Annotated in this window: 45 protein-coding genes and 1 pseudogene (2 of these 46 cut by a window edge); 26 read left to right on the top strand and 20 right to left on the bottom strand. The window is 68.2% G+C overall.

Annotated elements, in window-relative coordinates:
• The 4 genes in view from BLU81_RS04335 to BLU81_RS04350 are tightly spaced (at most 1 nt apart) and all read right to left on the bottom strand, a layout consistent with a single transcriptional unit that may run on beyond the window.
• A protein-coding gene (locus BLU81_RS04335; protein WP_092541818.1) for an STM4012 family radical SAM protein crosses the window boundary here: on the bottom strand, positions 1-504 show its beginning. Its footprint begins 801 nt before the window's first position; the window shows 504 of its 1305 coding nt (coding positions 1-504); the start codon lies at positions 502-504; the stop codon falls past the left edge of the window.
• Positions 501-1286 carry an STM4013/SEN3800 family hydrolase gene (locus BLU81_RS04340; RefSeq protein WP_092541820.1) on the bottom strand — a complete coding sequence of 262 codons (786 nt, stop codon included), beginning with the start codon at positions 1284-1286 and terminating at the stop codon, positions 501-503. Before BLU81_RS04340 ends, BLU81_RS04335 begins: the two co-directional genes overlap by 4 nt.
• Positions 1274-2311 (bottom strand): STM4014 family protein, encoded by a 1038-nt coding sequence (locus BLU81_RS04345; RefSeq protein WP_172890492.1) that lies wholly within the window; start codon positions 2309-2311, stop codon positions 1274-1276. Before BLU81_RS04345 ends, BLU81_RS04340 begins: the two co-directional genes overlap by 13 nt.
• Position 2312: 1 nt before the next feature.
• Positions 2313-3320 (bottom strand): STM4015 family protein, encoded by a 1008-nt coding sequence (locus tag BLU81_RS04350; RefSeq protein ID WP_231954150.1) that lies wholly within the window; start codon positions 3318-3320, stop codon positions 2313-2315.
• 244 nt (positions 3321-3564) lie between these two features.
• Here BLU81_RS04350 and BLU81_RS04355 point away from each other — a divergent pair, with 244 nt between their 5' ends.
• From BLU81_RS04355 to BLU81_RS04370, 4 genes are read left to right on the top strand one after another with little or no spacing between them, the layout of a single operon-like run.
• Positions 3565-4287 carry an SCO2525 family SAM-dependent methyltransferase gene (locus BLU81_RS04355; protein ID WP_157751219.1) on the top strand — a complete coding sequence of 241 codons (723 nt, stop codon included), beginning with the start codon at positions 3565-3567 and terminating at the stop codon, positions 4285-4287.
• Between the two features lie 44 nt (positions 4288-4331).
• Positions 4332-6182: an SCO2524 family protein gene (locus tag BLU81_RS04360; protein ID WP_092541828.1), complete on the top strand. Its 1851-nt coding sequence runs from the start codon at positions 4332-4334 to the stop codon at positions 6180-6182.
• 1 nt (position 6183) lies between these two features.
• Positions 6184-7101 carry an SCO2523 family variant P-loop protein gene (locus BLU81_RS04365; protein WP_092541830.1) on the top strand — a complete coding sequence of 306 codons (918 nt, stop codon included), beginning with the start codon at positions 6184-6186 and terminating at the stop codon, positions 7099-7101.
• The gene (locus tag BLU81_RS04370) at positions 7098-8054 is read left to right on the top strand and encodes an SCO2522 family protein (protein ID WP_172890493.1); all 957 of its coding nucleotides are present in this window, start codon (positions 7098-7100) and stop codon (positions 8052-8054) included. Before BLU81_RS04365 ends, BLU81_RS04370 begins: the two co-directional genes overlap by 4 nt.
• Here BLU81_RS04370 and BLU81_RS04375 read toward each other — a convergent pair.
• Positions 8039-8992 (bottom strand): DUF6879 family protein, encoded by a 954-nt coding sequence (locus BLU81_RS04375; protein ID WP_092541832.1) that lies wholly within the window; start codon positions 8990-8992, stop codon positions 8039-8041. The two genes, BLU81_RS04370 and BLU81_RS04375, sit on opposite strands and share 16 nt — an antisense overlap.
• Positions 8989-9927 carry an SCO2521 family protein gene (locus BLU81_RS04380; protein ID WP_092556580.1) on the bottom strand — a complete coding sequence of 313 codons (939 nt, stop codon included), beginning with the start codon at positions 9925-9927 and terminating at the stop codon, positions 8989-8991. Before BLU81_RS04380 ends, BLU81_RS04375 begins: the two co-directional genes overlap by 4 nt.
• A 266-nt stretch (positions 9928-10193) precedes the next feature.
• Here BLU81_RS04380 and BLU81_RS04385 point away from each other — a divergent pair, with 266 nt between their 5' ends.
• The 9 genes from BLU81_RS04385 (at position 10194) to BLU81_RS47580 (ending at position 21187) form a co-directional block, all read left to right on the top strand.
• Complete coding sequence (locus BLU81_RS04385) at positions 10194-11171, top strand: FAD-dependent oxidoreductase (RefSeq protein WP_092541834.1); 978 nt, start codon at positions 10194-10196, stop codon at positions 11169-11171.
• 19 nt (positions 11172-11190) lie between these two features.
• The gene (gene ddaH / locus BLU81_RS04390) at positions 11191-11955 is read left to right on the top strand and encodes a dimethylargininase (protein ID WP_092541836.1); all 765 of its coding nucleotides are present in this window, start codon (positions 11191-11193) and stop codon (positions 11953-11955) included.
• A 150-nt stretch (positions 11956-12105) separates the two neighbouring features.
• The gene (locus tag BLU81_RS04395; RefSeq protein WP_231954153.1) at positions 12106-13734 is read left to right on the top strand and encodes an ABC transporter substrate-binding protein; all 1629 of its coding nucleotides are present in this window, start codon (positions 12106-12108) and stop codon (positions 13732-13734) included.
• A 1-nt stretch (position 13735) separates the two neighbouring features.
• Entirely contained in the window at positions 13736-14725 is a 990-nt protein-coding gene (locus tag BLU81_RS04400; protein WP_092541840.1) for an ABC transporter permease, read from the top strand.
• Entirely contained in the window at positions 14722-15600 is an 879-nt protein-coding gene (locus BLU81_RS04405) for an ABC transporter permease (RefSeq protein ID WP_092541842.1), read from the top strand. Before BLU81_RS04400 ends, BLU81_RS04405 begins: the two co-directional genes overlap by 4 nt.
• On the top strand, positions 15597-16415 hold the full coding sequence (locus tag BLU81_RS04410) for an ABC transporter ATP-binding protein (protein WP_092541844.1): 819 nt from the start codon (positions 15597-15599) through the stop codon (positions 16413-16415). Before BLU81_RS04405 ends, BLU81_RS04410 begins: the two co-directional genes overlap by 4 nt.
• Positions 16412-17194 (top strand): ABC transporter ATP-binding protein, encoded by a 783-nt coding sequence (locus tag BLU81_RS04415; RefSeq protein WP_092541846.1) that lies wholly within the window; start codon positions 16412-16414, stop codon positions 17192-17194. The genes BLU81_RS04410 and BLU81_RS04415 overlap by 4 nt, the downstream gene beginning before the upstream one ends.
• A 1178-nt stretch (positions 17195-18372) precedes the next feature.
• Positions 18373-18828: a hypothetical protein gene (locus tag BLU81_RS47575; protein WP_157751221.1), complete on the top strand. Its 456-nt coding sequence runs from the start codon at positions 18373-18375 to the stop codon at positions 18826-18828.
• On the top strand, positions 18818-21187 hold the full coding sequence (locus BLU81_RS47580; protein ID WP_157751223.1) for a M48 family metallopeptidase: 2370 nt from the start codon (positions 18818-18820) through the stop codon (positions 21185-21187). The genes BLU81_RS47575 and BLU81_RS47580 overlap by 11 nt, the downstream gene beginning before the upstream one ends.
• A gap of 125 nt (positions 21188-21312) precedes the next feature.
• On the opposite strand, the gene BLU81_RS04425 is transcribed toward BLU81_RS47580, so the two are convergent.
• Genes BLU81_RS04425 through BLU81_RS04440 form a run of 4 tightly spaced genes read right to left on the bottom strand, consistent with a single transcriptional unit; the run spans position 21313 to position 29410 of the window.
• Positions 21313-24213: a glycoside hydrolase family 2 TIM barrel-domain containing protein gene (locus BLU81_RS04425; RefSeq protein WP_092541850.1), complete on the bottom strand. Its 2901-nt coding sequence runs from the start codon at positions 24211-24213 to the stop codon at positions 21313-21315.
• Positions 24206-27295 carry an alpha-mannosidase gene (locus BLU81_RS04430; protein ID WP_092541852.1) on the bottom strand — a complete coding sequence of 1030 codons (3090 nt, stop codon included), beginning with the start codon at positions 27293-27295 and terminating at the stop codon, positions 24206-24208. The genes BLU81_RS04425 and BLU81_RS04430 overlap by 8 nt, the downstream gene beginning before the upstream one ends.
• A 28-nt stretch (positions 27296-27323) precedes the next feature.
• Positions 27324-28664: a 6-phospho-beta-glucosidase gene (locus BLU81_RS04435; RefSeq protein ID WP_092541854.1), complete on the bottom strand. Its 1341-nt coding sequence runs from the start codon at positions 28662-28664 to the stop codon at positions 27324-27326.
• Positions 28661-29410, bottom strand: a complete 750-nt coding sequence (locus BLU81_RS04440; protein WP_092541856.1) for a DeoR/GlpR family DNA-binding transcription regulator — start codon at positions 29408-29410, stop codon at positions 28661-28663. The genes BLU81_RS04435 and BLU81_RS04440 overlap by 4 nt, the downstream gene beginning before the upstream one ends.
• A 136-nt stretch (positions 29411-29546) precedes the next feature.
• Here BLU81_RS04440 and BLU81_RS04445 point away from each other — a divergent pair, with 136 nt between their 5' ends.
• Genes BLU81_RS04445 through BLU81_RS04460 form a run of 4 tightly spaced genes read left to right on the top strand, consistent with a single transcriptional unit; the run spans position 29547 to position 33525 of the window.
• On the top strand, positions 29547-30521 hold the full coding sequence (locus tag BLU81_RS04445; protein ID WP_092541858.1) for a carbohydrate kinase family protein: 975 nt from the start codon (positions 29547-29549) through the stop codon (positions 30519-30521).
• A complete protein-coding gene (locus BLU81_RS04450; protein WP_157751225.1) occupies positions 30518-31807 on the top strand; it encodes an ABC transporter substrate-binding protein in 1290 nt (429 codons plus the stop codon). The genes BLU81_RS04445 and BLU81_RS04450 overlap by 4 nt, the downstream gene beginning before the upstream one ends.
• Entirely contained in the window at positions 31804-32706 is a 903-nt protein-coding gene (locus BLU81_RS04455; RefSeq protein WP_197686116.1) for a carbohydrate ABC transporter permease, read from the top strand. The genes BLU81_RS04450 and BLU81_RS04455 overlap by 4 nt, the downstream gene beginning before the upstream one ends.
• A gap of 9 nt (positions 32707-32715) precedes the next feature.
• Positions 32716-33525 carry a carbohydrate ABC transporter permease gene (locus BLU81_RS04460; RefSeq protein WP_197686117.1) on the top strand — a complete coding sequence of 270 codons (810 nt, stop codon included), beginning with the start codon at positions 32716-32718 and terminating at the stop codon, positions 33523-33525.
• Positions 33526-33559: 34 nt separating this feature from the next.
• On the opposite strand, the gene BLU81_RS04465 is transcribed toward BLU81_RS04460, so the two are convergent.
• The 6 genes from BLU81_RS04465 to BLU81_RS04490 all read right to left on the bottom strand — a co-directional run bounded on the left by BLU81_RS04465 (position 33560) and on the right by BLU81_RS04490 (position 43556).
• A complete protein-coding gene (locus BLU81_RS04465; protein WP_157751227.1) occupies positions 33560-34159 on the bottom strand; it encodes a hypothetical protein in 600 nt (199 codons plus the stop codon).
• Between the two features lie 157 nt (positions 34160-34316).
• A complete protein-coding gene (locus BLU81_RS04470) occupies positions 34317-36620 on the bottom strand; it encodes a tetratricopeptide repeat protein (protein ID WP_157751229.1) in 2304 nt (767 codons plus the stop codon).
• A gap of 139 nt (positions 36621-36759) precedes the next feature.
• Positions 36760-38265 (bottom strand): flavin monoamine oxidase family protein, encoded by a 1506-nt coding sequence (locus BLU81_RS04475; RefSeq protein WP_231954156.1) that lies wholly within the window; start codon positions 38263-38265, stop codon positions 36760-36762.
• A 135-nt stretch (positions 38266-38400) separates the two neighbouring features.
• Positions 38401-39831, bottom strand: a complete 1431-nt coding sequence (locus BLU81_RS04480; RefSeq protein ID WP_092541868.1) for a GGDEF domain-containing protein — start codon at positions 39829-39831, stop codon at positions 38401-38403.
• 157 nt (positions 39832-39988) lie between these two features.
• Positions 39989-41278: an ROK family transcriptional regulator gene (locus BLU81_RS04485; protein ID WP_092541870.1), complete on the bottom strand. Its 1290-nt coding sequence runs from the start codon at positions 41276-41278 to the stop codon at positions 39989-39991.
• 142 nt (positions 41279-41420) lie between these two features.
• The gene (locus BLU81_RS04490; RefSeq protein WP_092541872.1) at positions 41421-43556 is read right to left on the bottom strand and encodes an alpha-galactosidase; all 2136 of its coding nucleotides are present in this window, start codon (positions 43554-43556) and stop codon (positions 41421-41423) included.
• A 94-nt stretch (positions 43557-43650) separates the two neighbouring features.
• Here BLU81_RS04490 and BLU81_RS04495 point away from each other — a divergent pair, with 94 nt between their 5' ends.
• The 6 genes from BLU81_RS04495 (at position 43651) to BLU81_RS04520 (ending at position 51600) form a co-directional block, all read left to right on the top strand.
• Positions 43651-46101: a glycoside hydrolase family 2 protein gene (locus BLU81_RS04495; RefSeq protein WP_092541874.1), complete on the top strand. Its 2451-nt coding sequence runs from the start codon at positions 43651-43653 to the stop codon at positions 46099-46101.
• Positions 46102-46914, top strand: a complete 813-nt coding sequence (locus BLU81_RS04500; protein ID WP_092541876.1) for a LacI family DNA-binding transcriptional regulator — start codon at positions 46102-46104, stop codon at positions 46912-46914.
• Positions 46911-48089, top strand: coding sequence for a cysteine desulfurase-like protein (locus tag BLU81_RS04505; protein WP_092541878.1), 1179 nt, complete (start codon positions 46911-46913; stop codon positions 48087-48089). The genes BLU81_RS04500 and BLU81_RS04505 overlap by 4 nt, the downstream gene beginning before the upstream one ends.
• 66 nt (positions 48090-48155) lie before the next feature.
• Positions 48156-48683, top strand: a complete 528-nt coding sequence (locus BLU81_RS04510; RefSeq protein ID WP_092541880.1) for a PadR family transcriptional regulator — start codon at positions 48156-48158, stop codon at positions 48681-48683.
• On the top strand, positions 48680-49363 hold the full coding sequence (locus BLU81_RS04515; RefSeq protein WP_092541882.1) for an ABC transporter ATP-binding protein: 684 nt from the start codon (positions 48680-48682) through the stop codon (positions 49361-49363). The genes BLU81_RS04510 and BLU81_RS04515 overlap by 4 nt, the downstream gene beginning before the upstream one ends.
• Positions 49360-51600 (top strand): ABC transporter permease, encoded by a 2241-nt coding sequence (locus BLU81_RS04520; protein WP_092541884.1) that lies wholly within the window; start codon positions 49360-49362, stop codon positions 51598-51600. Before BLU81_RS04515 ends, BLU81_RS04520 begins: the two co-directional genes overlap by 4 nt.
• 465 nt (positions 51601-52065) lie before the next feature.
• On the opposite strand, the gene BLU81_RS04525 is transcribed toward BLU81_RS04520, so the two are convergent.
• Positions 52066-52680, bottom strand: a complete 615-nt coding sequence (locus BLU81_RS04525) for a TetR/AcrR family transcriptional regulator (protein ID WP_092541886.1) — start codon at positions 52678-52680, stop codon at positions 52066-52068.
• A gap of 41 nt (positions 52681-52721) precedes the next feature.
• Here BLU81_RS04525 and BLU81_RS50250 point away from each other — a divergent pair, with 41 nt between their 5' ends.
• Positions 52722-53801: a saccharopine dehydrogenase NADP-binding domain-containing protein gene (locus BLU81_RS50250; protein WP_231954158.1), complete on the top strand. Its 1080-nt coding sequence runs from the start codon at positions 52722-52724 to the stop codon at positions 53799-53801.
• A gap of 151 nt (positions 53802-53952) precedes the next feature.
• Here BLU81_RS50250 and BLU81_RS04535 read toward each other — a convergent pair whose 3' ends face one another.
• Complete coding sequence (locus tag BLU81_RS04535; RefSeq protein WP_092541888.1) at positions 53953-54894, bottom strand: TIGR03620 family F420-dependent LLM class oxidoreductase; 942 nt, start codon at positions 54892-54894, stop codon at positions 53953-53955.
• A 109-nt stretch (positions 54895-55003) separates the two neighbouring features.
• Here BLU81_RS04535 and BLU81_RS04540 point away from each other — a divergent pair, with 109 nt between their 5' ends.
• Together BLU81_RS04540 and mgrA are read left to right on the top strand one after the other, a co-directional pair.
• The gene (locus tag BLU81_RS04540) at positions 55004-55849 is read left to right on the top strand and encodes an aldo/keto reductase (RefSeq protein WP_092541890.1); all 846 of its coding nucleotides are present in this window, start codon (positions 55004-55006) and stop codon (positions 55847-55849) included.
• Positions 55850-55857: 8 nt separating this feature from the next.
• Positions 55858-56859 (top strand): annotated as a pseudogene (gene mgrA, locus BLU81_RS04545) (L-glyceraldehyde 3-phosphate reductase); the annotation flags it as partial.
• An 11-nt stretch (positions 56860-56870) separates the two neighbouring features.
• Here the strand turns inward: mgrA and BLU81_RS04550 are convergent.
• Both BLU81_RS04550 and BLU81_RS04555 read right to left on the bottom strand, forming a co-directional pair.
• A complete protein-coding gene (locus BLU81_RS04550) occupies positions 56871-57389 on the bottom strand; it encodes a hypothetical protein (protein ID WP_092541894.1) in 519 nt (172 codons plus the stop codon).
• A protein-coding gene (locus BLU81_RS04555; protein ID WP_231954159.1) for a lytic polysaccharide monooxygenase auxiliary activity family 9 protein crosses the window boundary here: on the bottom strand, positions 57389-57671 show its 3' portion. 377 nt of this gene lie beyond the right edge of the window; the window shows 283 of its 660 coding nt (coding positions 378-660); its start codon lies off the right edge, out of view; the stop codon is at positions 57389-57391. Before BLU81_RS04555 ends, BLU81_RS04550 begins: the two co-directional genes overlap by 1 nt.

Below are 57671 nucleotides of genomic sequence, written 5' to 3' on the forward strand. Positions count from 1 at the left end.
GGCCTCGGCGTCGAGGAAGCTCTGCACGCCCATGCTGATCCGGGTGGTCCGGTGCTCGGCGAGGACGGCCAGCCGGTCGGGGGTGGCGGTCGCCGGGGACGTCTCCACCGACAGCGGCACCGCAGCGGCACCGAACGTGTCGTGCACGATGCCGAACAGCGTCTCCAACTCGGGTGCGGTCAGATAGGTGGGGGTGCCGCCGCCGATGGCGACGCGGGAGAAGACCGCGCCGGGGGAGAGGCTGTCCCGGACCGCCGAGGCCTGCCGGCGCAACTGCGTGAGGTACGCGGTGACCTGCTCCTCCGGCGGGTTGGCCCGGGTGAACAGGTTGCAGAACCCGCACCGCATCTCACAGAACGGCAGATGCACGTACCCGAAGAGCGAGTCCTGGTTTTCCGCACCCCACACGTCGGCGAGGGTGGGACGTGGTTCGAGGCGGCGGTAGGCGGTCTTGTGCGGGTAGGCGTACAGATAGCCCTGATAGGGAGAGTCGTCGAGGTTCATGGCGCTCCCAGGATGAAGTCGGCGTAGGGCACGGTCCACACGGCCTCGTGGGCGACCCGGTGGCCGATGTGACCGTCCTCGCCGTAAAGGGTGCCGTGGTCCGAGCAGATGATCACCAGGCAGGGCCGTCCACGGCCGCCGGCCAGGTCGAAGAGCCGCCCCATCTGCCTGTCGACGTATTCCAGGGCGGCGGCGTGGGTGGACAGGGAGTCCTCGGCGGCGCCCGGGACGTAGTGCCGGTTGGGCTGGTGCAGGGCGGCCACGTTGAGGAAGGTGAACAGCGGCCGGTCCGCGGGCAGCTCACCGATGATCTTCTCCAGGCGGTCGAGCTGAGCGCCCACGCAGTCCGGCGCGGTCACGCCGAACGCCCGCTCCCAGTGCGACTCGGCGAACATCCCCGGCAGCACCCGGCCCAGGGGAGCGGCCGGGTTGAAGAAGCCGACCCCGCCCAGGCAGACCGTGTGATAACCCTCGGCGGCCAGCGCGCCCGGCAGATCGGGATGATCGAAGACGTAGGTGCCGGGGCCGCTGGTCTCGCTGCCACCGAACCGCGCCGCGAACAGCCGCTCGTGCGGTCCCGGGGTCGTCGGGGTCGGGAGGAAACCCGCGAAGAAGGCATGATGAGCGGCGTACGTGAACGAAGCCGGAGTATGCCGCCGCTCCCACCTTCCACCGGGCAGCACCGAGCGCAGAACCGGAGTACCGGCCCTCGCCGCCACGTCGTAACGCAGCGTGTCCAGGGTGACGAACAGCAGGTCATGGGTGCCGATCAGCTCACGCATGCCGCCACCTGCGCGTCATAGGTGTCCTGCCCGTCGGCCAGCACCCCGGGAAGCAGGTCGCCGAACGCGTTCACCTCGGCGACCGCGTGCCCCCGCCACCCGGCCCGGAACATCAGATCCACCCCCACCTGCCCGGTACGGGGGAAACAGTCGGCCACGCGCTCACAGGTCGCCATCGCGGCGGCCCACTCCCGCTCCCCGGCGGCCGCCCGCACCGCGGCCACGTCACCACGGGCGTTGCCCAGGTGCAGGTTCGTCATCGGTGACCGGCTGGTGCGCACCACCACGTGCCGGGCCCGCCCGGCGATCACCACCACCCGCAGGTCGAGGACCCGGCCGACGAGCGCGGCTTTCGGGAACCACCGCTCCACGTGCAGCCCGTCCGGAGCCAGCCGGTCGACGATCGACGCGATGACCGGCTCGTCGTCGTACCGCCGAACTGCCAGGTTGTTGAAGAGTGACCCACCGCTGACCTCGACCGAGGTGACCGCGGTGACCCGCTTCCCGGCGATGGCGACCGCCATCACCCCGGAGGCCGACGAGCCGTGCGACGGCTTGACGAAGACGCGGCGCCAGCCGGAGGCCCGCAGCGCCGCCCAGCCGTCGATCGGGCCGAGCGCTTCCGGGACCGGCACACCGGCCGCCGACAGCAGCGCGTGGCAGCGTGGCTTGTCGGTCATGGTCAGGATGTCGGCGGGCCGGCTCAGCAGCCGGCCACCACCGGCCTCGATCCGGGCCAGCGCGGCCCGCAGGCCCGCGAACGCCGCCGCCCCGCCGACGATCTGCCCGTGCTCGGCGGCCCCCGCCGGGCGGCCGCTGCCCAGCTCCCGCAGCAGCCGGTCGACTTCGGCGTCCTCGCCGGGGGACTCGATGCGCACCAGCGTGCCCGGCCCCGGGACACGACCGCTGGTCAGCACGTCACGCCACGGGAAGATCTCCGGTGCCGGAAGACCGGCCCGCTCGACGGCGGCTCGGAACAGGGCGACCCGGCGGTTCTCAGGGTTGCCGACGACGGCGAGACGCACCTTACTCAGCCACCACCGTGTAGCGCCCGTACCGGCTCTCGTCCTGTGGGTCGGAGACGTCGACGGCCACCCCGGGCAGCTCGTCGACGACCCGCTGCGCCATCTCCTTGGTCATGAAGTGGTGGCTCAGGTCGAGCGAGGTCAGGTGGGTGAGTGGCTGCCCGGCCAGTAGCGACTCGGCACCCACGTCACCGAGCACCCCCAGCGACAGGGCGAGCGAGTCGAGCCGGGCGACCACCGGTGCCGCCGCGACGGCCGCCGCCAGCTCCTCGGCGATCTCCGAGTTGCACAGACCCAGGTGGGTGAGGGCCGGGAACGAACGGCCGGACAGGATCGGCGCCAGGTCGTCGGCGGTGATGTCGCCGCCGTAGTTGGCCACGCCCAGCCACAACTCCAGACGGGTGAGGTGGGGCAGGTCGCTGCCGACGATGCCCTCGAGCACCCCGGCGGGCAGGCCGCCGGTCTGGATGACCAGCTCGCGCAGGCCCTCGTGCCGCACCGGGCCGACCTGCAGGTTCTGCGAGCCGCGGATCCAGAGACGCTCCAGGGCCGGGAACGCGGTCAGCAGCGGGGTGAAGTCGCCCTGGTTGATCCAGGAGATCTCGCACTGCTCGGAGCTCATCTCGCCGAGGAACAGCGACCGCAGCCCGGTGAGCCGTGCGGCGTTGTCGATCAGCAGCTCGAAGGGGAACGCGTCGTCATAGGCGTCACCCCAGTCGCCGAAGATCAGCGCGGTCGGGCCGGCCGGCCCGGTGCGCTCCAGCACCCGCTCGAAGGCGGTCCGGAGATCTGCCTCGTCCGCCTCGAACTCCATCTCGATGCGCCACGCCACGGCCGTCGGCTCGGCCGGGAGGTCGTCGTCGTCCCAGGCCACGACGGGCAGACCCGCGAACTCCGTCAGAAAGTGGTAGATGGTCACCGGGACTCCCTTGGCCGCTTCGTGCAGTGCCGAGAAGCTAGCAGGACCCACCGACACTTTCGCGGCCATGCCGGGAAGAATGAACCTCACGGGTCCACCGCACGGCGTATGTCAGCCGAGCCCGGGGTGCTCTAATGTGCAACTCTGCAAAGGCGGACACCTGTAGGGTGACGAGTGACGTCGCCGTTACTTAAAGTTGAGGAACCGGCCGACCCCGGCAGATCCACGTTCATCAGCCGCCGAAGCATCGACTGCTGAACGCCGGAAGGGATGAGCTGTGAACGAGCCCGGTTCAGAATCGGGGTCGGCGTCCGCCGACATCGACGTTTCGCTGGTGCGTAACAGTGATGTGGACTGGGATTCCTTCGATTCGGACGCGTACTTCAGTTACAACTACGGCGAGTTACGACCCGATGATGCACAGATCATTCAGGTCGTCGCGAACCACTTCCAGGCGAGTCTGCGGGGCTCGGCACTGGGGCAGGCGATCGACGTCGGTGCGGGTGTCAATCTGTATCCCGCCATGGTGATGTTGCCGTACGCCGCCAGTGTGACGCTTGTCGAGCGGGCGTTCACCAACTGCGACTGGCTCACCACTGAGTTGAAGGGCCCCCGGCCCTCGTGGGGTCAGTTCTGGAAAGCGGTCTCCAGCGGTCGCGCCGCCTACCAGCTGATCCAGAAACCCGCCGATGTGCTGCAGGACCGGACGACGGTCGTACGAGGCAACATCTTTGATCTGAAGCCTGGTCTTTATGACCTCGGCACCATGTTCTTCGTCGCGGAGTCGATCACCACCCGGACCGATGAGTTCCGGCGTGCCGCCCGCCTGTTCGTCAACTCGCTGAAGCCCGGGGCGCCGTTCGCGGCCGCCTTCATGCGCGACTCGTCCGGCTACTTCGTGGCGGGCAAGCACTTCCCCGCCTGCTCGGTCAGTGATGCGGACGTGGAACGGGCTCTTGCGCCGTTCGCCCGCAACCTGAACATTGTGATGGTGGAGAGCAACGACCTCCGGGACGGCTACGGCGGGATGATGGTGGCCACCGGCAGGAAGAAGTAGCGCGACCAACACAGGCCCACGGACGGGTAGGTGACGGCGAAGCCATGCAGATCCAGCCACGTCAGCAGATCCTCGACATCTGGCGCGCGACCGCCCGTGTCTCACTCGACGACGGCGAGTGGTCGTCCCGCGGGCGCAACGGCGGCAATTCGATAAGTGACGCCGAGCAGTTGCTCTGTCTGATGTCGCCGGCCACCGAGATCCCACTGTTCCGTCTGGACCGGCCGGACGCCGTCGCCGACGACGCGCTGGAGGCGCTGCGGACCATCGGTGACAACCTGCAGATCCCGCAGCGGCTGTTGCAGGCCCTGTCGAGCTATGTGGAGCGGTATTCCGCCGCCGACGGCACCCCGTTGTTCTCCGGAGGCTCGTACTTCTCGATCGACGAGGACTCCGGGGACGCTGAGATCCAGCCGGAACAACTCGATCTCGACGTGGTGGACTCGTTCTCGATCTCGGTGACGCTGATGCTGGCGACCATCGGGTTCGCCCGGACCTTCCGCCAGGCGGTGACCCGGCCGGCGCTGCTGAAACAGGTCGACACGCTGGAGCGGGCGGCGAACGTCCGGCTGTCGGCGGCGATGGCCGGACTGCTGCGCAGTTTCGCCGTCAACGTCTTCACCGCCGACAGCCTGCCCGGCCGGGAGCTGCTGCGCACGGTCAACCAGGAACGGCGTCCCACCCATCAGGTGATCGACCAGTTGCGCGAGGCGCTGCGGGAGATCAACGCCCGGCTCCGTGACGACGTCACCATCGGCTCCGGCGCCTCGGAGAGCGAGCTGGACAATCCCAACCGGCTCTTCGAGTGCGGCTGGTCCTGGGGTGTGGTCCGGGACGCCCCCAAGATCGAGTCTCTGGCCACCATGGGCGAACAGCGCAGCGGGTACGCGCAGAACGCCCCGTACCTCTACTTCACCACCGTGGCGATGGACGCCATCCAGGCGCTCTCCTCGGAACGCACCCGGCTCCTCGGCCTTCTCGACGCCGAACAGTCCCGGCTCGCGCAGTCGCTGCAGCTGCGGTTCGAGCTGACCCGGTCGTACTGGGCGGCCATCGCCACCTTCGGGTCCGGCCGCTGGCCGTTGGAGGACCTGCCGTGGCGGGCCACCGACGGCATCGAGTTCGACTACTTCAGCCTCCTGGTCGGCGGCATCGTCATCCAGGACATGCAGGCCGACCGGGTGTCGAACACCGAGATGCGCCGGGTGGCCGACATCCTCGAGGAGATCGGCAACCGCAGCCGGATCACCCGCCGGTCCACCGAACCCGAGGCCGCCGTCAACGTGCACTTCCCGGGGCTGCGGTTCCCGCTGGAGGGCAGCGAGGACACCGGCGGCCCGCGACTGGCGTGGACCGTCGCCGACATCGCCCCCACTCTGCTGCGGCGCTCGCTCACGCTGGCCGGCATGGCCGACGACGGGGTGATCCGCAGCCGCCTGCTCGATCTCGCCGACGCGATCTGGGCCCACCTGCAGGACCGGGTACTGCGCGAGGGCGCCGACCACGGCCTCTGGGACCGCCCCGCGGGCGCCTACAAGTACCTGCCCGACGCGGCCTCCGAGGTGTCCTGGTACTACACGAAGCGGGTGGTCGACTGCCTGGTCGTGGTGGCGCGCCTGATCAACGACCCACCGTTGCGCAGCAGCCTGCTGACCCAGATGGCGGCCGACCTGCTCAACGAGGCCGATCACCTCTACGACCGGGAACTGCTCAACGGCACCACGGCGCGCGGGGGGACGTTGCGGATCGAGTTGGACCGCGTCGGCACCGAGCTGCGGCGGGCCAGGGCGGTACGGCGCGAACAGCCCGGGGTGGCCGTGGCGGTGACCGAGGAGGTGCTGCGCAAGCTGGACCGGCTCTCCGCGGCCCGTGAGGCCGACAGCGGGGTCGGCTGAGATGCTCGTCTTCGCGACCTCCGACAAGGGTGGCACCGGCCGCTCGGTGACCAGTGGAAACCTGGCCTACCGGCACGCGCTGCAGGGTTTCGACTCGTGTTACGTCGACTTCGACTTCGGCTCGCCGACCTCGGGGGCGATCTTCGATCTGCCCGAGGCGCTGGCCGGTGTCGAACAGGGCGGACTGCACGGCTATCTGGTCGGCGGTGGGCCCGATCCACGGCAGATCAACGTGTGGGCCGAGTCCCAGCGGGAGGCGCTGCGTGGCCGCCCGCCGGGCACCGGCCGGTTGACGCTGGTGCCGGGTGACGTGGGCGGCAGTGAGTTCAGTTCGGGGCCCGGCATCGTGGACCGGTGCGCCCGGCTGTTCCAGCGTCTCGACGAGGAGTACGACCTGATCCTGGTCGACCTGAGCGCCGGCCGTTCGTACGCGACGGAGATCGTGCTGGCCGCCACCGCCCTGCCGGCCCTGCGCGACGTGCCGGTCCGCTGGCTGGTCTTCCACCGGTGGACCCGGCAGCACATCGTGGCCGCCGGGGGACTGGTGCACGGCCGGCACGGCATCCTGGAGACCGGTGTCGGCCTCGGTCACGACCGGGCCGGGCTGACCAGCGCGATCCGGTACGTCCGGACCGCCGTCCTGGACCCGTCGGCACCCGATCAGGCCGGGCTGCGCCCCGAACAGCTGGCCTGGCTCGACGTGTGCAACCGGCGGCTGCAGGAACTGGCCTCCCGCAAGGGGGTCGGCCGGCTGAACATGATCGGTGAGGTGCCGCTCGACCCGGTGCTGCAGTGGCAGGAGCAGCTGATCTCCAACGACGACGTGTGGCTGCACCGGACCGCCAACGAGCGGACTGTCGCCGCCTTCGAGGAACTGTCCAAGAAGATCGTCGACGAGACCGCGTGGGTCGGCCTGTGACGACCGCGGACGATCTGGCCGCCGAACTCGGCACACCGGTCTCGGCGATTCGCTCGGTGGCGCTGTCGCACCTGTCGATCGAACTCGGCCACCTCTACATGAACGATTTCCTGGCGGGCGCGGACCGTCTGCGGCAGCAGTTCCGGCGGGTGGCCCCGTGGGCTCAGAGCGCTCGCAGGCAGACCGCGGACACGCTGCCCCGGGGGCGCCCGCGGATCAGCACCTGTTTCCTGATCGACGACTACTTCACCCGGTTCTCGACACCCCGGGAGGTGGTCGTCTCGCTGGTGGCCGCGGCCGCCGACGCCGGGCTGACGATCGACTACGTGGCCCGCGAGTCGGGTTGCGCCCGGGCCGGCACCGTGGAGGTGGCCCGGCTCGTGCAGGATCACCTGGTGGACGAGCCCGCCGAGGGTGCCAACGGGCGCCCGGCGGCCACCGTGTCCGGTTGGCTCAGCAACGGTCAGCGTTCACCGGTCGGGTCGGCGGCGGCGATGGGCGCGCCGCGGCAGTGGCAGCCGCCCCGGCAGAGCGCGGTCCAGAACCATTCGATCTTCGTGGACATCGAGCTGTGGAGCGGCCCGGACGACGACCGGTTGTGGTCGTGCCCGTTCCTGGCCGCGGTGTGGCAGTTGCAGCGGCTCGGCCTGGTGCGCCATCTCGGTGAGCCGGTCGCGGTGCCGGTGCCGATGGCGCCCGCCGACCTGCCGTCCGAGTGGGAGCTGATGCCGCCGATCGTCCGGCTCAACCCGGACGCGGCGCCGTTCCACGCGTACCGGACGTTTACCGCGATGGACGGCCGTTTCCTGCCGATCGAGATGTCGGTCCGGACGATCCTCGGCAACGTGGCGATCGACCCGGCGGCGGCCGGACAGGTCCGCGACCGGGCCCGTGGTGAGGGCCTCGACCTGCCGGAGGAGACCGTCGACCGGATCGGTTACGTGTTCGTCTGACCGTCGATCTCGCGGGAGACCTCCCACAGCTCGCGGAAGAGCTGGGTGTACTCCTTGACCCGTGCCTCGTTGAGGACCAGCCGGGTCTCGGCCACCTGCGCCAGGAGCGTCTCGGTGATGGTGGGCGTGGTCTCGTAGGCGAGGGTGTCGTCGAAGAGGATCAGGTCGCGGATCTGCACCTGCAGCGGGGTCGGCACCGCCGACCGGTGGAGCAGCCGCACGTCGATGGCCATCTGCCGCTGTTCCTCGTAGGCGCGGCGCACAGTGGGATCGTCCTGCATCTCCGGCCGGTCGAGGACGAAGATGCGCCGGACCCGCCGGCCGTCCCGGGCGGACCGCCGCTGCACGTCCAGGTAACGCTGACCGATCTCGCGGTCCCACAGGCCGTGGTCGACCGCGGCGATGCTGATCGCGTCGATGGTCTCGGTGGCGTGCCGGGTGAGGCCGAGCAGCCAGTCGCGGTCCTCGCCGTAGTAGGTGACCGTGCCGCTCTCGGCCAGTTGTTTGAGCAGGTCCGACGTCTCCTTGATCTTGGATTGGACGAACCGGTAGATGATCGGCGGCGAATCCGGGGAGATGTGCGTCGAGTTGCGCACCAACTGGGTGACCACATCGGTCTGCAACGCTGAGGCCTCGATCAGGCCGAACAGGGCGGTGGCCTCGCTGATCTCGGTGAACGCGTCACTGACCAGCTTCTTCATCTCGGCCATCCCCTCCTTCTCGAGCTTCTCCACGGCGGCCAGCCGCTTCTCGAACTTCACCAGGAATCGAACCATCAGCACGATGCCGCCGATCAGCACGGAGAGCATCACGCACGTCGACATCGGCTGGTCGAGCCCGTTGGTGATCAGGAAGGTGGTGCCGCCGGTTGCCACCGTGACCACCGCCGAGCGGATGATGCCGGAGCCCTGCCCGACCTGGTGCACGTCGACGCTCACCGGGGCATCGCCGCCGACAGGGCCGCCACCGCGCCGACCGCGAACTGGTCCCGGATCCGGTCGCGCAACAGCGCCCACTGGCGGGTGAAGGCCGCTCGCCGTTCCAGCGTCTCCCACAGTTGCCCGGCGAGTTCGCCACCCCGGCCGGCGGGCAGCCACAGGTGCAGCAGATAGTCGACGGCCGGGCGCAGGCGCCCCAGCGACTCGTCGCGGGGCAGGGCGCCGATCGCGGCCCGGTCGACGATGCCGATCACCGAGGTCAGCAGCCAGTCGTGCAGGGCCAGATCCTCGCCGAAGGCGACCAACAGCCGCGGCGGCGCTTCGGCGGGCAGGGTGACGCGCATGATTCGTAACTGGTCGTCGTGCACGGCGAAGCTCGGTGGCCCGGCGGTGTCACCCTGTTCGACCACGAACCGCAGCCGGGTGCGGGGCAGGCGCAGCCGCTCGCGGGACCGGCCGCCGGCCGGGACGGCGCTCTGCACCAGGTCGGACGCCAGCGCGGCGATCCCGCCGAGGTCGAGCGCGCCCGCCGCCCGGTCCGGCGCGGCGAACGCCTCGGTCAGTTCGGTGGGCTGGACCCGTCCCACCGCCTCGATCACGCCGAGCCGGGCCAGGTAGTGCGACCAGGGCTGCCGGGCACTGCCGGTCGCCCGGGTCAGAGTGGTCCAGGCGGTGCCCTGCACGATGTGACCGCCGGTGATCGCGGCCCGTTGCAGAACGGTGCCGATGCCCCGGACCTGGCGGGCGGGTGCGGGCGCGCCGAGCGGGCAATCGACGCCGACCGGGCGCTCGGGGGAGCGCACATAGGAGCGTGGTCGTTCCAGGCGCAGCACGGGCTCGCCGGCCACCAGATCGACAAGCGACGCGGCCTCCCGGGCGCTCATCGGGTCGCGGCCACGGAGCAGACCGGTGTGGACCTCACCTACGACGAGCACGTCAAGGACCCCCATCCGCGGTGGCGAGGGAGGCCGGGAAGACGCACTGTGCGGCGCGTCCCCCGTGCGCCGCATCACGCCGGCCGTTCGATTGGAACCCAAGGATTCCGAGATTGCAACACCTTGGGTGATCATTGGATTGCTTTGAGTAATCGCATCTAGCATTCATCGTCGTAAGCGACAAGGTCGGGGCGTGAAAAGCCGCAGTCGCCGGAGAATTTCCCGGGCGCCCCGGTCCCCTCATCGATCGCCGTTAACGTCAGAAGGTGACCACTCGCCCTCTTGTGCTCATTGTCGGCGCCGGTGTCTCCGGTCTGACCACCGCGGTGCGCCTGGCCGAGAGAAAGCTCGGCGTCCGGGTGCGCATCCGTGCCGAGCAGGAGCCATGGGCGAGCAGCTCGGCCGCGGCCGGGGCGATCTGGGACCCGATCTACGCCAAGCACGCCCGCGTCGAGCACTGGGCCTCCCGCTCGTACGCGGTCTTCAGTGAACTCGCCCGCAGCGGATTCCCGGGTGTGCGGGTGATCGACGGTGTGGAGGCCTCCCGGGTGCCGATCCCGACCCCGGGGTGGGCACTCGACCTGCCCGGATATCGCGACTGCCGGCCGGCCGAGCTGCCGGTCGGCTTCGCGAGCGGCTGGCGGTACACCGCCCCGATCATCGACATGCCGCCCTACCTGAGTGAACTGCAGGCCCGGCTGACCGCCGCCGGTGGTGAGCTGATCTTCGGGGAGCGGCTGGGCGGTCTGGGCGACGCGTTCGCCGACGCCGCCATCGTGATCAACTGCAGTGGGGTGGGCGCGCGGGAACTGGTGCCCGATCCCGAGGTGCAGCCGATCCGGGGGCAGTTGGTCGCGGTGCGCAACCCGGGCCTGCGGGAGTTCTTCGCGGAGCACACCGACGAACTCGGCGAGATGACGTACTTCCTGCCGCAGGGCGACGTGCTGCTGCTGGGCGGCAGTGCCGAGAAGGGCGAGGCCGAGCCACTGGCCGACACCCAGATCGCCGCGGCCATCGTACGGCGGTGTGTCGAGATCTTCCCGGTCATCGGCGGCGCCGACATCCTCGGCCACCGGACCGGCATCCGGCCCTGGCGCTCCGAGGTCCGGCTCGAGCACGAGGACCTCGGCGACCGGCACCTCGTGCACAACTACGGGCACGGCGGCGCCGGGGTGAGCCTGTCCTGGGGGTGTGCCGACGACGTGGCGGACCTGGTGCAGGGCATCCTGGAGGGAGACGCCTGAGGCACGCCGAGGAGAGCACATGAGCACGAGGTTCGCCCTGGTCCGGAAACCGGCCGAGACGCTCGCCGACGGGATCGTCACGTTCGTCGAGCGGCAGCCCGTCGACCTGGCGCTGGCCCGGCGGCAGTGGGTGGCCTATGTCGCCGCGCTGGAGGCCAACGGCTGGCCGGCGGTCGAGGTCGACGCCGACGACACGCTGCCGGACTCGGTGTTCGTCGAGGACACCGTGATCATGTTCGGGTCCGTCGCCGTGCTGGCCAATCCGTCGCGGGCGGCCCGCAGCCCGGAGGTCGCCGGGACCGCGCGGAAACTGAGGGAGCTGGGCTTCGAGCCGGTCGCCCTGACCGAGGGGCACCTGGACGGCGGGGACGTGCTGAAGGTGGGCCGGACCGTCTATGTCGGGCTGGGCGGCACCACCGACCAGGCCGCCATCGACCAGTTGCAGCGGGTCCTCGGGCCGCACGGCTGGACCGTCGTGGCGGTGCCGATCACGAAGGCGCTGCACCTCAAGAGCGCGCTGACCGCTCTCCCGGACCAGACGATCATCGGTTACGGACCTCTGGTCGACGACCCGTCCATCTTCCCCTCCTTTCTCGAGGTGCCGGAGGAGTCGGGCGCCCACGTGGTGGTCCTCGACGAGGACACCGTGCTGATGAGCGACGGTGCGCCGCAGAGCAGATCCATCTTCGAGGCGCGCGGCCTGCGAGTGGTGCCGGTGGATATCAGTGAGTACGAGAAGCTCGAAGGATGCGTGACCTGCCTGTCGGTCCGCGTACGCCAATAGTTTGACCGATATCGATCATAAAGTTATCCCCACCTGGGAGGAGAGGCCTTGACAGGGCAAACTTAAGCCGCTTAATAATGGCGCCGTCGATTGATCCGACGGAGGGAATCCCCGATGCCCCACCTTCGTCGCGCAGCCGCACTGGTTGCCGTGACCCTCATCCTCGCCGCCTGCTCCGATTCCGGCACCGGTAAGGCCGCCGACAGCACCATCACCATCTTCAACGGTGCCAACGGCACGATCGTGGAGAACTGGAACCCGTTCTCCCCGACCCAGCTGCAGCCCGCCCAGGGCCCGATCTACGAGGCTCTGTACTGGTACAACGTGGCCACCGAGGCGGCTCCCCAGCCGATGCTCGGCACCGATTACGGCTGGAACGCCGACGGCACCGAGCTGACCATCACCACCCGTGAGGGCGTGCAGTGGTCGGACGGGCAGCCGTTCTCGGCCAAGGACGTGGCGTTCACGTTCGACCTGATCAAACGGAACAAGGCGATCAACGCGACCGGCCTGACCCTGACCGGTTCGGTGGCCAAGGACGACAAGACCGCCGTGCTCACCTTCGCGAAGAAGTCGTTCACCAACGAGGCCGCCATCATCGGCCATACGCCGATCATTCCCGAGCACGTCTGGAGCACGATCGGCGACCCGGCGAAGACGATCAACCAGAACCCGGTCGGCACCGGCCCGTTCAAACTGAAGTCGTTCTCGTCGCAGAGCTACCTGCTGGAGAAGAACCCGAACTACTGGCAGCCCGGCAAACCGAAAATCCAGAACGTCCGGTACCTCTCGCTGGCCACCGCCGACGCCGCCAGCGCCGCCCTCACCGCCGGTCAGGTCGACTGGATGAGCAGCTTCCTGCCCGGTCTGGAGCAACTGCTGCAGAACCACAAGGAGCTCTCGTACGTGAACACGCCCGTGCTCACGGCCTCGATCTTCACGTGCGCCAATGCCGCACTCGGCTGTTCCGGGCCACAGACCGAGACCGCCGTCCGACAGGCGATCTATCACGCTCTGAACCGGGACCAGCTCAACAAACTGGCCGGCGGCGGATTCGCCGGCACCGCGTCACCGACGTTGCTGCTGCCCGAGCGGGACCGGAAATGGATTTCCGATCCGTCGCAGGTGACCATTCCCGGCACCCCGGACGTGGCCCGGGCGAATCAGATCCTCGACGACGCGGGATGGGTCAGGGGCGGCGACGGTATCCGTACCAAAGAGGGTCAGAAATTGACTTTGACCGTCCAGTCCGTCACCGGCTGGAGCGATTTCATCTCACTCAACGACGCGATGGCCCAGCAGCTCAAAGAAGTCGGCATCGAACTGAAACCGACCCAGCTGTCCTGGAACGAATGGAACAACAATCAGGTGCAGGGCCGATATCAGCTCTCGCTGGACTCGATCGGGCTCGGCGCGAACGCCAACCCGTATCACACCTACCAGCCGAAATACGCCACGGTGACCACCGCGAAAGTCGGCGAGACGGCCAGCACCAGCGGAAACTACTCCCGGTACAGCAACCCGGTGGTCGACCGGGCGGTCGAGATCGCGGCCGGCACCAACGACGAGGCCGTGCAACAGGAGCAGTACACGATCATCCAGAAGGAGATCACCCGCGACCTGCCGTACATCCCGATCTACGTGAACTCGCTGCTCACCGAATTCAACACCAGCCGCGCCACCGGCTGGCCCACCGACGAGAACAAATACGCCCTGCCCGCCTCCTGGAAAGTCTGGGACAACGGCATCGTGCTGGCCACCATCGAGCCGGTTGAATAGCGTGTACCACCTGCTCCGCAAACTCGGGTTCTACCTGATCGCGTTCTGGGCGGCGGTCACCGTCAACTTCGCCATCCCGCGGCTGATGCCCGGTGACCCGGTCGAGATCATGCTGTCCAAACTCGGACAGAAGGGCCCGGTGACACCGGAGACCCGGCAGGCCGTCGAGGCGCTGCTCGGCACCGGGACCAGCCGGCCGGTGTGGTCGCAGTACAGCGACTACCTGGCCGGTCTGGCCCGCGGTGACCTGGGCGTCTCGGTGGTGTTCTTCCCAGCCCCGGTCAGCACGATCATCGGGCAGACCCTGCCCTGGACGATCGGGCTGATCGGGCTGGCCACCGTGATCAGTTTCCTGACCGGCGTGGGCCTGGGCACCCTGGCCGGCTGGAAACGCGGCTCGTGGCTGGACAACCTGATCCCGGTCACCACGATGTTCCAGTCGGTGCCGTACTTCTGGCTGGCCCTGATCCTGCTCTTCCTGCTCGGCAGCGTCTGGCCGTTCTTCCCGCTCAACGGCGGTTACGACGTCTACAACGTCACGCCCGGCTGGAACGGGCCGTTCCTCGGATCAGTGCTCTACTACGGCACCCTGCCCGCGCTCACCATCATCATCTCGTCGATCGGCGGGTGGATGCTCGGCATGCGCAACATGATGGTCGCCACCCTCTCCGAGGACTACATGCTCACCGCCGAGGCGAAAGGGCTGCGCCCCGGACGGATCATGCGGCGGTACGCGGCCCGTAACGCCGTACTCCCGTCGGTCTCCGGTTTCGCCATCTCGCTGGGTTTCGTGGTCGCCGGGTCGATCGTCACCGAGGCGGTCTTCTCCTACCCCGGCATCGGCTCGGCCCTGCTCCAGGCGGTCGGCGGCAACGACTACGCGCTCATGCAGGGCATCTTCCTGATCATCACGCTGGCGGTGCTCGGCGCGAACCTGCTCGTCGACCTGCTCTACTCGGTGATCGATCCCCGCACCCGGGCCACGTCATGAGCGGCAAACTCACCGCCGGGCTGATTCTCGGCGCGCCGATCGTGATCTTCGGGCTGATCGGCCCGCTGCTCGTGCAGGACCCGTCCCGGGTCGGCGACATCGGCCTGGCCGGCCCCAGCGGCGGGCACCTGCTCGGCACCACCCAAACCGGACAAGACATTCTAGCCCAATTGGCGTACGCCACCCGAGGCTCACTGATCGTCGGCGCCATCGTCGGCGTCCTCACGCTGCTGCTGTCCGGGTTCTTCGGCATCGTCGGCGCCTACGCCGGCGGCTGGACCGACGAAGCGTTCTCCCTGTTCACCAACGTCATGCTGGTCATCCCCGGCCTGCCACTGGTCATCGTGATCTCCACCTACCTGCCGGAACGCAGCCTGGTCCTGGTCTCGATCGTGCTCGCCATCACCAGCTGGGCCGGCGCCGCCCGAGTCCTGCGCGGCTCCACCCTCAGCCTGCGCAACCGTGACTACGTGCGGGCCAGCCGGGTCGCCGGGGAGAAACGCTGGCGGATCCTGCTCGTCGAGATCCTGCCCAACCTGATCCCACTGCTGGCCGCCCAGGTGGTCTTCGCGATCATCTTCGCGATCCTCGGCGAGGCCGGGCTCTCCTACCTCGGACTGGGCGCCACCGGCTCGTTCACCTGGGGAACCATGCTCTACTACGCGCAGAACGGCCTCGCCCTGCGACTCGGCGCGTGGTGGTGGTTCGTACCGCCGGGCCTGCTCCTCGCCCTTTTCGGCGCCGCCCTCGCGCTGATCAACTTCTCGATCGACGAGATCATCAACCCACGGCTGCGCGATCAGACCCGGGCCGCCCGCCGGGGCTGGCGGATGTCACGCGAGCAGCTGCGCAAGGCCAAGGAGGCGACGCTGTGAGCGAACCGGTGCTGTCCGTCGAGGACTTCAGCGTCGACTACCTCGTCGACCCCGTGGTGCACGCCGTCAAGAACGTCACCTTCAGCCTGGCGCGGGGCGAGGTCCTCGGACTGGCGGGGGAGAGCGGCTGCGGCAAGAGCACCCTGGCGTACGGGATGGTCCGCCTGCTGAAACCCCCGGCGGCCGTCACCTCGGGGCGGGTGGTGGCCGGTGACGTGGACTGGGGATCGCTCGGGCCGGAGGAGTTGCGGGCGGCGCGCTGGGACCGGATCTCGATGGTGTTCCAGGGGGCGATGAACTCGCTCAACCCGGTGATCACGATCCGTGAGCAGCTCGAAGACGTCTACCTGACGCACCGGCCCCGGATGAGCCGCCGGGAACGCCGGGACCGCTGCGGTGAGCTGCTGGAACGGGTCGGGGTGGACCGGGCCCGGTTGCGGTCCTATCCGCATGAGCTGTCCGGCGGGATGCGGCAGCGGGTGATGATCGCGATGGCGATGGCCCTGGAACCAGCGGTCATGATCATGGACGAGCCGACGACCGCGCTCGACGTCGTGGTGCAGCGCGACATCCTGCGGGAGATCAGCCGGTTGCGCGACGAGCTGGGGTTCGCGGTCCTGTTCATCACCCACGACCTGCCGCTGCTGCTGGAGATCAGTGATCGGATCGCGGTGATGAAGGACGGCTCGATCGTCGAACTCGCCTCCGCTTCCGGGTTGTACACCGATCCACAGCACCCGTATACACAACAGTTGCTGGCGGCATTCCCCAGTCTGACCGGCTCGCGTGGGGCGTTCCTGCGGGCGGCGTCATGAGCGAGCTGGTCGCCCAAGGGCTGACCAAGGTCTATCGGGGTGGGATCCGGGCGGTCGACGACGTCAGTCTCACCCTGGCTCATGGGCGGACCACGGCACTCGTCGGGCAGAGCGGCAGCGGCAAGTCGACCATCGCCAATCTGCTGCTTCAGCTCGAACGGCCCAGTGCTGGGCGGATCCTGCTCGACGGGGTGCCGGTCAGGCGCCGGGGGCTGAAGCAGTATCGGCGTACCGTTCAGATGGTCTTTCAGGATCCGTTCGCTTCGTTGAATCCGTTTCACACGGTGGCGCATCATTTGGCTCGGCCGCTTAACCTGCACAATCCTCGGCTAGCCGTAGCTGAGACAGGTAATCGGGTGGCTCGGCTGCTCGAACGGGTCCACCTGGACCCCGCCCTGGCCGGCCGCCGCCCGCACGAACTCTCCGGCGGCCAGCGCCAGCGTGTCGCCATCGCCCGCGCGCTGGCCCCGTCACCGAGCTTCCTGATCGCCGACGAGCCGGTCTCCATGCTGGACGTCTCGATCCGCCTCGGCATCCTCAACCTGCTGGCCACCCTGCAACGCGAGGAGGACCTGGGCGTCCTCTACATCACCCACGACCTGGCCACCGCCCGGCACTTCTCCGACGACATCCTGGTCATGTACCAGGGCCGCATCGTCGAACGGGGCCCCGCCGACGACGTGATCCTGAGGCCTCGGCACGAATACACGAAAACCCTGGCCGACGCGTCGCCGGACCCGGAGCGCCGCCTCCGGTCCAGCCCTTCTCCGGAACGCTGAGCGCGATCCGGTCCAGCCCTTCTCCGGAACGCTGAGCGCGGCTCGATCCGGTTGCGGCGCCGACGAGTGTGACGCCTAACCGCAAGATGCGGTGGGCCGAGTCGCTTGCGGATGCGAGCGGCACCGGTCACCAACGAAGGCGTAGCGCCCGCAGCGGTCACCAACTGGTGATCTTCCTGGCGATTCGCACCGACAACGTGAAGCCCAGCATAGGACGCGCGCTGGTCTTCCCCTCCATCCAGGATTTTCCGGTGACTATCGGCAACTCTGGGACAACGCGTCGCCCTACGGCATCGACTCCAGACGGCCGTATTCGACACGGCGCGTCACACCGTCGCCGCCGCCCGCACCGCTGTCCCGGCACATTCCCAACTTCCCGGGCATTCAGCAGCGCAATGATCTGCAAGCGGCCTCGACATTCTGGGCGACCTTTCCTCAACGACATGGCCAAACTCGAAGAAGTCCGCACCGATTTCCTGCGGGACTGCTACGCCAGTAGCGGCGCCCTGTCGCAATACGCGATGATCAGCAAACAGATCCTTCACTCGCGGTACGCGTTGCTGAGGCAGAAGCGTGGGCCCGGGGTCGTGACGGTGAGTGCCTTGACCGTGCGGGGTCTCCTTACGGCCGTGACCGCCAACTCGACGAACAGGCTCCGGCGATCACCATCGGTGACCTCAGCTGGACACGGCATACCCGGGTGTCACTGCGGCAGCACGATCTCGGTCAGTGATGCTGACATCAGCGGGTGCGGTCCTGTTCTCGGTCACGGTTGTCTTCGCAAACACCATGATCACCAACGGGTCGCACCCGTCCTACATGGACCCATCCCGATCGCGGGACCACACAAAATCCCAGCTAACGAACCTCTCAACCGACTACGCAACAGCCCTGGATACCCCTCTGGCCTGCTGTACGGATACGGAACGCCGCACATGAATCAACCGATGACTATGTCAACTGTGCGACAGTGTCTTTCGGTGTCAAAAATCTAACCGATATAGTTGCTCCAACTTTCGGTGGTTCGGCTCCGGCTCGGAAGGCGGAGTTTTTGAACGCTCCTCCATTTTTCTCGTGAGCCAACGCCTCAATTACCCGGCGGCCTCAGGGGAGCGGTCGCAAATAGAATCGGCCCATCTGCGCACTCTCTTGTCTGGCTTGAAAGGAAGCTGTTGCCCATGTCCGGCACTTCCGGTCATTTTGACCCCTCAAGAGTCGGTGGAAGGCAAACCCCTGACTCTGACTTCATAGATCTGGAGGCTTTAACGCACGCCGAGCAGGTTTTGGTTTGGATAACAACGGCAGCGTTGAGTGGAAGCATCGGCAATGCCGCGTACGACTGGTTGAAAAGTGTCGGGCAGAAGAGTTCCCTATTTCGCCGGAAGCCCAAGACGGAGCCGACCGAGCAAGTTGCAATGGAGATTGCAGAGGCGACTGTCAGGGAGCGGATAAAGTGGCCAGAAATTGGTGCTCCAGAAGTCATTGAAAGGCGACTCGAGTGGGTTCAGGAAGGCGGCTTCTCCGTTCACCTCTATATGAATTCAGGAGCTTCGTACGTCGTCGTGATCGAACCGGGTGCGGAAACTCGTGAAGGGGCAGTAAGGGTATCGATAGAGGCGCGCAATGGAGACTGAGGAGATCAGGCGCCAGAACCGCTCGTCACTGCTGTTGATTACCGGTGTCCCGATCGCACTGTTAATATTGATAACAGGGTCAGTGATTTTTACTGTCGTTGCCTTGAAAAGCGGATTAACCGTAGGCCTGACCTATCTAATCACCTTTGTGGTGCCTCTGTTGTTGGCGACTTTTATTTCCCTGATTCGTGCTGCGGGTGAGTTGCCTGGGGCGACAGGTGAAGAAATTGACATAACAAGCCAAGCTCCCGAGATAGTGGAGTTGGTTAGGAGTGTCGCTTACTCGACCGGTCATCCGTATCCCGATCGTATCCTGTTGACCGATAGGGCAAATGCATCCGCAGGATTTCGCCGCAGAGCAATTTTTCGAAATTCTGGCCAACTCGAACTACGTATCGGTGTACCTCTTCTGGCCACCATGTCTGTGGCGCATTTAAAATCTATTGTCGCACACGAGTTGGGGCATTTTCAGAATAATGACCCATCGGTGACTTCGGCTCATCGGTTCGTTTCCTACTGGACCGATATACTTATTAGCAATCTGAATGCTGCGGCCCCGTACTCGATGCTTAAATTCGTCGAGAAATTCCAGCTCCGTTTACTCAGCGAGAGGCTTCGTGGCCGAGAGATACTCGCCGACCAGGCAACTCTCGTCGTAGTGCCACTCGCGGTGGCAGTCGAGGCGTTGGAGATTGCGATCCGGGCAGACCGCTCCTGGAAAGATTTCACCGAGCGCTATCTTGGTGATGAGCCGCAACGCCGCACGCCCGCGACGGGCGTCTTCAGTTGTTTCACGCGTTACTACTGGCAGGTCTCCAGCCGATGGCCACCCACGTCCGGGGCTGGTCCTCGAGGAAAGAGCACGAGTGGTTCGCACCCGTCGAACGAGGAGCGGGTAACGGCTCTCCGGGTTCTGGCTAGCCAGAACTACTATTCACCCCACGACGTGGATGACAGGCCGGCATGGCATCTTTTCTGGCGGTTTCTGCAGAGCTCCGAAGGAGATCGTCTCTTCACGCCCGCCGCCGCCGGTGTAAACCGAGTCGATATGTTCAGCATCGCCCGCGACGCGCGAATCGCGGAGGCGGCCCGGCTGGCTCAGCCTGCCATAATTGCAATGCGGTCGTTTTTCCCAAATCAGCAGCTGCTTCTGGGTCATTTGAAAAGCGTCCTGGCTGATGAGCAATTCTTCAGGAATTTAGCAGAGGCAGCTCGAAGACCGCAATCCTCAGTAGTCGCCATGAAGCCTCTGTCGCGTCAGTTGGCAGCGGCCGTATACTTGACGCTGAGGGACTCACTGCGCGCTGATCTTATTGACGACTGGTTCGATGCGGTTGAGGATTCGCCCGAGAGGGTTATGTTGCTCCTGGCAGAGGGAAAAATTGTCAGCCAGTCTGACCTGATGCGTCTTCTTGATTCATACGGGTTAGATGACTCTGTCGCCCTGAGTTCGCCTGTGAACAACGATTTCCGTGACTGGAGGAAGGTCACGGTGAAACAGAATGCAATGACGGTTAGGTTGAACAACTGTTCATACGATCTTTTTCATCTGGATGACAGGATCGTCTTCTGGCCCAGGCCGTGGCAAGTCCCTTTGTCTGATCTTCTGATCAATCGACTGAACCGGCGATGGCATAAAATATTGGAGGGAGAGAACTCGGAACGATTCTTTGACATCCACCTTTCGGGCATCTGGCACATGGAGGATGCAAAATCCGGAGGAACGGGTTTCGATATCCAGCTGCGGAACGGTTTCCGGCTGGGTGTGGTCGATGTGATGTTTCTCGGATGGTGGACACCATCTCCCTCGCGTTCGGCCACCAAAGCAGGTCATGAGTGGCATAAGGAAGCTCTGAAGCTGCTGCGTGTGACCGCGGATAGATATCCCATCGTTACCGAAGGTTCGCTCGGCGTCGCGCCGCCCGAGACGCCTGTGGGACTACGATTTCTGGAAACGCGGCGCCGTGCCGATAGCGTGATCCAACTGTCACTGATGTGTTTCCTGGTGGCGCTGGCGATTTCGATCTATTCTCTGTTTGAGGACGAATTCTGGCTGCTGTACTGGGCGTTGCTCCCGGTAGCGCTCGGGCTTATCTTCGGCGCTGCCGCATCGGCGTACATCCGAACTTCAAAAAGGAGTCTGGCACGGTTTCCCTTCGTCAGCGCAAAGAGCGTGAAGCGATACTACTGGTGGACCGGAGTTGTGGTGTTCCTCGGCATTTTCGGATGCGGCTTCGGTGCTCTCGCGCTCCCGAAAGCACTCATCGAGAGCCGGCGAGCAGCAGCATCGAAGGCTCCCGCGCTGGCAGCCTTTGTTATACCCGTCGTTGCTTGGTTGACCTGGTTCGCGGTCACCTGAGGGCTGCATGTGCGGCATGGACGCTCACGGGCGCGCATAGCGGTTTGGAGATCCTCGGCAGCGGCGCTGAACAGGGCAAACGGCTGCTGAGCGTACGCCGTGCCGCCACGCCTCAAGGCCGGTACTCAGCTCAGGGTCCATTCCCAGCGGTAGGTTCCCGCGTTCACCAGGTATTCGGGGAGCGTGTCCGGGCCGCAGGAGGCGGTTCCGAGGCCGCGATGTGCTGCGTCCAAGTGCACCACCGACTCTGGTCGAGGCGTCAGTTCGTCGTGGTGGGTCGCCTGATCGAGATCCGCGGCGGTGAACCGGGTGACGCTTGTCTGCCGTGGCTGATCCATGGTCAGCTCCACAGATGGAGTGTCCGGGCCGGTCATGCGTAGCCGGCGGACTCCATGGCGGCCGCCGCTCTCCTGTGGGCGCAGGTACGGGGTGAACGCATCGTCGATCCGTACCCGGTATTCGCCCACCGGGCCGCCGACATGCCGGTCGGGGTAGGTGTCGCGAGGCCCGTGGCCGAACCAGGACATCTCATCGAATCCAGCCGTGAGTTGCAGGACCGTTCCGACTCGGGGCACGTCGTCGAGCCCGTCGGGCAGTGTCACTTCCTCGCTCACAAATACGATATTCCCGAAAAGGTGGGTGGTTTGCCTATGTGACACCGGGCCCATCGAAGTCTCGTACACGGCATCGACGACAGTGCGATCCGATTCTCGCCGGATCGCGATCACCCGGCGCTCCGGATCGGGCAATCCGAGTCGACGCCAACGCTCAGCCTGTCCGCCGATCCGATCGTTATCGGTCGGGGCCCGCCAGAGACTGAGCCGGGGAGCGACGGCGAACGCGGGATGGACCAGCAGACCGTCGTCGTCGACCTCAGCGGGTGTGCCACCTGTTCGCGCCGGGGCCGGCAGCGCCGGCCGCAACTGGATCTGCGGACTGGCGATCTCGGTGCCGACGGGTGCCCACGGCTGGTCTCGCCCGACGGCCACGCACAGGGTCAGCCACTGTTCGACGCCGGGGCCACCGACGCCGGAGGGAATCGGCACCACCGCCTCCTGGCCGGGGCCGAGGTCCGGCAGCGTCATCGGCACCCGCTGACCGTCCAGCTCCCAGACCGCGCGAAGCCACCCCAAGCTGCGGAAACTGCCGCGGTTGACGATCCGGACCTGGCCGTCACCGGCGTCGGACAGCCGGATCGGGGACGCCAGCTCGCGGTGTTCGTCCATCGCCGGCTTCGGGGTGCGGTCCGGGAAGACCAAGCCGTCGGCGCAGAACGTGCCGTCGTTCGGGGTGTCGCCGAAGTCGCCGCCGTACGCCCACCGGTAGCCGGATTCGACAGCGCCGTCCCGCCAGAACGAAGCGCTGGCGGGACCGGCCGGGCGCCCGTCGGAGAGCCGCTGCAGAATCCCGTGGTCCCAGAACTCCCAGATGAAACCGCCCTGCAGCCCAGGAGTGGTCTCGATGGCAGCCCAGTGCTCGGCGAGGGTGCCGTTGCTGTTGCCCATCGCGTGCGAATACTCGCACATGATCAGCGGCCGGTTCTGCGAGCCGGAGCGGGCGTGTTCGACGATCTGCGCCAAGGACGGATACATCGGGCAGACGATGTCGCTCCCGGCAAGGCCGCCGGTCCAGTTGTCCTTGATCGCCCCTTCGTACTGCAGGGGCCGGGTCGGATCGGCGCGGCGCAGCCACCCGGCCGCCGCGTCATGGTTGGCCCCGTAATCGCTCTCGTTACCCAGCGACCAGATGATCACGCTGGGATGGTTGCGGTCCCGGCTCACCATCCGGGCCACCCGATCGACGAAAGCGGGCAGGTAACGCACATCGTCGGCGATCTCGTGGGCATGGTCGTGCGCCTCGATGTTCGCCTCGTCGACGACGTAAAGCCCCAGCTCATCGGCGAGATCCAGCAGCACCGGATCGTTCGGGTAGTGCGAGGTCCGGACCGCGTTGAAGCCGTACCGCTTCATCAGCACCAGATCGGCCCGCATCTGCGAAGCGGTGGCCGTCCGCCCGGTGCGCGGGTCGAAGTCGTGCCGGTTCACGCCGCGGATCATCACCCGGACGCCGTTGACCAGCAGGTCCCGCCCACTGATCTCGACATCCCTGAATCCCACCCTCGTCGTCGTACGATCCGACTCGGCACCGTCACAGTCGTGCAGGACGACGGTCAGCGTCCACAGCGACGGTGTCTCGTCCGACCACGGCACCACATCCGGTACGACGGTGGAGAACCGTGGCTCGGCCCACCAGTCGGACACCCGGTCGACGTCGATCTGCTCCTGCTCGTGCGCGGTGTCCAGGGGAACCGGCCGGCCGTCGAGTGTCGCGGTGACCCGCCAGCCCTCGGGCAGCACCGGCCCGGTGGTGAGCACCCGGACGTCGACCTGGAGACTGCCGTTCGCGGCGGCGACCACCCGGAGGTCACCCAGGTAGGTGGAGGCGGTGCTGTAGAGGAACACCGAGCGGGTCAGCCCGGCGTGCCACCACTGGTCCTGGTCCTCGATCGCGGACGCGTCCGACCACTTGACCACGGTCAGGCGGATCGTGTTGACCTCGCCCGGCCGTACCGCCGCGGTGATGTCGAACTCGGAGGCCAGGTGCGAATCCTTGCCCAGTCCCACGTCGACGCCGTTGACCCGGGCGAACAGCACACTCTCGGCCGCGCCGACGTGCAGCACCACCCGGCGGCCGGCCCATGCGGCCGGCACGTCGAAGTCACGTTCGTGGACACCAGTCGGGTTGTGCTCCGGCAGCAGCAGCGGCGCGCCCGGCCACGGCATCGTCACGTTGGTGTAGTGCGGCAGGTCAGAGCCGCCGGCGTCCTGCATGGTCCACGCGCCCGGCACGAGAATGCTCGCCCAGTCGTCGCCGATGGGTGACGAAGGGTTGTCGAGCAGCTGGAACCGCCAGGTGCCGTCCAATGGCAGGCGACGGTCCGGTTCGTCCAGGTCGTGCCGGACGGCGTGGGCGGTCACCCGACGCCATCCGGTGACCTCCGGGGTGTCCCAGACCCGGTCAGCCACGGCGCAGCCGCAGGGTCTGCACTTCGAACGCGCGCAGTCCGAGCATGATCTCGTCGCCGTCGGTTTCGACTTCGATGTCGACCGGACGTTCCAGCAGGTCGGTCCGGACCGCTGCGGCCAGGGCGAACCCGGGGCGAAGGCGGCCGGTGGCGCGGGCGCCCAGCGACTCGTACAGGCGCACCACCACGTCCCCGGAACCGTCGTCGGCCAGCTTCACGGACTCCACCACGATCGCGTCGCCACTGGTCTCCACCAGCGGCGCGACCGCTTCGCCACCGCCCACGGCCCGCAACGGCAGGTTCAGCGCGTAGGCCTCGGCGACCGTGGCGGCGATGTCGGCGCCCGGCACGATGGCGTACGTGAAAGTGTGCCGGCCCTGGTCGGCGTCCGGGTCGGGGCTGCGCGGGGCGCGGAGCAGACTCAGTCGTACGGTAGTGGTGGTCCCGCCTTTGGTCCTGGTCTCCCGGCGCGAGTCGTGACCGTAGGTCGAATCGGTCAGCAGTGCCACGCCGTAACCGGGTTCACCGGCGTGGATCCACCGGTGCCCGCTCACCTCGAACCGGGCCGCGTCCCAGCCGGTGTTGGTGTGGGTGGGACGGAAGACGTGCCCGAACTGGATCTCGGCGGCCACCCGGTCGGCGTGCACGTCCAGGGGGAAGGCCGCTTTCAGGAACTTCTCCCGCTCGTGCCAGTCGGCGTCGGTGACGATGTCGACGCGGCGGCTGCCGGCGGTGAGCCGGATCGTCTGGGTGATGGTGGATTCGCCGTGGGTGCGGACCACCCGGATCGCGGCGAGCAGCGGACCGTTTTCGGTCAGCGTCACCTCGTCGGCCTCGATCAGGTCGGTCGACTGGTGGGCGTAGTGCCGTTCGACGTCCCACGCGTCCCACTGGCTCGGCCGGTCCGGGTGGATCTGCAGCAGGTTGCCGGGGGCGCCGGGTGCCAGGGCCTCTCGTCCGGAGGCGTGGTCGCGGATCGAGCGGATCAGTCCGGCCTCGTCCACCACGATCCGGACCAGGCCGTTGTCCAGCACGATGCCGTCGCTGTCGTGTTCCGCGGTCACCGGAGTGTCCGCGAACAGGCCCGCGACGGGGGCTGCCGCGGCGGAAGCCGGTACGTCGACGGCGACCGCCCAGCCACCACTGGCGAGCGGTTGTGCCTGTTCCGGCACCGGTCCATCGGTGACGACGGCGACCTCACGGCGCGGCCGCGGGCTGGTGTTGAGCAGCACCAGGCCTTCTTCGGAGGCGAGAGCCCGTGCCGCGGACCCGATCAGGGCGTCGAGTTCGCCGGCCACTCGGGCGTACGTCGCCTCGGCCTCGCGGTGCACCCAGGCGATCGAGCTGCCCGGCAGGATGTCGTGGAACTGGTGCAGCAGCACGGTCTTCCACAGCCGATCCAGTTCCGCGTACGGATAATCCGCCCCGGCCCGCACCGTAGCGGTCGCCGCCCACAACTCCGCCTCGCGCAGCAGATGTTCGCTGCGCCGGTTGCCGGCCTTGGTCCGGGCCTGGCTCGTATACGTGGCGCGGTGCAGTTCCAGGTACAGCTCACCGGACCACACCGGAGCATCCGGGTACTCGGCCTGTGCCTGCGCGAAGAACTGGTCCGGCGGCTCGATGACCACTCGGGGCGCGCCTTCGATGTCACGGAACCGGCGGGCGCGTTCCATCATCTCGCGGGTCGGACCACCACCGCCGTCACCGTGCCCGAACGGCGCGAGCGACCGGGTGGCCTTGCCCTTGTCGGCGAAATTGCGGACCGCGTGCGCGAGTTCGTCACCGGTCATCGCGGCGTTGTAGGTGTCGATCGGCGGGAAGTGGGTGAAGATCCGGGTCCCGTCGATGCCCTCCCACCAGAACGTGTGGTGCGGCAGCGGGTTCGACTCGTTCCACGACAGCTTCTGGGTCAGGAACCACTCCATCCCGGCCAGCCGGGCCAACTGCGGATATGCCCCGTTGTAGCCGAACGAGTCGGGCAGCCACACACCCTTGGTCTCCACCCCGAACTCGTCGAGGAAGAACCTCTTGCCGTGTACGAGCTGACGGGCCAGCGCCTCACCACCGGGCAGGTTGCCGTCGGCCTCCACCCACTGGCCGCCGACCGGAATCCACTGCCCGGCCGTGACCGCGTCCCGGATCCGCTGGTAGACGGCCGGATAGTGCTGCTTCACCCAGTCGTACTGCTGGGCCTGTGAGCAGGCGAAGATGAAATCCGGGTACTCCTGCGCCAGCGCGGTCACGTTGGAGAACGTGCGGGACGTCTTGCGGATCGTCTCGCGCAACGGCCACAGCCAGGCGCTGTCGATGTGGGCGTGCCCGATCGCCGACAGGGTGTGCGCGCTGGCGTGCGCCGGGCGGGCCAGCACCGCGGCCACCGCGGCCCGCGCGGCCGGGGCGGCCACCGGGACCGGGTCGGCGTCCAGCAGATCCAGGGCCTTCTCCAGCGCGCGCAGGATCTCGTGCCGCCGGGGGTCGGTGACGGCGAGTTCGAGCATCAGCTCGCGCAGCACGCTCAGGTCCAGGCCCAGATGCCAGACCTCTTCGTCGAGCACGGCCAGGTCGGCGCCGGCGAACTTGTACAGCGGCTTGTCCCCGGCGGTCAGTTTGTCGCCGAGCGGGGTCGGCTTGAACTCGTCGGCCAGGATGTCCGGGTTGGCGGCGGCCTCGATCAGCAGGTCGACCGCAGAAGAACCGGCGGGCGGTACGACGTACTGGTTCTGCGGGTTGACCGCCTTGATCGGGACCCCGGCGGCGTCGTACACCAGCGCCTCGGCCTGGTTGCCCGGCCAGTCACCGATGAAACCCAGGTCGAAGACCGCCTCGACCCGCCGCCCGGCCCAGTCTTGCGGGATCTCGCCCTCGGCCCGGAACCAGGTCGTGGACCAGGGGCGCCCCCACGGGCTGCCCAGGGTGAACGGCTCGTAGGTCGCGGTCAGCGCCTCGGCCACCGGGACCGGTTCGTCCGGCACGTTCCAGGCGGACAGCCGCAGCGGGATCCGCTCGCTGTACGCGGCCGGCAGCACCCGCTCCTTGAGCACCCGGTCGAGACGTCGTTCGACCAGGGTCCGGTCGTCATGCATGTGTTCTCTCCTCGCTTGGACCGGGCGATCAGCTCAGGTAGCCGAGTTGCGGCAGCTGGTTCTGGTATTCGTCGAGCAGGCGCCGGGCCACGGCCACCGAGTCGACCAGCGGGTGCACGGCGAAGGCGCGCAGAGCGGCCTGCCGGCTGCCGGTGACGGCCGCCTCGATGACCGCGCGCTCGACCGCTTTGACGCTGGCGACAAGCGCGGCCGCGTGATCCGGCAGCGGGTCGGCGGCGTTCGGGCGGGGACCACCGGCACCGACCGTGCAGGGCACCTCGATCACGGCGTTCTCGTCGAGACCGGCCAGGGTGCCGCGGTTACGGATGTTGAGGATCAGGTTCGCCCGCTGGTCGAGCGCGATGGCACGCATCAGGGCCAGAGCGATCTGCTCGTACCCGCCGGACTCCAGGTCCTCCTCATCGCGGTCCCCGGCGCCGGCGGCGTCCCGGTTCTCCGCCATGTAGGTGGTCTCGCGTTCCAGCAGGGTGGCCTGCCAGGCGGGCAGGGCGGGGGTGTCGCAGCCGGCCACCGTGGCGTAGAAGCGCCGCTGCTGATCGAGCAGGAACGAGCCCCGGGTCTGGGCGGCGCCCTTGGTGGCGGCCACGCCCTCCCGCCCGAAGTAGTAGTAGTGCAGGTACTCGTTCGGGATCGCGCCGAGAGTGCGGATCCAGTCGGTGCCGAAGAGTTTGCCCTCCTCCAGCGAGTTGATCAGCGTGTCGTCGGCGAGCAGGCCGGGCAGCCGGTCCACGCCGTCGACCACGGCGCGCCGCAGCCAGCCGAGGTGGTTGAGGCCGGCGTAGTCCAGCCGGACCTCGCGCGGCTCGACGCCCAGCGCGCGTGCCACCCGTTTACCGAGCCCGGCGGGGGAATCGCAGATGCCGATCACCCGGTCACCGAGGTGCCGGGACATCGCCTCGGTGACCATGCCGGCCGGGTTGGTGAAGTTGATGACCCATGCTTGCGGGGCCAGCACGGCGACCCGCTCGGCGATGTGCAGAGCGACAGGCAAGGTCCGCAGCCCGTACGCGATCCCGCCGGCGCCGACCGTCTCCTGCCCGAGGACACCCTGGGCGAGCGCCACCCGTTCGTCGATCACCCGGCCTTCGAGGCCGTGCACCCGGATCGCGGAGAAGACGAAGTCGGCTTCGCGGATCGCCTCGTCCAGATCGGTGGTGGTGTCGACGACCGGGGCGTCGGGCACCCCCTCGGCCTGTTCGGCCAGGACCCGGCGGATCGCGGTCAGCCGCTGTTCGTCCAGGTCGTGCAGGGTGACCCGGGTGACCCGGCCCGGTTCGTGGTCGGCGAGCAGAGCCCGGTAGACCAGCGGAACCCGGAAACCACCGCCGCCGAGAATCGTCAGTTTCATGTGGTGAGCACCTCCGCGCCGGCCTCACGCAGGGCGGCACACGTCGTCGGGTCGGCGTCATGGTTGGTGACCACGACGTTCAGATCGTCCGGTCCGCAGATGCGCGCCACACCGGAACCGGGAAACTTCGCCGCGTCGGCGACCAGGACCACCTGGTCGCTCGCGGCGATCATGGCCCGTTTGATCGGCACCTGGATCACCGTCGTGTCGACGATCTGGCCGTTGGGCTGGATGCCGCTGGTGCCGAGGATGAGCCGGTCGGCGTGCACCTGGCGCAGGTTGTCCTCGGTGAGGAAGCCGACGAGGCAGCGGTAGTCGCGCCGGACCACCCCACCGAGCATGATCAGTTGCACGGTGGGGTCGTCGGCCAGCTCCTCCTGCACCGCCAGGCTGCTGGTGATGACGGTCAGCGACCGGCCGTGCAGCAGTTTCGCCACCTGATGGGTGGTGGTGCCGACATCCAGCAGCACGGTCTCGCCGTCTCTGATCAACTGTGCGCATCGCTGCGCGACGGCTTGCTTCTCCGCGGTGCGCACGGCCGCCACGTCGGCGAACGGGTCATCGGAGTCCGGCACCAGGGCAGCGCCCCCGTGCACCCGGCGCAGCTGGCCCTGACCGTCGAGTATCAGCAGGTCACGGCGGATCGTGGCCGGGCTGACACCCAATCTGTCGGAGAGCGTGACAACTGACAGCGGGCCGTCGCGAAGGCCCCGCAAGATCAGGTCGTGTCGTTGCTGCTGAAGCATGCCGTGAGCCTACACAGCAGATTCGATCAAATCCATGCTCACTTTTGATTGAGTATTGCTAAAAACGATCAGCTGTCCCACGATCATGCTTACCTTTGCAGACATCAGCTCGGGCTGACCCTCGAAAGGAGTCGTCGTGGAGACCCCGGAGACCGACGTTTTCCTGTCTGGACTGCTCTTTGTGGACGTCGTGTTCGGCGGTCTCCCACAGGCTCCCGTGCTGGGCACCGAAACCTGGGCCACCAGCTTCGACACCGGCCCGGGCGGCATCGCCAACATGGCCGTCGCGCTCCGCCGGCTCGGCCTGCGCACCAGCCTGGCCGCCGCCTTCGGCGACGACTTCTACGGCGACTACTGCTGGCGTACGCTCGGCGACCGCGAGGACATCGATCTGTCCCGCTCACGGCGGTTCCCCGGCTGGCCGATGCCGGTGACCGCGGCCCTGGCGTACGGCGGTGATCGCGCTCTCGTCACCCACGAGAAACCGGCACCGATCACCCTGAACGAGCTGATCGGGGAGCCGCCCACCTGCCGCGCCGCGATGGTGCATCTCGGCCAGGACCCGCCGCAGTGGCTGACCACGGTCTCCGCGGCCGGCGGGCTGGTCTTCGCCGACGTCGGCTGGGACCCCGACGGCCGCTGGCCCGAGGAACTGCTCGACCAGCTGAGCGCCTGTCATGCCTTCATGCCCAACGAGCACGAGGCGATGGCGTACACCCGGACCTCGACACCGCAGGCGGCCCTGGCCCGGATCGCCGACCTCGTTCCCCTCGCCGTGGTCACCCGCGGTGACCGGGGGGCCCTCGCCATCGACGCCTCCACGGGGGAGACCGCCGAGGTCGCCGGGCTCCCGGTCACCGCGGTCGACCCGACCGGCGCCGGCGACGTCTTCTGCGCCGGGATGATCGCCGCCACCCTCGCCGGACTGTCCCTGGCCGACCGGCTCCGCTTCGCGAACCTCTGCGCCGCCCTGTCCGTCCAAGGCCTGGGCGGCGCCAACTCGGCACCCGACCAGCCGCGACTACGGCAATGGCGGGAGACCGCCCCACCTTCTTTACGACACGAGTACGGCTTTTTGGACTCCCCCTCTGTTCGGAAGGAATCGACATGACCCTTTCCCGACGTAATTTCCTCCGGTACGGCACTGCCGGGCTCGCCGCCGTGGCGGTTCCCGGACTCGCCGCCTGCACCTCCAGCACCGCGACCAGCGGTTTGTCGGGCGCCGGCGCCACCGCCCTCTGGTACTGGGGCGACGGGCTCAGCGACAAGGTGGTGGAAGCCGCCAAGACCCAGTTCGCCGGGCAGACCACCCTCGAACCCACCAAGGTCGGCGGTGACTTCAAGCAGAAACTCACCACCACCCTGTCGTCGCGGCAGTTCGTCCCGGCCATCACCGGCATCAAGGGTGAGGACATGGCGAACTTCCGGGGCAACGCCGACATGTTCGCCGACCTGAACGAGTACGGGTTCAAGGACCTGTCGTCGCAGTATCTGGAGTGGAAGGTCAAACAGGCCACCACCGCCGACGGCAAGGTCATCGGCTTCCCCATCGACATCGGCCCGACCGGCATGTTCTACCGCGAGGACGTCTTCGCCAAAGCCGGCCTGCCCACCGACCCGGCCGCGGTCAGCGCGCGACTGAGCACCTGGGACGCCTTCTACGACGCGGCGGTAGCGGCCAAGTCGAAGGTCCCCGGCACGTTCATGGTGATCAACGCCGGTGCCATCTTCAACCTGGTCATCGGGCAGGGCACCAAACGGTTCATCGACGAGAACAACACCTTCATCGGCGACCAGCCGCACGTGAGGGCGGCCTGGGACCTGGCGGTCCGCGCACACACCCTCGGGGTCTCCGGCAAGACCGAGGACGGTTCGGCGGACTGGACGGCCGGCATCTCCAAGGGCACACTGCCCTCGGTGATCGGCGCCGCCTGGGCCGGTATCGACATCCGCAACAACGCGGCCGACACCTCCGGCAAGTGGCGGGTCGCCTCCGCACCCGGCGGCCCCGGCAACTTCGGCGGTTCCTTCCTGGCGATCACCAAGCAGGCCGCGAACCCGCAGCTCGCGTTCGACATCGTCAAGTGGATCCTCAGCCCGGAGAACGCCGCTAACAACTTCACCGACTCGTCGCTGTTCCCGGCCAGCCCCGCCACCTACACCTCGGCTGCCCTCACCAGCGGCGACGACTTCTTCGGCGGCCAGAAGACCATCGACATCTTCGGTCCCGCCGCGCAGAAGATCCCGATCGCCTACGAGGCCGCCGCCGACGCCGCCGTCTCCGCCCCCTATTTCAACCAGCTCGGCAACGTCGAACAGGGCAAGAACGCCGACGAAGCCTGGGCCGAAGCGGTGAAGGAAGCCAAGCAGATCGGCACCCGGCAGGGAGTCAAGTGAATCGCGCCCGGTCACTGCGGTCGAGCTGGCCGCAGTACCTGGCGATCTCCCCGTTCTACCTGCTCTTCACGGTATTCCTGCTCGGGCCGACACTGTTCTCGCTCTACCTGGCGTTCCACCGCTGGGACGGCATCGGGGAGATGCAGTACGTCGGACTCGACCAGTTCCGGTTCCTGATCGAGGACGCCACGTTCTGGCTGTCGGTCCGCAACACCCTGGTCATCTGGGTCCTGAGCACCGTACCGATGCTCTTCTTCGCCCTGGTGCTCGCGGCGCTGCTGAACAACACCAAACGACTGGTCGGGTTCTACCGGGTGGCCCTGTTCATCCCGAACATCACCTCGGTGGTGGCGGTGGCGATCGTCTTCGGCGCGCTGTTCGCCAACAACTCCGGCCTGGTCAACATCACCCTGCAGGGACTCGGTCTGTCCGGCGTGCCGTGGCTGACCGACCCCTGGGCCATCAAGGTCGTGATCGCGATGCTGATGACCTGGCAGTGGACCGGTTACAACGCCCTGATCTACCTCGCCGGGATGCAGTCGATCCCGAGCGAACTCTACGAGGCCGCGAAGATCGACGGCGCCGGACCGGTCCGGGCGTTCCTCTCGATCACCATTCCGATGCTGCGGCCGATCATCCTGTTCACCGTGGTGGTCTCCACCATCACCGGCATGCAGAGTTTCACCGAGCCGCAGGTGCTGTTCGGCAACAACTCCGCAGTCAACGCCAACTCCGGCGGACCCGGACAGGCCGGCCTGACCATGGTGCTGTACTTCTACCGCACCGCGTTCGGGCAGAACGACTACGGCTACGGCGCCGCCATCGCGTGGGCCGTGTTCCTCATCGTCATGGTGTTCACCATCCTGAACTGGCGCCTCGTGCAGCGCCGGGCCGATTAAGGGGGCGCTGTGCGCAAGATCCTGCTCCATGGCTGCCTGGGCGTGGCGGTGCTGCTCTCGCTGTTCCCGTTCTACTGGACCGTGGTCATGGCCACGAACACCACCCAGGACGTGTTCCGCAACCCGCCGAAACTGACGATCGGCCCGCACCTGTTCGACAACGTCCAGACGGTGCTGCAGAGCGTCGACCTGATCGCGCCGATCGTGAACACCGTTCTGGTCGCCCTCGGCACCACCGTCCTGGTGCTGTTCTTCGACTCGCTCGCGGCGTTCGCCTTCGCCAAGTACGACTTCCCCGGCCGCAAGGTGCTGTTCGGCCTGCTGCTGCTGATGTTCATGGTGCCCACCCAGCTGGCCCTGATCCCGCAGTTCGTGATCATGGCGGAACTCGGCTGGGTCGGCACCCTCAAAGCCCTGGTCATCCCGGCCGCGGCCAACGCCTTCGGCATCTTCTGGATGCGGCAGTACATCAGCAACGCGGTCCCCGACGAGATGCTGGAAGCGGCCCACCTGGACGGCGCCGGCTTCTTCCGCATCTACCGCAGCGTCATCCTGCCCGTGATCCGCCCCGGCCTGGCCTTCCTGGGCATCTTCACGTTCATCGCCGCCTGGAACGACTACGTCTGGCCCCTGATCATCCTGCTGGACCCGAACAAGGTCACCTTGCAGGTGGCGTTGTCCCAGCTCAACGTAGGCCTGAAGCAGGACTACTCAGTCCTGATGGCGGGCGCTCTGATCGGCGTACTCCCACTGGTCGTGATGTTCGTCCTCTTCGCCCGCAACTTCATCGGCGACGCCGTGAAGGGAGCCGTCAAATGACGCCCGGCCCGGAGCATTCGCACCGGAGAGGAGGTCATTTGGTGACGCACGGGGGGACCTGCCCGTTGTGGCCGGAGGGCAGGACGAGTCCCGCATAGATCCAGCCGACGTACTTGTCGGACGGCTGCGAGGACCACAGGTCCTCGTTGCGCCGGTCAGTCGGCCAGCGGACGCGTAGCCACTTCGCTTCGACCTCGTCCGACACATCGGGGTCGAAGCCGGAGACCGACGAACAGTCGACCCACACGATCACCTGGTCGAACGCCGCGCCGATGTGGTACCCGTCGACCGCGGCCGACGAGCGGACCCAGAGGTGCCTCGGCGCCAGCACGAGAAACGGCGCGGGCACACCGGCTGGCGGGGTGATGCCCTGGTATTTCGCGGCCTCGCGTTCCGCTTCGGCGCGGCTGAGCCCGGCGGCCTCCCGCTGGAACTCCTGGGACTGAATGTTCACGTCCCGGCCCGCGTTGATGCCGCCGTTCTGGGCCTGCTGGTTCCCACTGCCCGACTGGGTCTGCGTGCTGTCCCGTCCTCCCGGCGAGGGGAGCAGGGTGGCCAGAACGATGCCGATGATCGCCACGACGACGCCGGCGATGGTCCAGTAGAAGGTCTTTCTCGGGATGCTCGGTGCCATCGGGGCTCCAGACATGATCTCCGGGACGACGACACACGCGGCTCGCCCGGTCACCATTCAGCATCGCCGCCATCGCGTTCGCCAGCGCCGTCCAGCGAACGGAACATTGTCAAAATGGCTCCTGAGCTGCGGTCATGCTGGATCGAGACGGTGAACGTCAGCGAATCGAACTGCCGTCGAGCCCCTGCCGCACCCGTTCGGCCTCCGCGGCTCGGCCCTGCTCCACATACATCTCATGAGCCTGCCGAAGCCGTCCGCGCCCCTCGTCCTCGCGCGACGGCATGGCGACGAGCACCCGGCCCAGCCGGGCCAGGGTGTTCGCCTCCGAGGAGACGTTCTTGAGTTCACGGTAGATCTCAGCCGCGGCGACCAGATCCTCGGCTGCCTCATCCAGGCGACCGGCTCCCTCGGCGACGATACCCAGGCTGTCCAGCGTCGCAGCCTCGCCGGACCGGTTCCCGAGCTGTCGGTGCAAGGCGAGAGCCTGTTCGCAGAAGGTCCGGGCGAGGTCATAGTGGCCGCCGTCGGCATGGGCTTCTCCGACTGCGTTGAGGCCGATGGCGATCCACGACTGCTGACCCACCTCCAGGAACAGGGCCAGGGCGCGCTCCGCGTGGTCGAGTTGCCGTTCGGTGTCGACGTCGTCCCAGGCGAAGTGAAGGGCTCGGTGAGTTTGGGCGAGGTTGGCCGTGTCGCTCGTCTGCTCGAAGTGCCGAATGGCCGGTTCCAGCAGTTCCAGCGCCTCTCGGTGGCGACCCTGGCGAGCGCGGATGTTGCCGAGACAGAGGCGAGCCAGCGCGATCGGCCCCGGGGCGCCGTCCTCCTCGGCGGCGGTGAGCCCACGTTGCCAGGTCTCGTCATGGCGGGCGATCAGCCCGCGCCGGTACTGGTAGTTGTCCAGACTCCAGGCCAACTGCCAGGTGATGGTCCGCCATTGGTGCTTCACGGCGGTTCGTTGTGTGACGACCAGATTGGCGTCGTTGATCTCGAACCAGTCCAGTGCGGCGTCGGCGGTGGCGAACGGCTGGATAGCGACGTCCGCTTCGGTGCGGGCGACCGTGATCGGTGGTCGTTGCGGGCTCAGCAGCCGATCGCCCTGGAACGCCATGCCGAGAAAATGCTCGGCGAGGCGACGCCGGGCGGCGGTCCGCTCGTCGTCGGCGACCTCCTCGGCGGCGCGTTCTGCGGCGAATGACCACATCAGGTCGTGCATCCGGTACCGGCCCCGTTCCGGCTCCTCCAGGAAGCTGGCATCGCTCAACACGGTCAACGGGCCACGGGCTGATTCCGGCGGGAGGGCCAGAAGGCTGGCCACCGCATCCAGGTCGAGTTCGACCCCGTTGCCCAGGCCGAGCATGCGGAAAGCGAACCGGGCCTGCGGGCCGAAGCCCAGGTATCCGGACGTCAGAACGGCCATCAGGTTCAGGTCCGCATTCCTGCTCGTCATCGCACGGACCGGGGATGCGCTGCTCCGATAGAGATCGACGATCTGCGTCAGAGGCCAGGTCGGGTGCATCCGAGCCTGCGCGCCGACGAGACTCAACGCCAGCGGCAGACCGGCGCAGATCCGGATCAGGTCCTCGGCGGGTTCCCGCTCGGCGGCCGTTCGCACCCGGCCGATCCGGGCGGCCAGCAGCGTGCGCGATTCCGCCTCGGTCAACACGTCCAGATGCAGCACCGCGGCGTCGTGCATCGACACCAGGTCGTAGAGCCTGTCCCGGCTGGTCACCACGACGGTGTGCGGCCCCTCGCCGGGCAGCAGCGGCTCAAGGTCGTCGTCTGCGGTCACGTTGTCCAGCGCGACGAGCAGCCGCCGTCCGGTGGTGATCTCCTGGTAGAGCGCGACCTGGGCACTCATCGCCTCCGGGATGGACCGTGCGGGAACGCCGAGGGCGGAGAGGAATCCGTGCAGGACCGCGCCGACGGATGCGAACTCGCGAAGGTCGGCATGGAGGCAACCGTCGGGCCACTTCGCTGCCCGCAGGCGCGCCCAGTGCCGCAGCAGCCAGGTCTTGCCGACTCCAGGCTGCCCGGTGATCAGCGTTGCTGTGCGGCGCGGCTGCCCGCGCCCGGCGACGTCCGCTGCCCGCGAGAGCTCAGTCAGGTCCGGCAGCCGGCCCACGAAGCCGTCCGGCGAGGGCTTGAGCAGGTGCGGCGCTCGGGTGCGCCGAATCCTGCGAGCATTCTCCGCCGAGGTCACGATGTCCTCGGCCAACTCGAACGCCTTCTGCGCCTCGGCCTTCGACCCGCTCATGGCCGTCACCAGCCGCCGGGCGGTGTCCGGCGGCGGCTTCTTCCGCCCGTTCAGCAGTTCGCTGAGGTGACTCGGCCCGATGCCGGCCCGTTTGGCGATCTCCCTGCGTACCGTCTTGGGCTTGGTGGAAGCCTCGAATGTCCGGTTGAGCAGCATGGCGAACAGGGCTAGGAGATCCGCGTGCGGGCCGACCGTATCGAGCACCATGTGCACCACTCCACGTGAATGGATGTGCGGAACCGGGATTCCATTGTGGCGCTTCTTGATTCCCCGAAGACCCCGCCATGACACCACCGGGATCAGCCGGTACGGCTCGAGGGTGATGGCGCTGGGACTCAGCGGGCGGTCACGGGGAGAGGACGCGCTGGTGGAGAGCGGACACCGCGGCGCGGGCGGAGACGAAAGCACCGTGTTGCCAGGCGACCTCGTGGCTCAGCCAGTCGCCGGCGAAATAGACGCGGCCGGCCGGTTGCAGCAGCAGACGGTAGCCGGGGGTGGTCCACGGCGGGGACGTCCACGCGCCCTCCAAGTAGGGCGTCCGGTGCCACGCTATCGAGAACGCCGATGCCAGCTCGGTGCGGTACTTCTCGCCGTGGATCTTCACGCCCTGCATGACGGCACGTTCGGTGCGTTCGGCGGGGGACAGGGCGCCGTACGTCCGGGCCGCCGTTCCGGTGTTGTAGTAGCCGACGATCAGGCCTCGCGCGGCGTGGAAGTCGTGCGACGGGTACCAGACGTGGGCCAGGTCCAGATCCGTCTCGGTGATGCCGCCGTAGATGCGCAGGTCGGTCTCCCACCAGCGGCTGCGGTACTCCAGGCCGATCTTGCCGGAGGCCGCGGCCGGGAACGACGACAGCGCTGCGGTGACGTCGGCTCCCAGGTTGTGCGGCACCCGGGCCATCAGGTGCGGCGGCAGGGTGGCCACACAGAAGTCGGCCGTCACCGTCCGCGTTCGGCCACCCTGCCGGTAGGTGACCGTCACGTCCGAGGCGCGGCCGGTCACGTCCAGGACCTCGGCGCTCAGCCGCACCCGATGTCTGCCGACGGCGGTGGTCAGCGCGGAGGCGATCCGGTCCATGCCACCGACCGGCTGAAACATCATCATCGCCTGGTCGTAGCCGAATTCGAAACTGAAGTAGCGGCCCACATTGCTGGCGAAAACGTCCGACAGGGCCGGTGGCCCGGGCAGCGGAGTGCCTTCGTTCAAACCCGCGCCCGGGTACGTGGTGAAGCCCCGCCGATTCGTGCCGCGATATTCGTGGGCTGATCCGATCGCCCCGAATCCTTCCAGGAAAGACAGCAGCCGTGCCTTGTCCGTGCTGGTCAGCGAACTGTCCAGGGCACCCTGGTCGGTGGCTTTGGCCAGCAGTTCGGCTACATACCCGTACACATCGGCCTTTGCCGTCCGATATTTTATCGGTGTGCCGGTGGCCTCGTTGTAGATCATCGCGTCCGCGTTGGCATTGACGAACGGCTGAATCGGAACGCCCAGCTCACGACAGTAATCCAGGGTGACCATCCACTGGGCGATGCGGGCCGGGCCGGCATTGAGATAGGTGCCGGGGGAGTATTCGGCCCGCTGGGTGTGCCCGTCCAGATCGGTCTGCACGGTCCCGCCGCGAACCGTGAAGTTGCGGCCACCGGTGACGTCCCGGGCTTCCAGGATCGTGCAGTCGTAACCGGCTTTGCCCAGCTCGTAAGCGGCGGCCAGCCCGGCGATGCCACCACCGAGGATCACCACCTTGCGGGCCGCGCGCCCGGTCAGGTGGAAGTCGGCTGGGCTGGGTGCCCGGAACGCCGGTGTGGCGGCGTGCGCGGGCGCGAGCCCGAGTGCCCCCATCGTGGCGAACATGGCCCCGGCACCACCACTGACACCCACCGCGGACAGGAATCTACGTCGAGTGATCTCATCGCGCATGAGCCCGAGTGTCGTCACGCCGCATTGCATCGACGTCCGTCAACTGTTGCGGGGCTATTACAAGCGCTGTCACGAAGCGCTGAGTACGACGCAGCCCTTGCCCGCGGCCTTCGCCCGGTAGAGCGCGGCATCGGCGTCGCTGAGTATCGAACCCAGGGTGGCGCGGCCGGTCGGCTCGTAGGCGAGACCCACACTGGCGCCGACCCGTCCCTTCGCGCTGATCTCCGCGACCAGGCGTTCACCGAGGGCGGCCGCCTCGGCGAGTGACGGCGACGGCTCCAGCACCACCGCGAACTCGTCGCCGCCCAGCCGGCTCACCGTGTGCCCGGCCGGTACCGCGGCGTTCAGCACGTCCGCCACCTCGACCAGCACCTCGTCGCCGACGGCGTGCCCGAAACGGTCGTTGATCTGTTTGAAGCCATCCAGGTCGAGCAGCAGCAGAGTCACCGGCTCGCCGGTTCGTCCCCAGGCGGCGGCGTGTTCGTAGAGGTACTTCCGGTTCGCCAATCCGGTCAGGTGGTCGTGGGTGGCCTGATACTGCAGTTCGGCGCGGGCCTCGTCGACTTCGGCCAGCAGGAGCGAATTGCCGTACAAGGCCAGGAACTGACGCAGGAGAACCAGGACGAACAGCACCGCCATGGCGGCGAACAGCACCCCGTCGAACATGCCGGTGAACCAGCTGGTCACCGCCACCGGAAACGCGCACAGCACCGGTGCGTACGGCAACAGGGCTCGTCTCCCGGTCGCGGCACCGCCCCACGGTGGCACGTCCGTCGGCATCGGATAGCGCCCCATCCGCAACAGTAGGTACGTGGCGAAACTCATCAGCGCCGACACCGACGCTATCTGGTTGGACAGTCCGCGCAGCACGAAGCTGGAGTAGAGGATGGTCGAGATGCCGAAACACCCGAACGCGGCAGCGAGCATCGTGTACGCGTTGGTGCCGTCGGCCCGGCGCCGGGACAGCAGCACCAGCGACATCGCCGTCGTGCAGATGTGCATGCACACCGCGACGGCCATGATGGTGGTGAAGAGCCCACCCACATTCCGGTACGCCGGGGCGAGCAGATAGGCCCACGCCGGAACGAACATCGCGCTGGCGGCCATGGCCCCGTCAGCGGCCATCCGCAGCCGTTCCCGCCACGCCAGAGCCGCGTTCGGCCCGACGATCGGGCACAACATCGCCAGCATGGTGCCCAGGCCACCCATGATCGCGTCCGGCTGTGGGGGCGGACTCTGGTCACGTTGCGCGGCGGTGATCAGGCTCAGCACCGTGCCCACCAGCCACAAGAGCATTCCGGCGGCGACCAGCGCCCAGGCCAGGCGCTCTCGTCCGCTCGCGCCGGCCGCCCGCCGCCCGAGCACCCACAGAGCAGCGGCGGCGACGACGACAGCGACAACGCTGCCAGCCATCAGCAGCGGCTGCGGGAAGCCCGCAGCGGTCAGTACCACCTGGCAAGCCACACCGATCCCGGCTACCACCGGCAGGCCAGCCCTCATATCAGGATCTTCGACCCCGATCGCCCAGAGCTGAGTCCTCACCCCGGCGCCGCCCTCGGCGGCCGGCCCGCACTCGGGTCGCGGGTCCCGCCTTCGGGTTGAGTGCTCGCCCGGCGACGGCTTCGGTGGCCGGTCCCGGCCTCCGATCGCGGGTGCGCTACCCCTGGCGGCGCAGGTCGGACTGCAGGATCAGTGCTGCAGCCCCGGTCGCGGACGCGGTGGCCGCGGCCAATGAGACGGTGACGGTGACGGTGCGGTGCCAGGTCCGGGTGTCGGCGGGCTGGATCCGGCGCATGATGGCCGGGCCGTAGACGAACGACGCCGCCGCGAACCCCGGGCCGGTCAGCACCAGCAGGCCGATGTCCAGCAGGTTGACCACTGACTCGGCGGCCGCCGCCACATACCTCGCCGAGTCCTCCAGCAATGCCAGACAGCGGGGGGCTCCGGCGCGGGCCGCCCGGGCGATCGCGGCGAAATCCGCAGTCACGCCGCGAGGTACGCCCGGTGCGAGACCCGCCTCGGCGACCGCGCGCGGGTCGGAGCGGGCGGCCTCGACCACCGTCCGCGGGCCGGCCAGCGTTTCGAGGCACCCTCGGCTGCCGCACCAGCACTCCGGGCCGTCGACCTGGACGCACATGTGGCCGAACTCGCCGGCCGATCCGTGGCCACCGCGTAACGCCCGGCCCTCGACGACGATCCCGGCACCGATGCCGGCGCCCATGTGCAGGGCCGCGAACGCCCGGTCCGCACCGACCCGGGCCACCCAGTACTCACCGACCGCCGCCGCAGTCGCGTCGTTCTCCACCAGCACCGGCCGGCCGCTCTCCTCGGTGAGGCGTTTGCCCAGCTCGGTGGCGTCCCAGCCGCGCAGATGGGGTACGTCGTCGCGAGGTCCGGGCCAGACCACCCCGATGCCCAGACAGCGAGCACGATCCACACCCGACGCGGTGAGCAGCAGACCGATGCCGTCGGTCAGGTGCGCGAGAAGCCCACCGCTGACAACTGGCTCTTCCGTGTGCCGGGTTCGGGTGCGATTCACACCCGAACCCGGCACCCCACCGTGACCGTTCGCCGATGCCGGGCGGGCCAGGCCGGCCGGGCGAGCCAGGCGGGAGATGACGCCACCGGTCTGACCGGTCAGGACGAACGTCGTCACGTCACGGTCCAGGTGGATGCCGACGGACAGGCGGGCGGCCGGATCCAGGCGAAGCATGGTGCGCGGTTTACCGCCGGTCGGGGTACGGCCGGTCTCGACGAGCAGCCCCTCATCGAGCAGGCGACGCACCGTCATCGACACCGCCGCCTCGGTGAGGCCGGTGATCGAGGCCAGCTCGACACGGCTCAGTTGTTCGGCGGCGCGAATGGCGTCGAGGACGCTCTCGCGAGCCGCCGGCCGACGCCCACGACCGGGACGGCCACCCGGCACCTCGCCGACTGTCTCACTCACGCGGCGCTCCCCGAAGACTCGTGCGGAAACCCATGCGGCGCTGCCCGAAATCTCGCACGGCGTTCCCCGAGAACTCGCGGAGAAGCCCGCACGGCGCTCCCCGACAAACTCGCGCGGATGCTCATGCGGTGCCTCCGAGAATTCATGCGGCTTTCCCGGGCACCGCCGTGGCGCGGATCAGCAGGACACGGTCCGGGTAGAGGACCGGGAGCCGCAGGCCGGCGGAACCGAGCACGCGCCCGTTCAGGCGCACGCCCTGCGGGGTGCACCAGGGTAGCGCGGCTCCCCACGCTGCGGCGTTGCCGTCGGCGACATCGCCGGGTGGCTGGGGCCGCACGTGCCAGCGGGTGTCCGGTGCGAGGCCGGGCAGGGGCACCGCGCCAGGTGGGTAGGAGACGCTGGTGGCGGTCGCGGTCAGCGCGAACAGGGCGTCGGTGGGGGAGACGACTCCGGTGAGCGAGTACGCCGGATCGGCCACGTCCCCATGAACGAGCGTCCCGGAGTGCAGCAGCCCCCGAACCTCCTTGAAGAGGGCGACCCATTCGGCTAGCCGGGACAGATCGGAAGCGGACGCCGCGGTGAGGTCCCACTCGATTCCGAAATGGCCGAACAGGGCGACGGCCGCTCGGGTGTCCAGCGGCAGTGCGCGGTGCGTGGTGTGTGCTTCCGGGGAGCCGACATGCGACCCGATCAGTTCGAGGGGCACCAACACCGAGGTCCACCGCTGGATGGCCACCCGCTCGTGCGCGTCGATGCAGTCCGAGGCCCAGATCCGGTCGGTACGTTCGAGGATCTCCAGGTCGACGCGCCCGCCGCCGGACGAACACGACTCGATCTCCACCCCGGGATGCCGGGCACGCAACTCGTCGAGCAGCCGGTAGACGGCCCGGGTCTGGTCGTGGACTCCGGCCCGCCCGGTCGCCGGGTGCCCGGCTTCGACCAGATCGCGGTTGTGATCCCACTTGAGGTAGGCGATGTCATTCTCGGTCAGGAGCGTGTCGAGATGGTCGCGGATGTACTCGTACGCCGCCGGGTTGTGCAGGTCCAGAACCTGCTGCGACCGTGCGGCGGGCGGCAGACGGTGACCGGTGCCCATCATCCAGTCTGGGTGGGCACGCGCCAGCTCCGAATCCGGATTGATCATCTCGGGTTCGACCCAGAGCCCGAACTCCATGCCCAGCTCACGGACCACGTCGATGAGAGGGGTGAGCCCGTCCGGCCACACGTCGGCGGAGACCGTCCAGTCGCCGAGCCCGGACGTGTCGTCGCGCCGTGACCCGAACCAGCCGTCGTCGAGCACGAACCGTTCCACACCCACCGACGCGGCGGCCTGAGCCAGGGCGGTCAGGCGCTCCAGATCGTGGTCGAAGTAGACGGCCTCCCACGTATTGATCACTACCGGTCGCGCCCGGGACGGATGATGCGGCCGGGCGCGCAGCAGATCATGGAAGCGCGCGGAGAGGCCGTCAAGCCCGTCCGCGGAGAACGCTCCGTAGATCCACGGCGTCTCGTAGGACTCACCCTCGCCCAGGCCCACCTCACCGGGCAGCAGCAACTCGCCACCACCGAGCGCGGAATGCCCGTGATAGTTACGCTCGGCGACGGTCCGCGCGTTGCCGGAGAACGCGGTGTGCAACCCCCACACCTGTCCGTGCCGGTTGGCGAATCCCGCGGTCCCGGCGCACAGCAGATAGGCGGAGTCGTATCCGGTGCGCCCGGTGCGGTTCTCCCGGACCCGCAGCCCGTGCGTGAACGCGGTCCGTTGCGGCGAACGTTCGCGCAGGTGGTGACCGGTGAAGTCGAGCAGTTCGGTGGTCTCGCCCGGCACCGGCAGGAACAGTGTCAGGTGCTCCAGCCAATAGGTCCCCGGCGCGACGCTGGTCAGCCGCGTCCGCGCCCGCAGCACCCCGGACGGCGACAACTCCAGCTCGATGGCCAGCGCCAGCCCGGCTTCCCGATCAAGACCATTGATGAGTACGCCGGACGAGCCCTGGACCACCCCGGTCAACTCGAACGCGCTGGACCAGGCCCGGCCGTCCCGGTGCCCGGCGAGCCCGGGGTGGCCGAGCCACCCGGCGGACTGCTCGGGAACGATCCCGGCCCGAGCCGCCCCGTCGACGGAGAACCCGATCGGCTGCGGCGCGGCGGCCACCAGCAGATCCGGCTCCTTGGGGGTGCCGAGAGCCGCTCCCCAGTGCAGGATCGAGGGAAGTGCGGGGCCCCGGCAGTCCAGCACCAGACTCGTCCCGGCAGCGGTGAGGTGCACCAGATCGGTCATTGGGAGGACGCCTCCACCAGCGTTGACGGGCTTCGTTCAGTTGCTTAAGAATGTGGGAACCCCGGCTCGGCGACAACCCCTGAGGAGCGACCCGATGCTCAAGACCGACCTGCACACGGGCTGGACCGTCCGTGCAGCCGGTGGCCCCATCCCGTCCGGGATCGCCGCTTCCCCAGTGCCCGCGACGGTGCCCGGCACGGTCCACACCGATCTGCTCGCCGCCGGGCTGATCCCCGACCCTTACCTGGGCGGCAACGAGGCCGATCTCGCCTGGTTCCACCGCAGCGCCTGGATTTACGACACCGTGGTGACCGCCGCGCCGGCCGGTGACGGCGAGCGCGTCGACCTGGTCTTCGACGGGCTCGACACGGTGGCGGCGGTGTCGTTCGGCGGGGCCGAGGTGGGGCGGACCCGGAACATGCACCGCAGTTACCGCTTCGACGTGCGGCACCTGCTGCACGACGGCGGCATCCCGCTGAGTGTGCGTTTCGACTCGGCCCTCGATTACGCCGAGCAGAGCGAACGGGAGCTGGGCAGCCGGCCCCGGCCGTACCATCATCCGTTCAACGCCGTCCGCAAGATGGCCTGCTCCTTCGGTTGGGACTGGGGCCCGGACCTGCAGACGGCCGGCATCTGGAAGAGCGTGCGCCTGGAACGCTGGCACACCGCCCGGCTGGCCACCGTCCGCCCGCTCGCCACCCGCGACCGGCTCACCGTGCACATCGACCTGGAGCGCGCCGCGGACGTCCCGGTGACGGTCGAGGTGACCGCCGGCGAGCACACCGCGGTCATCGAACTGCCCGGCGGCATCGACCAGGGCGCCGTCGAACTCGCCGTGCCGGACGCCCCGCTCTGGTGGCCCGCCGGTTACGGCGACCAGCCACTCGTCGACGTCACCGTGACCCTGCGCGACAGCACCGAGACCCTCGATGAGCACCACAGCCGAGTCGGGTTCCGTGACGTGCAGCTCGACGAGAGCCCCGATGAACACGGCAGCCGCTTCGCTCTGTCGGTCAACGGCACCGAGATCTTCGTCCTCGGGCTCAACTGGATCCCCGAGGACCACCTGCTCACCCGGATCACCCGGGAACGCCTGGAAGCCTCGGTGGACCGGGCCGTCGCCGCCAACGCCAACCTGCTGCGCGTCTGGGGCGGCGGCATCTGGGAGACCGGTGACTTCTACGACGTGTGCGACGAACGCGGCGTCCTCGTCTGGCAGGACTTCCCACTCGCCTGCGCGGCTTACTCCGAGGAGGAGCCGCTCCGCTCCGAGATCCTCACCGAAGCCCGGGAGAACGTCGCCCGGCTCGCCCCGCACCCGTCGCTGATCCTGTGGAACGGCGGGAACGAGAACATCTGGGGTCACGAGGACTGGGGCTGGAAAGAAGCACTGAACGGCGCCACCTGGGGTGCCCGCTACTACTACGAGGACTTCCCGGCGCTGCTCGCCGAACTCGACCCGACCCGGCCGTACCACCCGGGCAGCCCGTCCAGCCCCGGTTTCGCGCCGGAGGACGTGCACCCGAACGACGACCGGCACGGCACCCGGCACGAGTGGGAGGCCTGGAACCGGCAGGATTACACCCACCACGACGGCTTCGTGCCCCGGTTCTGCTCTGAGTTCGGCTGGCAGGCGCCGCCGACCTGGGCCACCCTGACCGCCGCGCTCGCCCCCGAGGATCTGCGCAAGGAATCGGCCGCCTTCCTGTTGCACCAGAAAGCCGAGGACGGCAACGGCAAACTCGACCGCGGGCTCGCCCACCACATGCGGGTCCCCGCCGACTTCGGTGACTGGCACTGGGCCACCCAGCTCAACCAGGCCCGCGCCACCCGTTACGCCGTCGACCACCTGCGCAGTCATGCTCCACGAACCATGGGCAGCATCATCTGGCAGCTCAACGACTGCTGGCCGGTCACCTCGTGGGCGGTCGTCGACGGGGCGGGACGGCTCAAACCCGCTTGGTATGCGCTGCGCCGGGCGTACGCCGCAATCAGGGTCTCGTTTGTCCGCCGGGGAGACCGCACGCTGCTCGCAGTGATCAACGACAGCGATCTGCCGTGGCGCGAGAGCGCCCGTTTCCGGCGACTCCGTTTCGACGGCACGGTCCTCGCCGAGATCAGCTCGGACGTCTCGGTGACGCCCCGCTCGGTGACCCTCATCGATATTGCCCCCTCGTTGCTCGCTGCTTCCGACCCCACCCGGGAGGCGCTGGTCGCCGACGCCGGCGGGCTTCGCGCCACGCATCTGTTCGCCGAGGACAAGGACCTCAATTACGACCCCGCTGCGGTGCGGGCACACACGGTCGCCGTCGAAGGTGGTTACTCGGTGACCGTGACCGCGGCATCGTTCGCCCGGGACGTCGCCGTCCTCGCTGACCGGGTCGCTCCCGACGCCGTCGTCGACGACATGCTCATCGATCTCCTTCCTGGGGAGAACCATACTTTTCAGGTGTTGACGGATTCTGTAGTCGACGCGGAGACGTTCAGTGCCCCCGAGGTGCTGCGATCGGCGAACGTCCTGACCAGCCCGGCCAAGGTCGGCTGAATGCTGATCGGCCTGGTGCTCACCGGTAGCACCGCCCGGGTGGGCGTCGAGCCGTTCTTCATGGAGCTGATCGCCGGCATGGAGGATGCCCTCGCTCCGCGGGGCCTCACCGTCCTGCTGCTGGTCGTCCCGTCGGTCGAGGCCGAGCTGGACACCTATCGACGCTGGGCCGGCGACCACACTGTGCGGGCCGTCGTCGTGGTCAACCTTGTCCACGACGACCCGCGACCGGAGTTCCTGGCCGCGCTGGGCCTGCCCGCGGTGCTGGCCGGGCGCACCGACCACCCCGGTTTCGCCAGGGTGGTGACCGACGACGCGGGCGCCCTGACCGTCGCGGTGGACCTGCTGGCGGAGTTGGGCCACCGCGTCATCGGCCGGGTCACCGGGCCCGCCGACCTGGTCCACACCGCCGACCGGACGGCCGCCATGCTTCTCGCGGCCGCGCGACACGACATCCGGGTGCACCTGGTGGAAGGTGACTACAGCGCGTCCGCCGGGATCCGCGGGGTGCGGGAACTTCTCGCCGTCACCCCGCCGCCCACGGCCGTCGTCTTCGACAACGACGTGATGGCCGTCGCCGCCTCCAACTCCGGCATCGACGTCCCCGGCCAGGTCAGCCTGCTCGTTCACGACGACTCGCCGCTCTGTGAACTCGCCGTGCCGCCGCTCTCCGCCCTCAGCATCGACGTGCACGAACACGGGCGGGTCCTCGGCCGTGTCGTCCTGGCCGCCCTCGACGGTGCCGCGCCTGCCGAGTACCCGGGCCCACCGGTCCGGGTCCTGCGCCGGGCCAGCATAGAGTCGGTTCGGTGAGCTTCGACGTCACCGCCTTCCGCACCCACTTCCCGTCTCTCGACTCCGGCCTGGCCTTCTTCGACGGGCCCGGCGGCACCCAGACCCCGCGCCCGGTCGCCGAGGCGATCGTCGCGACGATGACCGGGCCGCTCTCCAACCGGGGCGCGGTCAGCATCTCCGAACGCAACGCCGACCGGGCCGTCACCGACTTCCGGTCCGCCTACGCCGACCTGCTGGGCGTGCCCGCGAACGGCATCGTGCACGGGCGCAGCGCCACCCAGCTCACCTACGACTTCTCCCGGCACCTGGCCAAGACCTGGCAGCCCGGCGACGAGATCGTGGTCAGCCGCCTCGACCACGACAGTAACGTCCGCCCGTGGATCCAGGCGGCCGCCGCCACCGGGGTCACGGTCCGCTGGATCGAGATCGACCCCGCTACCACCGAACTCGACCTCTCCCTGGAACTCTCGCCCCGCACCCGGCTGGTGGCGGTTACCGCGGCCTCCAACGTGCTCGGCACCGTCACCCCGCTCCGGAAGATCGCCGACATGGCCCACGCGGTCGGCGCCCTGCTTTACGTGGACGGGGTGCACTACGCCGCTCACCGGTTCGTGGACGTGCCCGCGCTCGGCGCCGACCTGTTCGTGTGCTCGCCGTACAAGTTCCTCGGCCCGCACTGTGGTGTCCTCGCCGCCGACCCGGCGCTGCTGGAGACGCTGCGGCCGGACAAACTGATCCCGTCGGCGGACACCGTGCCCGAGCGTTTCGAGTTCGGCACCCTGCCGTACGAGCAACTGGCCGGCGCCACCGCGGCGGTCGACTTCCTCGCTTCGGGTTACTCGGGCACGCGCCGGGAGCGCCTGGTCCAGTCCTTTCAAGCACTGCACGCGCACGAGGGCATGCTGCGGGCCCGCATCGAGAACGGCCTGGACGGCATCACCCTCCACTCGAAGGCCGCCGACCGGACGCCCACGCTGCTGATGAGTTTCGAAGGTCAGGACGCCCGCGACGCTCAGCTCTTCCTGGCCGCCCGGGACGTCCTGGCGCCGGCCGGGTCCTTCTACGCCCACGAGCCGTTCGAAGCCCTCAAACTGCCGAATCCCGCGCTGCGGGTGGGACTGGCCGCTTACAACACGGTGGACGAGGTGGACCGGCTTCTCCACGGGCTGGCCGCCTTCCGATCAGCCGCCTGAGCGGCGTTTCTTCACGCCTGAGGCGACTATACACACGGTTTATAAACCGTGTGTATAGTCGTCGGCATGTCAGTCAGCTTCGCTCTGCTGGGACTGCTGGAGAACGGCCCCCGGCATGGATACGACCTCAAGCGCACCTACGACGACACGTTCGGGCGGGACCGTTCCCTGCACTACGGGCAGGTCTACTCGACGATGGCCCGCCTCCTTAAGAACGGGCTCGTCGAGGTGGAGTCCGAGCCGGGCGACGGACCGGACCGCAAGAGATATGCGATCACCGACGCCGGGATCACCGACGTCGCCGAGTGGATCACCCGACCGGAGAAACCCGAGCCGTACCTGCAGAGCACGCTCTACACCAAGGTGGTGCTGGCCCTGCTGACCGGCCGGGACGCCGCCGAGGTCCTCGACAGCCAGCGCGGCGAGCACCTGCGCCTGATGCGCGAGCTGACCCGCCGCAAAGCCACCGGTGACCTCGCCGACGAGCTGATCTGCGACCACGCCCTGTTCCACCTGGAAGCCGACCTGCGCTGGCTGGAGCTGACCACCGCCCGCCTGGACCGCCTGGCCGCCACCTACGGAGAGTCCCGATGACTGAGCAAGCCCTCCTGAGCGCCGAGGACCTGCACCTGAACTTCGGCGAGACCAAGGCGCTCGACGGCGCTTCCCTGCACGTGCGGGCCGGTGAAGTGGTGGCCCTGATGGGACCGTCCGGCTCTGGTAAGTCGACATTGCTGCACTGCCTGGCCGGCATCCTCTCCCCAGAGGCGGGCCAGGTGTCCTATGCCGGCCGGGACCTGACCGCGATGTCCGACAGTGAGCGCAGCACGCTTCGCCGGGGCGAGTTCGGGTTCGTGTTCCAGTTCGGGCAGCTGGTGCCGGAGCTGACCTGTCTGGAAAATGTGGCGTTGCCACTGCGCCTGTCCGGGACCGGCCGCCGCGAGGCACACCGGATCGCCGGCGAGTGGCTGGATCGCCTCGAGGTCGGCGACGTCGCCCAGAAACGTCCCGGCCAGGCCTCCGGCGGCCAAGGCCAGCGGGTCGCGGTGGCCCGGGCGCTGGTCGCCCAGCCGCGAGTCGTCTTCGCCGACGAGCCGACCGGCGCACTGGACTCCCTCAACGGCGAGCTGGTGATGAAATTGTTCATCGCGGCCGCCAAGGAGACCGGCGCGGCCGTGGTGCTGGTCACCCACGAGGCCCGGGTCGCGGCCTGGTCCGATCGGGAGGCCGTGGTCCGCGACGGCCGGGTCCGCGAGCAGGAGTTCGTCCGATGACGCTGATCCGGCGGTGGTTCTTCGAGCTCGGGCTCGGCGCGCGGATGAGTGTCGCCGGAGGCCGGTCCGGCTGGACCAGACTCGCCCTCATCGCCGCCGGGGTGGGCATCGGCGTCGCGGTGCTGCTGTCCATCGCGGCCCTGCCCGCCGCGATCGGGGCGGCCACCGCGCGCGACCAGGCCCGCAGCGAAAACCCGCAGGAGAGCCCGCCGAAAGGCGACAACACCCTGCTGATCGGCATCGCCACCACCATGTTCGGCAGCGACTCCGTGCACGGGCGGATGCTCCAGCCGGAAGGCGCCAATCCGCCGATCCCGCCGGGCGTGACCACCTTGCCGAAACCGGGCCAGATGATCGTCTCCCCAGCCTTGGCCGACCTGATCCGGGACAACCCGTTGCTCGCCCAGCGGTGGGATGCCCCCATCGTCGGCACCATCGGCGAGCAGGGTCTGCGAGGTCCCGCCGACCTGGCCTTCTACCTGGGCACCGACACCCTCACCGAGGAGACCGGCTACCGGATCGACCGCTTCGGGGCTGGCGGCGCCGATGACGGCGAGGGCACCTCTCCGGCGATGCTTCTGCTCGGTGCCGTCGGCATCGTGGTGCTGCTGATGCCGGTGATGGTTTTCATGGCCAGCGCCGTGCGTTTCGGCGGCGAGGCCCGAGACCGGCGGCTGGCCGCGCTGCGGCTGGTCGGCTCGGACGCCTCGATGACCAGGCGGATCGCCGCCGGCGAGACCCTGGCCGGTGCGGTGCTCGGGCTGGGCCTCGGTGCGGTGCTGGCGGTGGGGGCGGCCCTGGCCGCGAACCGGTGGGCGACTGGTGCCCTCAGCTTCTACCTGTACGACATGCGACCTGTGCCCGCGCTGGTCGCCCTGATCGTGGTGGCGGTGCCCGCGGTGGCCGTGCTGGTCACCCTGTCGGCGATGCGCCGGGTGGTCGTGGAACCGCTCGGTGTGGTCCGGCTCAGCACCACGGTGCGCCGGCGGCTGTGGTGGCGGCTGGTCCTGCCGGTCCTCGGCGTGGCCCTGCTCTGGCCGCTCAGGAACGGCCTGGAAGACGGTTCGAGCGGCGTGGAGTTCCAGGCCGCGGGCGGGGTGGCGCTGTTGTTGATCGGCCTGGCGCTGCTGCTGCCCTGGCTGGTCGAAGCTACCGTGGACCGGCTCGGCGGCGGCAGTCTGGCCTGGGAGCTGGCGATCCGCCGCCTCCAGTTCGACAGCGGCACCGCGGTCCGGGCTGTCTCCGGCATCGCCGTCTCGGTCGCCGGGGTGATCGCCCTGCAGGGACTGGTCTCCGGCATCGAGAGTGTGGTCGGCCCCAGCGACTCCGCCACCGGCCGGTTCCACCACCAGATCTCGCCGACGACCGACATCCCGGACAGCGCCTGGACGGCCGCGCTGAGCAAGACCCCGGGCGTCCGGGAGACCCGGACGATCCGGACCGTCTTCGGAGAGCTCTCCGGGGACTCGACAGCGATCCATATCGGCGACTGCCAGGCCCTCCACCGCTACGCCGACATGAGCGCCTGCGCTGACGGCGACGTCTACGGCATCGCCGTCCCCGAGGGCCGGACCGAATACACGCTGCGAGACGGTGGGACCTGGACCCCGCCGGCCCCGACCAAGCAGGCGACAGGTGCCGATTCGGTGCTGGGTTATGGCGCGATGCTCCTGGTCACCACCGGCGCGATCGCCGGTGGCGACATCCCGGAGACGGAATCCACCTACGCCGTCGACCTCGACACGAGCCAGTTCGGCGCCTTGGAGCAACTGCGCAACACAGCTGCGCGTCTCGATCCGCAGGCCCTCGTCTACGACCCGGGCAACGCCACCATCGCCGACGTGATGCGCACATCCCGGCAAGGTCTGCTGGCCGGCACGATCGTCCTGCTGGTGTTGATCGGCGCGAGCATGCTCGTCAACGTCGCCGAACAGCTCCGCGAACGCCGCCGTGTCCTCGCGGTCCTGGTGGCCTTCGGCACCCGCCGGCGCACCCTGACCGGTTCCGTCCTGTACCAGGCCACCATCCCGGTCTTGATCGGGATGGCACTGGCGGTGTCCCTGGGCAGTGCTCTGGCGGCGGTGATGATGACCGCGGTGGACGCCCCGGTGACCATCGACTGGTTCGGCATCGGCACCACGTCCGCGGTCGCCGTCCTGGTCGTGCTCGGCACCACAGCCGCGGCCTTGCCTTCCTTGATGCGCCTGACCCGCCCCGGCAACCTACGCAACGAGTGATCCCCTCCGTCCCGGCCGGCCGGCGCGCCGCGATCCGGTCCGATTGGCCGAGGCGACACGGTCCGGTCCGGTGGAGTGGGGTGATGCCGTCCGGCCTGGCGGAGTGGGGTGATGCCGTCCGGCCTGGCGGAGTGGGGTGATGCCGTCCGGTCCGGTGGAGCAGGGCGACGCGGGCAGGTCCGGTCAGGGTGAGCGAGGCGGTGGGGTCGGAGACGTCTGGGTGGCGCTCCGCGGTTGGGATTGTGTGGTCTGTCAGGGTGCGAGTCCACTCTGGCTGACCACACGGGAGTGGCCTTTGGGCCTTGGGAGTGAGGGCTTCGTGTCATGCGGTGGCCTGGGCGAGGGTGGCCAGGCGGCCCGTGCCTCGGAGAGGCTGCCGCTTGGTGGTCGGCCGTCTGGTAGACGGCCGTTTGGTGGTCTGCCGACTGGTGGTCTGCCGTTTGGTGGTTTTCTTCGGCGGTGAGGTCAGGTGATCAGGGTTCGGATCAGGCAGTCTGCTGCCCAGATGCGCCAGCGTTCGTGGGGCCAGCCTAAGTGGTCCACGAGCAGCAGGTATGTCTCCGGGGAGAGCAGGGCGACGCTGGTGTCGGTGGCGGTGCTGAGGTCCGTACGTAATTCGGCCTTGGTGCTCAATGCTTTTGCGAAGACTCCCTGGACCTCGTGGTGATGTCCGATAGCGGTCGCGCAGACTTCGGCCAGTTCGGGGTCGGTGGCGGCGTTGCGGATGATGTCGAGCAGGCGGGCGGCGCGTCGTAGCACCTCGCCGACGCCTTCCACCTGGCGTTCGATCTGGCGGTGTGAGTCGGGCTCGGCGAGTGCGGCTTGGACCCACGGGCGCTCCAGCGTGGGGGTCGGTTCGTCGTCGCCGGCTATTGCCCGGTCCAGGGCGGCGGCTAGGACGGCTCGTTTGTTGCCGAACGAGTAGTACACCGTCTGCTCGCTCACCCCCGCCGCCGCTGCGATGGCGTTGATGCTGGTCGTGGCGTATCCGGACGTGGTGAACGTCGCGGTCGCGGCGGCGGTGATGCGGGCTCTGGTGGCGCGAGCCCGCTCGGCACGCCCGTCGGTCTTTCCGGTCACAGTGCTTGACTATAGCGGTACTACAAAAACATTCTTAGAGCGTGACTACAAAAACTTTGATCCTTGGCGGGTACGGTGCGGTCGGCCGAGAGGCGGCCGTCGCCCTCACTGAGCACTCGACCGTCGTGGTGGCCGGGCGTAACCCCGCCAAGGCGCCGGCGGGCACCGAGGCGATCCGCGTCGACCTGACCGATTCTGCCCAGGTCGAGGCGGCTCTCGACGGGGTCAGCGCGGTTCTCATGTGTGCCGAGATCGGCAATGCCCGGGTCGCGCGGGCCGCCCTCGAACGAGGCATCGACTACGTCGACATCTCCGCGACCCCGGCAGTGCTCACCGCGATCGAGGCCTTGCGTCCCGAGCGGGTGAGTGCGCCTGCGTTCCGGGGCGTGGGGCTGGGGATGGGAGAGGAGGCCAGGGCTGCTGGAGCGGAAGGCGGGATCGCGGGGTCCTGGGTGGCGGGCGGTAGTGCGTTCGCGGGATCGGGGGTGGGGGACGCTACCGCGGTTCTCAGTGTCGGTATCGCGCCTGGGGTGAGCAACCTGCTTGCTCGGTATGTCAGTGAGCGGGCTCCTGGGCAACCTGTGCGGATCGGTGTGCTGCTCGGGTCGGGGGAGAAGCATGGGGCCGCGGCGGTCGGGTGGACCGTTGATGGGCTCGGGCAGGAGGGCGGGGCTTGGGCGGCGGAATTTCCGGCGCCGTACGGGCGGCGGCGGGTTCGCCGGTTTCCCTTCTCTGACCAGTACACCCTAGGGTTGCCGGACGTTCGGACTGGGCTGGCGCTGGACTCGCGTGTGTCTACCGTGCTGCTCGGTCTGGCCAATCGGCCGGCCATCGCGAGACTGTTGCACCGGCCGGCTTTTCGCCCGCTGACCGAGAAGGTCTTCGGCGGTCTGCACCTGGGCACCGACGGTTTCGCGGTGATCGCTGAGGCCGGTGACGTGCGGGCGGCGTTTACCGGCAACCGGCAGAGCCGTGCCACGGGGCTGTTCGCCGCTCACGTGATTCGGCAGCTGCCCGGCCTGCGTCCTGGCATTGCCCACATCGAGGACCTTGTCGAACCGGCCGAATTCCTGACCATCCTCGCCGCGGATGGTTTCCAGTTCCACCCGGCGCGATCGTGACAGAAAGGCGCGGCGTGATCGTGACTGGGGATACGGCGCGATCGTGACGGGAGGCGTGGCACGAAAGGGGAGGACGAAAGGGCGCCGGGCGTACCGGAAAGGGGTGTTTGGGGTCTTTTGTTGAGTGTGGTGGTGGGGGGCCTGCTGGGGGTCACGTGGTTTTGGGGAGCTTGAGGATTCTGGCCAGGCGGCGCCATTCGGGGCGGGGCAGGGAACGTGGGGCGCCGGAGTCGAGCAGCACCTGTACCGCCACGTGGTCGGCGCCCGCGGTGAGGTGGGCGTCGATGCCGGTGCGGATTCGGTCGTCGGGGCCCCAGACCACGGCTGAGTCGATGAAGCGGTCGCTGCCGTCGCCGGTCAGGTCGGATTCGGTCAGGCCGAAACGTGTCAGCTGCCGGGTGTAGTTGGGCAGCGACAGGTAGGGGCGCAGCGCCCGCCGGCCGCCCTGCCGGGCCGCCTCGGGGTCGGCGCCCAGGTGGACTTTCTGTTCGGGGGCCAGTAGCGGACCGTCGCCCATGATCTGCCGGGCGGAAGCGGTGTGTGCGGGCGGCATCAGGTACGGCAGGGCGCCAGCGGTCAGCGAAGCCGCCGTCTCCAGAGTGCGCGGTCCGAGCGCGGCGATCATCAGCTCGTTCGCGGGTGAAGCGGGTGAAGCGGGTGAAGCGGGTGAAGCGGGTGAAGCGGGCGCAGCTGATGGAGCGGGTGAAGCGGCCAAAAGGCCGGTGAGGAACTCCTTCAATCGGGACAGTGGCCTGGTGTAGGCCTGCCCGCGGGACTCGGCGGTCGGCGCGTGACCGGAACCGACACCCAGGTAGAAGCGGCCGGGAAAGGAACGCCGGATCCGGGTGTGCGAGGCCGCCAGGCGGGGGCCGTCACTGGTCCAGATGTCGACGATGCTGGTGCCGACCACGATGGTGCTGGTGGCCGCGAGCACTGCTTCGACGATCTGCAGGTCGTCGCGGGGACTGCCGCCGATCCACACGGTGCCGTACCCGAGTGCCTCGATCTCCTGGGCGGCGTCCGCGATCTCGTTCGGATCGTCCGGCCAGATCTGCCACGGGGTCCACACCCCGTACCGGCCCAAGTTCTTCATCGGTTTCTCCTTCGGGAGTCGGTGGCGTAACAGTAGGTCAGCTTTTTCTGTTCGATGAGGCCTGATCGGGGATACAAGGGAGGTAGCCGTTCAACCATCGGGAGGAACCATGCAGAGTCGTCGTATCGGTGATGTGCCGGTCAGCGCGATCGGGTTCGGTGGGATGCCGATCTCCATCGAGGGCCGGCCGGACGAGGACCGTTCCATCCGGACCATTCACGCCGCGCTGGACGCGGGTATCACCCTGATCGACACCGCTGACGCCTATCACATCGGCGCGGCTGAGGTCGGGCACAACGAGACGCTGATCGCGCACGCGCTTGCCTCGTACGGTGGCGACACCTCGGCGGTGCTGGTCGCGACCAAGGGCGGGCACCTGCGGCCCGGTGACGGGAGCTGGTATGTCGACGGGTCTCCGGACTATCTGAAGCGGGCCTGCGAGGACTCGCTCAAGCGGCTCGGTGTCGACGCGATCGGTCTGTACCAGTATCACCGGCCTGACCCGGCGGTGCCGTACGCGGATTCGATCGGCGCGATCCGGGACCTTCTGGACGCCGGCAAGATCCGGATGGCCGGTATCTCCAACGCGAACCCGGACCAGATCCGCCAGGCGCGGGAGATCCTGGGTGGCCGTCTGGTGTCGGTGCAGAACCAGTTCTCGCCCGCGTTCCGTTCATCGGAACCGGAGCTGGAACTCTGCACCGAACTGGGTATCGCGTTCCTGCCGTGGTCGCCGCTGGGTGGCATCAAGGCGGCCGGTTCGCTGGGCGGCGCGTTCGCCGAGGTCGCCGAGCGGCATGGGGTGAGCCCGCAGCGGGTGGCCCTGGCCTGGCATCTGGCCAAGTCGCCGGTCTCGATCCCGATCCCGGGTGCCAGCCGCCCGGAGACGATCATCGACTCGGCCGCCGCCGACAGCCTCGAACTGACCACCGATGATCTTGCGGTTCTGAAGTAGAAGGAGGTAGAAGGAAAACCGTGGAATACCGACGCACTGGCCGTAGCGGCCTCAAACTGCCCGTCGTCTCGCTCGGCCTGTGGCACAACTTCGGCGACGACAAGCCGATCCAGACTCAGCGTGACATCCTGCGCCGGGCCTTCGAGCTGGGCATCACCCATTTCGACCTGGCCAACAACTACGGCCCGCCGTACGGGTCGGCGGAGGAGAACTTCGGCCGGATCCTGGCCACCGACTTCGCGGGCCGTCGCGACGAACTGGTCATCTCGACCAAGGCGGGCTACGACATGTGGCCCGGCCCGTACGGCAACGGGGGTTCTCGCAAGTATCTGACCGCCTCCCTGGACCAGTCGCTGAAGCGGATGAACCTCGACTATGTCGACGTCTTCTACTCGCACCGCGTCGACCCGGAGACGCCGCTCGAGGAGACGATGGGGGCTTTGGACGCGGCGGTACGAGCGGGCAAGGCGCTGTACGTGGGCATCTCGTCCTACTCGCCCGCGAAGACCGCCGAGGCCGCCGCGATCCTGCGTGACCTGGGCACACCGCTGCTGATCCATCAGCCGTCGTACTCGATGCTGAACCGCTGGATCGAGGACGGCCTGCTGGACGCCCTGGAGCTGGCCGGTGCCGGGTGCATCGCGTTCTCGCCGCTGGCGCAGGGCATGCTGACCGACCGTTACCTCACGGGGGTGCCGGACGACTCGCGGGCCAACGCCGACAAGTCGCTGGGCACCGAACTACTCAGTGCCGAGAACCTGGACAAGATCCGTGGGCTGAACGCGATCGCCGAGCGGCGTGGTCAGAGCCTGGCGCAGATGGCGATCGCCTGGGTGCTGCGGGACCCGCGGATGACCTCGACCGTGCTCGGCGCCAGCAGTGTCGCCCAGTTGGAGGCGAACGTGGCGGCCCTGGACAACACCGCGTTCACCGCCGACGAGCTGGCCGAGATCGACAAGTACGCCACCGAGTCCGGCATCAACCTGTGGGCGAACTCCAGCAACCAGTGACAGTGGATCTCTCAGAGTTCGGCGGCGGCGTCGTACCGGCGCCGTAGGTCGGTCATCTCCTGCGGGGACAGGGCTTCTTTGACGGCCATCTCGGCGTACCGGGGTGGGAACATCTGCCACAGCCGGTCCACGTACCGGACGGTCTCGGTGGCTTCCACCGCCTGGATGCCCGCCGGGTCGGTGGACATGTCCAGGATGACCGGCCCGGCCAGCTTGACCGCTACGTCCCACGGCTGCTTCTGGCCTGCGACGCCGCAGAGGTGGAAACCGTAGACGGTCTTCACCTCGGTCAGGGTGGCCGCGCCGGCCGGTTCGTAACCGTAGACCCGGACTCCGCAGATCACCGTGCCTTCGGCGGCGCCGTGACCGGCATGCTGATGCTGGTCGGGGCTGGACTGTTCGAGGGTCGTACGCATCCGGGTCGTGATCTGTCCCCGCAGGTCCGCGGGCTCGTCCGTGCCGGCCAGTGCGTAGACACCGGCCGACACGGACGTCAGGGTCACGAGAACCCATAGGTGGCGAGCCTTCATCAGCCGAAGTTCACGTCGCTGCACCACATGTAGGCCTGGTCCAGATGGGAGGCCTGCCAGATGACGAAGAGCACGTGGTGACCGGTGTAGCCCGAGGTGGAGATGTTGAACGAGATGTTGTTCGCGGGCGCGTACTTACCGGTCTGAGTGATGAAGTCCAGGTTCCCCCAGCCGAGTGCCTGCGTGACCGGGTTGTACCCCTGTTTGCTGACGTACACCTTGAAATAGTCGGCGCCGTGACTGGCCTGGTCGTACAGCTGCACGGTGAAGTTGTTCGTCAGG

Source organism: Actinoplanes derwentensis (genome assembly GCF_900104725.1).
GTDB classification, from domain to species: Bacteria; Actinomycetota; Actinomycetes; order Mycobacteriales; family Micromonosporaceae; genus Actinoplanes; species Actinoplanes derwentensis.

Bases quoted from the DNA above. Each gene is read 5' to 3' on its own strand.
- BLU81_RS04540 (WP_092541890.1), top strand. From the start codon at position 55,004: ATGCAGAGTCGTCGTATCGGTGATGTGCCGGTCAGCGCGATCGGGTTC.
- ddaH (WP_092541836.1), top strand. From the start codon at position 11,191: ATGAGCACGAGGTTCGCCCTGGTCCGGAAACCGGCCGAGACGCTCGCC.
- BLU81_RS04435 (WP_092541854.1), bottom strand. From the start codon at position 28,664: ATGAAACTGACGATTCTCGGCGGCGGTGGTTTCCGGGTTCCGCTGGTC.
- BLU81_RS04365 (WP_092541830.1), top strand. From the start codon at position 6,184: ATGCTCGTCTTCGCGACCTCCGACAAGGGTGGCACCGGCCGCTCGGTG.
- BLU81_RS04340 (WP_092541820.1), bottom strand. From the start codon at position 1,286: ATGCGTGAGCTGATCGGCACCCATGACCTGCTGTTCGTCACCCTGGAC.
- BLU81_RS04495 (WP_092541874.1), top strand. From the start codon at position 43,651: ATGCTCAAGACCGACCTGCACACGGGCTGGACCGTCCGTGCAGCCGGT.
- BLU81_RS04415 (WP_092541846.1), top strand. From the start codon at position 16,412: ATGAGCGAGCTGGTCGCCCAAGGGCTGACCAAGGTCTATCGGGGTGGG.
- BLU81_RS04475 (WP_231954156.1), bottom strand. From the start codon at position 38,265: ATGTTCGCCACGATGGGGGCACTCGGGCTCGCGCCCGCGCACGCCGCC.
- BLU81_RS04405 (WP_092541842.1), top strand. From the start codon at position 14,722: ATGAGCGGCAAACTCACCGCCGGGCTGATTCTCGGCGCGCCGATCGTG.
- BLU81_RS04550 (WP_092541894.1), bottom strand. From the start codon at position 57,389: ATGAAGGCTCGCCACCTATGGGTTCTCGTGACCCTGACGTCCGTGTCG.
- BLU81_RS04465 (WP_157751227.1), bottom strand. From the start codon at position 34,159: ATGGCACCGAGCATCCCGAGAAAGACCTTCTACTGGACCATCGCCGGC.
- BLU81_RS04430 (WP_092541852.1), bottom strand. From the start codon at position 27,295: ATGCATGACGACCGGACCCTGGTCGAACGACGTCTCGACCGGGTGCTC.
- BLU81_RS04470 (WP_157751229.1), bottom strand. From the start codon at position 36,620: ATGGTGCTCGATACGGTCGGCCCGCACGCGGATCTCCTAGCCCTGTTC.
- BLU81_RS04535 (WP_092541888.1), bottom strand. From the start codon at position 54,894: ATGAAGAACTTGGGCCGGTACGGGGTGTGGACCCCGTGGCAGATCTGG.
- BLU81_RS47580 (WP_157751223.1), top strand. From the start codon at position 18,818: ATGGAGACTGAGGAGATCAGGCGCCAGAACCGCTCGTCACTGCTGTTG.
- BLU81_RS04490 (WP_092541872.1), bottom strand. From the start codon at position 43,556: ATGACCGATCTGGTGCACCTCACCGCTGCCGGGACGAGTCTGGTGCTG.
- BLU81_RS04360 (WP_092541828.1), top strand. From the start codon at position 4,332: ATGCAGATCCAGCCACGTCAGCAGATCCTCGACATCTGGCGCGCGACC.
- BLU81_RS04440 (WP_092541856.1), bottom strand. From the start codon at position 29,410: ATGCTTCAGCAGCAACGACACGACCTGATCTTGCGGGGCCTTCGCGAC.
- BLU81_RS04450 (WP_157751225.1), top strand. From the start codon at position 30,518: ATGACCCTTTCCCGACGTAATTTCCTCCGGTACGGCACTGCCGGGCTC.
- BLU81_RS47575 (WP_157751221.1), top strand. From the start codon at position 18,373: ATGTCCGGCACTTCCGGTCATTTTGACCCCTCAAGAGTCGGTGGAAGG.
- BLU81_RS04500 (WP_092541876.1), top strand. From the start codon at position 46,102: ATGCTGATCGGCCTGGTGCTCACCGGTAGCACCGCCCGGGTGGGCGTC.
- BLU81_RS04480 (WP_092541868.1), bottom strand. From the start codon at position 39,831: ATGAGGGCTGGCCTGCCGGTGGTAGCCGGGATCGGTGTGGCTTGCCAG.
- BLU81_RS04510 (WP_092541880.1), top strand. From the start codon at position 48,156: ATGTCAGTCAGCTTCGCTCTGCTGGGACTGCTGGAGAACGGCCCCCGG.
- BLU81_RS04515 (WP_092541882.1), top strand. From the start codon at position 48,680: ATGACTGAGCAAGCCCTCCTGAGCGCCGAGGACCTGCACCTGAACTTC.
- BLU81_RS04520 (WP_092541884.1), top strand. From the start codon at position 49,360: ATGACGCTGATCCGGCGGTGGTTCTTCGAGCTCGGGCTCGGCGCGCGG.